Source organism: Mesorhizobium sp. LSHC420B00 (assembly GCF_000503055.1).
Classification (GTDB): Bacteria; Pseudomonadota; Alphaproteobacteria; order Rhizobiales; family Rhizobiaceae; genus Mesorhizobium.
In genome coordinates this window covers 112463-168690 of record NZ_AYVY01000007.1, presented here as the reverse complement: position 1 = coordinate 168690, position 56228 = coordinate 112463, and the positions used below count along the sequence as shown (strand labels likewise).

Below are 56228 nucleotides of genomic sequence, written 5' to 3'. Positions count from 1 at the left end.
GTCATGCGGCAACTCCATTTTTGGCGATCATGCCATTTTCGCGCGCGGCTTCGGCAAGGCCGGCACGCACCGCCTCATCGGCGTCGACCGCCCTGAAAGCGAGCCCGGCAAGGCCGAGCGCCTCGGCATAGAGCCTGCCGAGTGCGCCCGATGCGATCAGCACGACGGGCACGGCGCTTGCCCCATAGCGGCTATTTGCCGAAGCGATCTCGCCGCCGATCAGCAGGCCGGACAGAGAGGCTGCGGCATCTTCGGGCTTCAGGTCCTGCAACAGGCTGGCGGCGCGGATCGAGAACAGTCTTGAAACGATGTCACCGCCCTCGGCCAACGCCTTCAGGCACCAGTCCCGGAAAAACGGACTTTCGGCGGCAACCGGCTGCGGCGGCTCGCCCAGCGAATGGCGCAGGATCGAGTGCGCAGCCAGCACCGAAAACAGCTCGCCGGTCGGCCAGGTGCCGAAGCCGGCAATGGAACCGTCCTCGACCAGCACCCATTTCGAATGGGTGCCGGGCATGCAGACGAGGTGGCGTCCCTGTGCCGGCAAACCGGCGCCGGCAAGCTGCGTTTCCTCGCCGCGCATGACGTCAGGCGCATCGGCAAGGCGTTGGGCAAGGCCGGGCACGATGCGGATGTCGCGGCGCTGGCCGGGGATGCGGGCAGCGCCGGCGAGGATAGCGCCGATCGGCGCCGGCACGCTGACATAGGGCGCCTCCAGCCAGCCCTGGCGCGAACCGGCCATCCCGCAAATGATGACCGGCAGCGCCTCGGGGGCACCCATGGCAGCCAGATGCCCTTCGAGAACGGACGAAAATCCTTTAGCCTGGGCGGTGATCAGCCCGTCATCGCCGCGCCGCTCGGCGAGAACCTTGCCGGCGCCGTCGAGCAGCCACACCCTCATCCGGGTGGTGCCCCAGTCGACGGCCGCGACAGAAGGGGCCTTGCTCGATGAGATCACAGGAACCCCCCGTCGACGATCAGCATCTGCGCGGTCAGCATGCGTGAAGCATCCGACGCCAGGAACAGCACGGTGCCGACAAGGTCTTCCGGCTGCATCACCTCTTTGATGCACTGCTTGGCGACGTGGGCGGCGAGCGCCTGTTCGGTGACCCAGAGCTTTCTCTGTCGCTCGGTGATCACCCAGCCGGGCGCGATTGCGTTGACGCGAATGCCGTCGACGCCGAGCTTGCCGGCAAGACCCTTGGTGAGGCCGACGATGCCGGCCTTGGCGGCGGTATAGGCCGGCATATCGGGATGGTTGATGAGAAACGAGGTCGAGGTGAAATTGATGATCGAGCCGCCACCGGCCCGCTTCATGCCCGGCGCCACCGCCTGTGCGCTGAAGAAATGCGGGCGCAGGTTGATGGCATGATTGTTGTCCCAGAACTCGACCGTGACGTCTTCGACGGCATGACGGTCATCCTGCGCGGCATTGTTGACCAGCACGGTCACGTCGCCATGCGCCTCGGCGGCTTTGGCAACTGATAACCGCAATGCCTCGATATCGCGTATATCGGTCTTGAGATAGAGCGGCCGCCGGCCGAGCTCCTTGTCTAACCGATCGGCCAGCGCCAGGCTCGGACGGTCGGCGATATCGATAAAGGCGACCTTTGCCCCCTGGCGGATAAATCCCTCGGTCAAGGCGGCTCCAATGCCGGAGCCGCCACCGGTGATCAGCACCGAAGCGCCTTCGAGGTCGGCAAAGTGTGCCGATGGCATCATGAATTCTCTCCCGGTCCAACGATCTCGGTCTGACCGGCGCGCATCCTATCCAGCCATGTCGGGCGGGCAAGGGCGAAAGAGTGGATAGTCGGGACTTATGTCCGACAAAAGGCCGCACGCGCCCCCGATCGATCAGCCGCCCAGCCGGACGTGGTACAATTCGACGGCGGCTCCGCTGGTCCCGGCAACCGGCTCAAGCCATTCCGGTACGCTGCCGCGCATCAACCCGGCGAGAAAACCTGCCGGCGCCTTGGCGGCGAGGAGCTTGCTTTCGGGGCTGCCGGGGCACAATGCGACGAGGCCGACGTGATGATCCGCCAGGATTGTCCTGGCATCGGCATCGGACCCAAGGAAGGCATCGAGCGCCAGCAGGTTGCCGGCGACGTTGCGATGATAAGGCCCGGCGAAGACGCGGTGTCCGGAATAGGCCAGGATCGGCGATCCGAGATTGGAAATTGCCAGCACCGTGGTGCCGGGCAGGCGGCCAAGCGCCGCAAAGGAGGCCATGCGCTGGCAAGCGACATCGGCGCCGTCGCCATTATCGGCGGCGGTATTGCTGTCCTCGAAGGCGACCGAGGTCGCCGCGGCAGCCCCAGTCCAGACGGCATTCACCGAAACCAGCCAGACGGCGGCCATGCGCAGCGCCACGCCGCGCGACGGGCTGGCCTCGGCCCGTTGACGCCATTTGGCAATCCAGGCAGCAAGCGGGATGACGGCGAAGGCGATCGAGAATGTCGAACCGCGCACCTGCCAGGCACTGACGATGAAGGCCACGACAAGCAGCGTGCCGACAAGGCTGTCCTGCCGCCGCCAGCCGCCACGGCCAAGGCGAAGCGCCATCAGCACGAGCGCGATGAGCGGCGTAGCATAGCGCGCCACCACCCCGGCCGGATCTTCAGCGAGAAGCTTGAACAGCGATTGCGCCTCGTCGATGTGATCAAGCCATAGCTCCTTGAGGCGCGGATCGAGGTTGGCATAGGGCGCTGCCAGGCATTGCGGGAACAAAAAGACGACGACTGCGGCCAATATCAGGGCAAGCAGGCCAAGCGAGGCGATGCGCCGTTGGCGCGTGCGGCCAGCGGGCTCGGCCGACGCTATCGCCGCAAGGCCGGTTCCGGCAATCGCTGCGACGACGAACTGCACGGTCGAGAAGGCGTCGCATTGCGCCTGACCCCAGGCGGACGGTGCGATGGTGGCGACAAAGACGAGAGCGGACACGCCGGCAAAGCCGAGGCCGAAATCCCTGGCAATCGGCCTCTCGCCATCGGCGTCGAGGGCAAACAGCGTGGCGACAGAGGCGCCGATGGTGGCGACATAAGGCGCGGTTTCCATGCCGACGGCCAGCATCAATCCGGCGCACAGGCCGGAGAGTAGTGCCGCCGGCCCGCGCAAGGGCGCTTCAAGCAGAAGGCTCAGGCTGGCCATGCTCAGCATCAGCTGGACATTGTGGTGATCGAGCGCGCCAGGCGAAAAAATGCCGAGGAAGTGCAGTGCGGCGGCGCCGACGACGACAGCGGGCAGCACGGCGCCGTCACCAGCAAAGCTGCGCGCGGTGCGAGCGGTGAAAAATACGGTCAGGCAAAAGAGCAGCGCCGGCCACAGCACTTGCGCAAAATTCTCGGCAAAGACCGTGCTCCCGGTCAGGGCCGACACGGCCGTGATGGCGGCGATCGGCGCATCGACCAGCCGCGACCAGTGCATGACGAAGCCGCCTTCCAGGCCCATCCTGTACTGGTGCAGATCGAACCAGCTTTGGCCGGCCAGCATGTCGCGAACTTCGACAAGGCGCAGCAGATTGTCGTTGTCGCCGCCGGCATTGGTCAGTTCCGGGAAACCGGCAAAGGCATTGACGGCAAGCGCCAGCAGCGTGGCAAGCAGCGCCAGCGCGATATCGGACCTCCAAATGGAGGCGCCATCGTCGGCTGTGCTCATATCAGGACCTTTGGAAGGAATACGGGGCGGTTTAAACCTAGCCTTAACAGCTTCAATAAATAGTAAAGCCGCCCGAGCGAGGCCGGCGTTTGAGCGGTCAGGGACCTCACAGGGCATCCGGAGACGAAAATGCCACAAGAAGTGCGCCATGAGCCGAGCATCGCCGTGCTCCTGCCTTGCTACAATGAGGAGCTGACGATCGGCGAAGTGGTGCGGCGCTTTCGCGAGACGCTGCCTGCCGCCGCGATATATGTCTACGACAACAATTCGCGCGATCTGACGGCGCTCCGAGCCCGCGCCGCCGGCGCCATCGTGGTGCGCGAGCCGCGCCAGGGCAAAGGCAATGTCGTGCGCCGCATGTTCGCCGACATCGAGGCCGACATCTATCTGATGGCCGACGGCGACGGCACCTATGCGCCGGAGGACGCGCCGCAACTGATCAACACGCTGCTGACCGAGCGCTCCGACATGGTGGTGGGCACCAGGCGCGGCGTCGCCGACGATGCCGGCAGGACTGGCCATGCCTTCGGCAACCGCATCTTCAACAGCCTCTACAAGCGGCTGTTCGGCTCGGACTTTACCGATATCTTCTCGGGGTACCGCGCCTTCACCAGGCGCTTCGTCAAGAGCTTTCCCGCCGTTTCCGGCGGTTTCGAGATCGAGACCGAAATGTCGGTGCACGCCTCGCAGCTCAAATTGCCGGTGAGCGAGATCGGGCTCGACTATGGCCGCCGGCCGGAAGGCTCCTCGTCGAAGCTGTCGACCTTTCGCGACGGCGCGAAGATCCTGTGGATGTTCGCCATGCTGATGAAGGAGACACAGCCGCTGCGTTTCTTCGGCGCTTTTTCGGTGTTCTTCCTGGCATCGAGCCTGTTCCTGATGGCGCCGGTGCTGATCGAGTTCGCCGAAACCGGGCTTGTGCCGCGCATGCCGACCTGGGTGCTGTCGGTCGGGCTGCTGCTGCTGTCGATGCTGGCGGCGGTGACCGGGGTAATCCTCGATTCGGTGTCGCGCGGCCGGGCCGAGCAGAAGCGCATCTTCTATCTGTCGATGCCTTCCGGTCGCGTCGAACGTGAACGTGCAAGCGCCCTCGCGACTTTGAAGGCCGGACCGGGCAAGACCCCGCGCGCGGCCTAGAGCCTGAATGGGACGCCTCGCCCGCTTCATTTTCGCCGGCGGCGTCGGCTTCGTCGCCGATGCGGCGGCGCTTTGGCTGGTGCTGACGATAGCGCCGCTCGGACCATTCGCGGCTCGCATCATTTCGATCGGTTTTGCCCTGTCCGTCACCTGGTTGATCAACCGCCATCTGACGTTTTCGCCTTCCAGCCGCGGCATCGCGCAAGAGGGCGCACGCTATGGCGGCGTCGGCATTGCCACCAGCGTCGTCAATTATCTCGTCTATTGCGCCATCCTGTTCGCGCTGCCGACGGTGTCGCCGCTCATCGCCCTTGCGGTCGCCTCGCTGATTGCCATGGCGCTGTCCTTCCTCGGCTATTCCAAGCTGGTCTTCGATCACTGACGGCACATCGCATTGGGATCTGCGCCAAACGAAGCGCAGCCTCATCATGACCTTGGCCGATTGGCAGAAGCCGCCGATTTCCTTATATCGCTGTCGTCGATGCATCGGCGCGAAAATCGGAATCGATTTTCGGACAGCACGATGCATGGATTCAAAAGTGTTGGAGCGTACTTTGTGCATCCAAGTGGATCGCTGCAAGTGCGCCGGAGAGCTGCCATGCCCCTGAAAGTCGCCGTCCAGATGGACCACATCTCCACCGTGTCGATTGCCGGCGACACGTCGTTTGCGCTGTCGCTGGAAGCGCAGCGGCGCGGCCACCAGCTGTTCCACTACACGCCCGACCGGCTGTCGCTGCGCGACGGCAAGGTGTTTGCCCGCATCGAGGCGATGCAGGTCCGCGACGAGAAGGGCAGCCATTATTCACTGGGCGAAGAAATCCGTACCGATCTTTCGGAGATGGACGTCATCCTTTTGCGGCAGGATCCGCCCTTCGACATGAACTACATCACCACCACGCATATCCTCGAGCGCATCCATCCGAAGACGCTGGTGGTCAACGACCCGGCCTGGGTGCGCAACAGCCCGGAAAAGATCTTCGTCACCGAATTTCCCGACCTGATGCCGGACACGCTGATCACCAAGGATCCGCTCGAAGTCGCCGCCTTCCGCAAGGAGTTTGGCGACATCATCGTCAAGCCGCTCTACGGCAATGGCGGCGCCGGCATCTTCCACCTGCACGAGGCCGACCGCAACCTCGCCTCGCTGCTCGAAATGTTCGGCCAGATGTTCCGCGAACCCTACATCGTGCAGCGCTACCTCAAGGAGGTGCGCGCCGGCGACAAACGCATCATCCTGATTGACGGCGAGCCGGTCGGCGCCATCAACCGCGTGCCGGCCGAGCACGATTCGCGCTCCAACATGCATGTCGGCGGCCGCGCCGAAAAGACCGAGCTGACAGAGCGCGAACGCGAGATATGTGGCCGCATCGGCCCGTGGCTGAGGGAGCGCGGCTTCATCCTCGTCGGCATCGACGTCATCGGCGACTACATGACCGAGATCAACGTGACCTCACCGACCGGCATACGCGAAGTGAAGCGCTTCGGCGGCGCCGACATCGCCAGCCTGTTCTGGGATGCGGTGGAGGGCAAGCGTAACTAGTCTCGCTTCGGAGCGGCCGCGTTGCAACCCATTGGAGCCGCTGCGTTCAGCCGTTCCCCAAATGTTCTTGCCTTCGCCGGAAATCTGTGGTTGTCTCCGGTGACGCCGTTCGCGGCATGATCGCAAGGGCTTGGGGCAAGCCTGCAGCCGGGGTGAAGACATGGTGGCGCGGGTTCGCACGGTTGCTTTCCAGGGCATCGAGGCCGTGCCGGTCGACGTGCAGGTGATGATCGCGCCGGGCAAGGTCAACATGCACATCGTCGGCCTGGCCGACAAGGCTGTAGCCGAAAGCCGCGAGCGGGTGCAGGCGGCGCTGCATGCATCCGGCCTGTCGATGCCGTCGAAGAAGGTCACCGTCAATCTGGCGCCTGCCGACCTGCCCAAGGAGGGCAGCCATTACGATCTGCCGATCGCGCTCGGTTTGATGGCAGCACTCGGCGCCATTCCGGGCGACATGCTGGCCGGCTATGTCGTGCTTGGCGAATTGTCGCTTGACGGCACCATTGCCGCGGTGGCCGGAGCGCTGCCGGCGGCGATCGGCGCCAATGCCGAAGGCAAGGGCCTGATCTGCCCGTTTGCCTGCGGGCCGGAAGCGGCGTGGGCCGGCAAGGATTTCGACATATTGGCGCCGCGCAGCCTGATCGCCATCGCCAATCATTTTCGCGGCACGCAGGTTCTGTCGCGGCCGGAAGCCGGCATCCACGCCTCGGCGCGCGACCTGCCCGACCTTGCCGACATCAAGGGCCAGGAGACCGCCAAGCGGGCGCTGGAAGTGGCGGCGGCCGGCGGCCACAATCTGCTGATGGTCGGGCCGCCGGGGTCGGGAAAGTCGATGCTGGCGCAGCGGCTGCCGTCGATCCTGCCGCCGCTGGCGCCCAGGGAATTGCTCGAAGTCTCGATGATCGCCTCGGTGGCCGGCGAGCTCGGCGAAGGCAAGCTGACCGACCGGAGGCCGTTCCGGGCACCACACCATTCGGCCTCGATGGCGGCGATGGTCGGTGGCGGCCTGCGCGTGCGGCCGGGCGAGGCCTCGCTTGCCCATCACGGCGTGCTGTTCCTCGACGAGTTTCCGGAATTTTCGCCGCAGGCGCTCGATGCGCTGCGCCAGCCGCTGGAGACCGGCGACTGCATGATCGCGCGCGCCAACCATCGCGTCACCTATCCGGCGCGCATCCAGCTGGTCGCGGCGATGAACCCGTGCCGCTGCGGCATGGCCGGCGAGCCGGGCTATCGCTGCCTGCGCGGCGACCGCTGCCGCACCGACTACCAGGCGCGCATTTCCGGCCCGCTGCTCGATCGCATCGATCTCAGGATCGAGGTGCCGGCGGTCTCGGCCAGCGATCTGATCCGGCCGGACCGGGCGGAGAAAAGCGCGGCGGTAGCACTACGCGTGGCGCGTGCGCGTACGATCCAGCGTGAGCGTTTCGAACGACTCGGCGCAACGTCCGCCACCACCAACGCGCATTGCTCGCCGTCGTTCATCGAGGAGATCGCCATGCCGGATGCCGCCGGCCTGTCGCTGCTGAGGGATGCCAGCGAAAAGCTCGGCTTTTCCGCACGAGCCTACCACCGCGTCTTGAAGGTGGCGCGGACACTGGCCGATCTCGAGGCCAGCGAGACGGTCGGCCGCATCCATCTGGCCGAAGCGATTTCCTACCGCATGAGCTCGGAGCGGATGGCGCAGGCGGCGTAGGAGCGTCCCGTCCTACGGCCGAACACGATGAAGAGTTCTGGTCAATTCCCGATGCGGATTCCGATCTCTTTCGCTTCGAGGTCAACTAGTAAACTATTCGTTTCAAAATATCGTATGCCAATGATGTTGTGGCCGATCGTTGGAGAGAATTCCAACTCGGACCCGTATGACGTGTCGAACTTCCACTCCCCCAGCATCGCGATTTTTACCGCCACTCTGGTCCCGACGTCCATTGATCCGCCCGAATCTTTTGGCGGGCTGTCCGCTATTACGATCGTGGAGTTTCCCGTGTCGTAAAGCGTCGGCCGGCAAGTTGTTTTTTCTTTCAATAGGATACATGAACCTATGGTTGGGAAGTTATAGCGCTCGCTAGCGGTTTTCCACTTATCCATATTGAAGCCGCTTTTCACGCTGTCCGATATCCCAATGTGAAGTGCCTTAACTGCCGGGCAATTCGCCTCCTCGTTCGTGCAAGCTCTCCAATCGGTTCCTATCGGAGAAAGATAATACCCCTTTCGCAAGCCATTTCTGGGACTCACGGCATCCATTGGGGATTTCAGCATTTGATTTGGTCCACCACCCCCAATAGGGGAAATGCCAAAAATCCCTTTTGGCCAGAGCCGGCCGCCGACGATTTCACCTGTGCTGCGTCTGACCTCCTTATAGCGAACAAGGAAGGGGATGGATGCCTCGGTGGAGACGGAAGAGCCTCGGGAGCCGAAAGTCACCCGGGCCAACGCAACATTTCCGTACTCATCGTAGGTTCCGTAATTCATGACGGCTTTTTGGGTGGTAACGGTTATCCCATCCAGTTCCAAATCTTTCGTGATTTTTATTCCTTCGACGGAACACAGCTTCTTGGGAAGCACAGAAGCACAGCCGATCGTCATGCCACTGGATCCGGTATCCAATAAGAGCGGTTGATTTATTTTTCTGTTACCGAGGGACAGAACCTTAACATACAACATCCGGATATTGGGTGGATTTCCCGGGTACTCCAATTTTATCAGAGGAACAGCTAACGGCACCTCTTCTGCAGCCTGGGTCGGCAGCGAATTGAATAGCAATGCTTCCCAAATGACTATTATCGATGCAAAGAATTTTCTGACGGTTAGTTCAGACCTGTTGTTGCTCATTTGGCCCCTGAGAAATTCGTCGCACGTTGTCGTGGCAGTATCCAATCACGCTCACCCCCACCCTACAGTACATTGGTCAAATATTTAATGCCTGAGGATGCGCGACCGGTCATAGCCCGACTGTCGTAGGGTTTTATCCCTTCCGCTCTCGCGCCTTCAGTTCCAGCCGCCGCGCGTGAAGGACCGGCTCGGTGTAGCCGTTGGGCTGGATGCGGCCTTTGAAGACGAGGTCGCAGGCGGCGAGGAAGGCGATGGACTTGTCGAAGTCCGGCGCCATCAGCCGGTAGAGCGGATCGCCATGGTTTTGGCGGTCGACGATTGCCGCCATGCGTTTCATCGTTTCCATCACCTGGTCGGGCGTGCAGACGCCGTGATGCAGCCAGTTGGCGATGTGCTGCGAAGAGATGCGCAGCGTAGCACGGTCCTCCATCAGGCCGACGTTGTTTATATCTGGCACTTTCGAACAGCCGACGCCCTGGTCGATCCAGCGCACGACGTAGCCCAGAATGCCTTGTGCGTTGTTGTCGAGTTCCTTCTGGATGTCTTCAGGCGACCAGTTCGGCCGCACTGCGACCGGCACCGACAATATGTCATCCAGCTTCGCCCTGGGCCGGCTTTTCAGCGCCTGCTGCACGGCGTGGACATCGACCTTGTGGTAGTGCGTGGCGTGCAGGGTTGCCGCCGTCGGCGACGGCACCCAGGCGGTGTTGGCGCCGGCCTTAGGGTGCGCGATTTTCTCGGCCAGCATCGCCGCCATCAGGTCGGGCATCGCCCACATGCCCTTGCCGATCTGGGCGTGGCCGGCCAGCCCGCATTCGAGCCCGGTATCGACGTTCCAGGCTTCATAGGCGGCAATCCAGGCGGCCTGCTTCATGTCGCCCTTGCGGATCATCGGGCCGGCTTCCATCGAGGTATGTATCTCGTCGCCGGTGCGGTCGAGGAAGCCGGTGTTGATGAAGACGACGCGGTCCCTGGCGGCGCGGATCGCCTCCTTGAGGTTGACGGTGGTGCGCCGCTCCTCGTCCATGATGCCCATCTTGATGGTGTTTTTCGCCATGCCGAGCAGCGCCTCGACGCGGTCGAAAATCTCGACGGCAAAGGCAATTTCCTCCGGCCCATGCATCTTGGGTTTTACGATATACATCGAGCCGGCGCGAGAATTGGCGCGGCGCCCGTTGGGGCCAACATCGTGCAGCGCGATCAGCGCCGTCAGCGCCGCATCCATGATGCCTTCCGGCACCTCATTGCCGTCGCGGTCCGATATCGCCGGATTGGTCATGAGGTGGCCGACGTTCCTGACCAGCATCAGCGAGCGGCCGGGCACGGTCAGCGTGCCGCCATCGGGCGCGGTATAGGTGCGGTCGGGGTTGAGCCTTCGGACAAAGCTCTTGCCGGCCTTGGTGATCTCTTCAGCCAGGTCGCCCTTCATCAGGCCGAGCCAGTTGCGGTAGACCAGCACCTTATCCTCGGCATCGACGGCCGCCACCGAATCCTCGCAGTCCTGGATGGTTGTCAGCGCCGATTCCAGCACGACATCGGCAATGCCGGCCGGATCGGTGCGGCCGATCTGGTTGTTGCGGTCGATGGCGATTTCGATGTGCAAGCCATTCCTGACCAGCAAGACGGCTTCGGGGTCGGCGGCATCGCCGCGATAGCCGGCAAACTGCTTGGGGTCGGCAAGCGTGGTGGCGCCGCCGCCCTCGCCCAGCCGCAACATGCCGTTGGCGACCGAAAGCCCGTTCACGCCGGCCCATTTGCCTGTCGTGAGCGGCACCGCCTCGTCGAAGAAGCTTTTCGCCCAGGCGACGACCTTGGCGCCGCGCGCCGGATTGAATTTGTTGCCTCGCTCGGCGCCGTCCGTCTCCGGGATGGCGTCGGTGCCGTAGAGCGCATCATACAGTGAGCCCCAGCGCGCATTGGCGGCATTCAGCGCATAACGCGCATTCATCACCGGCACCACCAACTGCGGCCCGGCGACCAGCGCGATTTCCGGGTCGACATTTTCGGTCGTCACGCTGAAGGCCGGCCCCTCGGGCAGGAGATAGCCGATCTCGCGGAGGAAGCTCTTGTAGGCCTCCATGTCGACGGGCGCGCCATTGTCGCGGTACCAGTGGTCGAGCTTGTTCTGCATGGCATCGCGTTTTTCGAGCAGCGCCCGGTTTTTTGGCGAGAGATCATGGACGATCGCCGAAAAACCGCTCCAGAATGCCTCCGCTTCAATGCCGGTGCCCGGCAACGCCTCGTTCACGACAAAATCATGAAGCTCGCGGGCAATCCGCAATCCGGCGATCTCGACGCGATCGATCATCAGGGCTTCTCCAGACGAAAGGCTAGGCCGGGCCTTTGGCATGTCGCGGTTGCAGGGTCAATTCGGCATAGGTGAAGGTAGGGCGTTTTCGCCGTTGCAGGAGCTGCCAATCTCCCCACTTGTGGGGGAGATGCCCGGCAGGGCAGAGGGGGGCGTGAAGGATCGCCGACCTTGCCATTTACGACCAGCCGCAAGTCTGAGGTGTTACCGCGAAAGACTGAGACGTTGGCGGGACAGCGCCCCCCTCTGTCCTGCCGGACATCTCCCCCTCGAGGGGGGAGATCGGCTAATCACACCGCCATCCTTGGCCTGCCCGACGCGACCGCCACGACATGCGCCTCGATGAACATGCGCTGGCCCTCGACGGTGGAGACGCGGAACTCGCTGGCGATTTCGATCTCGGCGCTGTCGGTGCCGGCGTCCTTCGCCCGCCCGGCGGCAATAGCGCGCACATCTCTCTCCGCCGCGGCGATCGCCGCCGCCTCGTCGTTGAAATCGCGCACGCTTTCGCCTGAGGCGACACGGAACAGCCCTTCCTTGGGCTGGCTGACCCGCGCCTCGGCCGAAACCCGGACCTGGCCGACGACGGCGCCGAGCGCATTGGCCACATCGGTATCCTCAGGCACCACGCAGTCATTGCCGACCAGCTCGGCCAGGCCGGCATAGTGCAACGGCGCCGAGGCGCCGAGGCCGATGACCGGACGGTCGAGCGCGACGCTGAGCCGGGCGATGCCGGGATGGGCGTCGACGGCGCGCTGGACCAGCGCGTGGGCGACGGTCGCCGCGCCATCCAGCCCATCCTCGGCGAAGGCGGTCTCGAGGATGACTTCCGCCGACAGGCGGGTCAGCGTGGTCAGCACCCGTTCCGAGATCGCCTCCGGCGAGGCGGCGATGAACTGGCCGCGGCCGTCACGCCTGCGCGCGAACAGCTCGGCACCCAGACGCGCCGCAGCCAGATCCCAATTGGCCTGCCTGCCCAGCACATGCGCGGCATCCGACGGCGTGAAGCCGGCGACATGCACCAGCCCGCGCGACACCAGCCGGTTCAAGGTGGCGTTCTGGGCATTCGAAGTCAGCAATCTGTCGAGAGCCTGCGGCACGGCACCGATCAGCTCGTAAAGCTTGGCTTCGGCACCGGTCAGTCCGGCCGCGAGCCGCTCCGGCACGCCGGTGCGCACCGCGAGGCGGCCATCCATGCGGCCGGGATTGGGTGCGCGCAGCTGGCGTTCCAGTTCTGATGTGACCGCGTCGCCATGCATCATGCCGGCCAGCGCCAGCGGCACCAGGCGGCGCGGCCCGAGCAGGATCTTCGGGTTGAGCGCGCCGTCCTCCAGCGCCACTTCGGAATCGCCGCCGAGGCCAAAAGTGCGCATGGCGACGGCCTCGACCATGGTGCGGAAGCCGCCGACGGTGGCGCCTTCCGGATCGAGCCGCGGCCGGCCCTTGTCCAACACCGCGACGTCGGTGGTGGTGCCGCCGATATCGGAGACCACGGCATTGTCGAGGCCGGTCATGTGGCGGGCGCCGACAAGGCTGGCGGCCGGGCCGGACAGGATCGTCTCGATCGGCCGCTGGCGGGCAAAGGCGGCCGAGACCAGCGCGCCGTCGCCGCGCACCACCATCAGCGGGGCGGCGATCTTGCGCGCGGCCAAAAAACCTTCGGTTGCCGCGACCAGCCGGTCGATCATCGAGATCAGCCGGGCGTTGAGCAAGGTCGTCAGTGCCCGGCGCGGGCCGCCGAGCTTGGCCGACAGCTCGTGGCTGGCGGTGACCGGCAGGCCTGTTATGTCGCGGATCAGGTCGCGGGCGGCAAGCTCGTGCGCCGGGTTGCGGGTAGCAAAATAGGCGCAGACGGCAAAGCCGGACACCGACTTTTCCAATTCCGGCAAAGCTGCCTCCAGCCCGGACAGATCGAGGCTCGCCGCATTGCCGTGGACATCGTGGCCGCCGGGGCAGAACACCACCGGATCGGTGCCGAGCGCCGCCTTCAGCCCGTCGCGGGCAAGGTCGCCCTCGGCAAAACCGATCATCACAAGTGCTACGCGGCCGCCCTGGCCCTCGACCAGCGCATTGGTGGCAAGCGTCGTCGACATCGACACCAGCTTAATCGCCGCCGGGTCGGTGCCGGCTTTTTGCAGCACCGCATCGACCGCGCCCGATATGCCGACCGCCAGGTCGTGACGGGTGGTTAGCGCCTTGGCCTTGGCCAGAACTTTTCCGCCGGGGCCGCCGGCCTCCGACCACAGCACCGCGTCGGTGTAGGTGCCGCCGGTGTCTATGCCGAGGAACAGGGGGGAGGGTTTGAGCTTGGCGGTCATTGGCGGGTCCGGAGAATTCGTCTCCGCCCCTTAGCGGATACCGGCCGATCGATAAAGCCGCGATGGCTGGGCCACGGGCGAACACGCTGCAGGCTCGCCCAATGCCGGCGGGACAGCACCCCCCTCTGTCCTGCCGGACATCTCCCTCTCAAGGGGGGAGATTGGGTGTCACCCACGCTCTCGCAAATTTTCAACGCTGCAAACAGGGTGGCCGCCGGCGAAGCTGCCAATCTCCCCCCTTGAGGGGGAGATGTCCGGCAGGACAGAGGGGGGTGTGACGGATCGCAACCTTGGCAATTACCCGACAAACCCCACGCGCTTGTGGCTGCCATCGCAGAACGGCTTGTTGGCGGAGTGGCCGCAGCGGCAGAGGAAGGTGCGTTGCGTGCGGTCGACCGTGTGGCCGGTGCCGGTGACGATTTCGAGATTGCCTTCGAGCTTGAGCGGGCCGTTGGTGGTCGGCGTGACGGTGAGCGGGCCATCGCGCGCTTCCAATGCCGGCGTGTCTTTCAGCGCCGGCTCGCCGGTGGCGGTGAAGCCCGCCTTGGCGTGGCTGCCATCGCAGAACGGCTTGTTTTCCGAGGCGCCGCAGCGGCAGAGCGTGGCGCGGTAAAATGTTTCGCCGCCCAGCACGATCTCGGCATGCACGGCCAGCGGGCCGTTTTCCCTTATGCGCACAATGTTGACCACCGGCGGCTGTTCCTGCGGCCCGCCATCCTTGCGGACATAGGTGATGGCGCCGGACGGGCAGCCTTCGGCGAGCGCCACGATCTTCTCGACGCTGGCCGCCTCGGGGTGGATCCACTGGTCGGGCGCATTGGGCACGAAGACACGCGGATCGCCAAGCACGCAGTTGCGCGAATGGATGCAACGTTTTCCCGAAAAGCCGATCTCTATGTTTTCGCCTTCGACCACTGCCATGGGTGGGATCTCCTCTCGGACTACGCTATGGCGACGGCCAGGACGACGTCAAGGCAGCATTCTCCACCTCGTGAGGGCCGACCTCGGGCGCGGCGGGAAGGGAATTCGCATTTTTTGCTCGCAGCACTACATTTTGTTCTTGCTTTGTGCCGGCAGCTATGCTACTAATTTGACTGTGGTGCCAATTGGCTCCAACGACCCGCCCCACCGAGGCGGGTTTTTTGTTTCAGCTTTGAATTCCGGCGTTGCCGGCCGACGTTGGCGGGACAGCGCTCCGCTGCTATGGCCTCTGTACGACCACCTGGCCCACAAGGGTGAGGCAATCGCATACAGGAGTCCCCCTCATCCGGCCGCTTCGCGGCCACCTTCTCCCCGAGGGGAGAAGAGGCTGGCGCCAGTGCAGGCGACTCCTCTCCCCTCGGGGAGAGGTCGGATTGCCCCGAATTCCCTTCGCAATTCGGTTGGCAATCCGGGTGAGGGGGCGCTTGCCGGTGTGCAATAGCCCTCGAACAAAAGGGAGACAGTTCACGGAACCAGATCGATTTCCTCGGTCTCGCCGCCACTGCAGGTGTAGCAGCAATCGTCGCATTTTTCCGCGTTGGCCGGGCCGACACCCCAATAGGTATTCTCGTCACCATCGACCCAGGCGCCGTAGCAGATCGATTCGCCGTCATTGCAGGACAGCGGGATCGACTTGGTCTCGCCGTCGTTGAGATAATAATCCTGATTGTTGCCCGGCCAGACGTGGTCGCGGTCCTGGCTGTACAGTTCGACGCGCATGGCGTTGGGATGGCTGTTCTTGATCTCGAACGTGACATCGCCGGCATGCGCGACGGGCGCAAACAATCCGACGATGAACAGCGCAGCGGCAACGCGGCGCGCGAAAGCGTAAGACAACATGATGATTCCCCCCGGAATGAAACGGCCTGCTCGGCCGCGCGGGGGAACATGGCATGGCGGGTTGAAGGGTGGAAGAGGTGATTGCGGCATTTGCGTCGCAAGACGCGCGAGGCTGCCAAGGAAGACCCCTCTCCGGTTTGCTTCGCAAACCACCTCTCCCCACTTCGTGGGGCGAGGAAACCGCCAATCGCCGAAGCCTCACAAGACCTGGGTTCCTCGCCCCCACATGGTGGGGGAGAGGTGGCCGCGAAGCTGCCGGAGAGGGGCGGTCCGACGGGCTCAACGATCGGGCTTCAGCAGGGTCCATATCCAGCCGATGAATGTGAGCACCAGGAAGGGATATCCGGCAGCGGGCAGCGGCGCCGAGGTCGGCAGCAAAGGCGCGCCCCAGAGGATCAGGCCCACTGAGACGACGAACAGCACAGCCGCCACGACAGCGGTGAGCCGCATCCACAGGGCGAAGGTTTTCGGCGCGCTGACCATGACCAGCGCCGCCGCCCAGAGCGAGATACCGCCGACATAGGAGGGCACGCTGGCCTCAAGCCCCGCCGCATTGCCGACGAGCAGCAGGCTCTCGCCGGCGAGAAAGGTCAGAAATCCGGCCGCCACGCAGTCATTGCCCAGCCGCTGATATTTCATCGTCAGCAGCGCGGTTGCTACCACCAGTGCGACGCCGTCGATCGTCCAGAGTGTTTCGCGAAGGGACGCGCTCTCGACGAAGGTGCCGACGAGGCCCATCGCGCCGCCGATGGCAAGGCCGATCGCGGCGATCGTGTCAGAGATAGCAGGGCTGGCGGGACGCATCGGGACCTCCCTTCCAAGCTCAAGGATACTTCAAGACGGGACCTTCTCCAATGGCGGCCCGCTGCCTAAAGCGAAGGGCATTGGCCGGCGCATATTTAATCGCATCGGGAGGCGGTTCGGTCAGCTCGAAATTGGGAACAGCCCGGCCACGGGGGAAATGGGCGTAACCCCGTTCAATCGCCCATCTTCAGCGCCTGGATAAACGCCTCCTGCGGGATATCCACCTTGCCGAACTGGCGCATCCGCTTCTTGCCCTCTTTCTGCTTGTCGAGCAGCTTGCGCTTGCGCGAGACGTCGCCGCCGTAGCATTTGGCGGTGACGTCCTTGCGCAGCGCCGAGATCGTTTCGCGGGCGATGACCTTGCCGCCGATCGCCGCCTGGATCGGGATCTTGAACAGATGGTGCGGGATCAGCTCCTTCAGCTTCTCGCACATCTGGCGGCCGCGCTTTTCCGCCGCCGTGCGGTGGACCAGCATCGACAGCGCGTCGACCGGCTCCTCGTTGACCAGGATCGACATCTTGACCAAGTCGCCTTCCTTGTAGTCGGTCAGGTGATAGTCGAAGGAGGCGTAGCCCTTGGAGATCGACTTCAGCCGGTCGTAGAAGTCGAAGACCACCTCGTTGAGCGGCAAATCGTAGATCAGCATGGCGCGCTTGCCGACATAGGACAGGTCGGCCTGGATGCCGCGCCGGTCCTGGCAGAGCTTCAGGATGCCGCCGAGATAGTCGTCGGGGGTGAGGATGGTGGCGCGGATCCATGGCTCCTCGATGGCCGAAATCTTGACCACGTCGGGCATATCGGCCGGGTTGTGCAGTTCCTTGACCGTGCCGTCGTTCAGCAGCAGGCGGTAGACGACGCTCGGCGCGGTGGCGATGAGGTCGAGGTTGAACTCGCGCTCCAGCCGCTCCTGGATGATTTCGAGATGCAAAAGGCCGAGGAAGCCGCAGCGATAGCCGAAGCCGAGTGCCGCGCTGGTTTCCATTTCGAAGGAGAAGGACGCGTCGTTGAGGCGCAGCTTGCCGACCGCGGCGCGCAGATCCTCGAAATCGGCTGCGTCGACCGGGAACAGGCCGCAGAACACCACCGGCTGCGCCGGCTTGAAGCCGGGCAGGGCTTGTGCCGTCGGGCGCTTGTCCTCGGTGATGGTGTCGCCGACGCGGGTGTCGGCGACTTCCTTGATCGAGCCGGTGAAGAAACCGAACTCGCCGGGGCCGAGCTCGTCGACATTGATGCGGGCGGGCGTGAAGACGCCGGTGCGCTCGACCAGGTATCTGGCGCCGGTGCCCATCATGCGGATGGTCTGGCCCTTCTTCAGTACGCCGTCGATGATGCGGACCAGCACGATGACGCCGAGATAGGCGTCGTACCAGCTATCGACCAGCATCGCCTTCAATGGAGCCGCGATGTCGCCCTCGCGCGGCGGCGGCAGATCGTTGACGATGGCTTCGAGCACGTCGGGAATGCCGAGCCCGGTCTTGGCCGAGATCAGCACGGCGTTGGAGGCATCGATGCCGATCACCTCCTCGACCTGCTCGCGGATGCGCTCGGGCTCGGCGGCGGGCAGGTCGACCTTGTTCAGCACCACGACAATCTCGTGGTTGTTGTCGATCGCCTGGTAGACATTGGCCAGCGTCTGCGCTTCGACGCCTTGCGAGGCGTCGACGACCAGCAGCGAGCCCTCGCAGGCGGCCAGCGAGCGCGACACTTCATAGGCGAAGTCGACATGGCCGGGCGTGTCGATCAGGTTGAGGATATAGTCCTGCCCATTGTTGGCGCGGTACTTCAGCCGCACCGTCTGCGCCTTGATGGTGATGCCGCGCTCGCGCTCGATGTCCATCGAGTCCAGCACCTGCTCCTTCATGTCGCGCAGCTCCAGCCCGCCGGTCGACTGGATCAGCCGGTCGGCAAGCGTGGATTTGCCATGGTCGATATGGGCAACGATGGAGAAGTTGCGGATGTTTTTGATCGGCGTGGTCATGCGGCGCGCTTTAGCAGGGGCACGGTGCATCGGCAAGCGGCGGGGCGCGGACGGGGCGGCGGGACGGCAAAGTCGTTAAACTTTGATCCATGAGATTAGAGCATAGTTTGCGCCCGGCGTGATAGCCCCACTGGCCTATCGCCGTTTGGGGGGTCGGAATGCCGCTGTCAGCACGCAAATTTCTCAAATCGGTGAGCGGCTCGTTCGCGCCAATGCTCGCCATCTTGCTGATGCCGATGGTTGCCGCATTGGGTTTTTCCATCGACTATACCTCGGCGGTTTCAACCAGGGCCTCGATGCAGAATGCGCTCGATGCAGCATCGCTGTCGATCACGACGCTGGAGACGACCACGACGTTGGCGGACCGCCAGGTGAAGCTGCAGGAGGCATACCTGGCCAATGGCGGGCAAGGCACGGCCAAGCTCGACAGCTTCGTCGTCGCCACCGACGGCGCTGCCAGCATCAAGGCTTCGGCTGGCTTCGCCATGCCGACGAGTTTCATGCAGATCGTCAAGATCAACACGGTGCAGGTCGGCGTTGCGTCGGCGGTGAGAAAGCGGCCGGCACTGATCGAGGCGACGTTCAAGATCGACAAGGTCTCGGGCTGGTGGGACAAGACGATGACGCTCTACGGCACCAAGTTTGGTGACACGAATGCCAATAAGCTGATGAAGATCGTCTACGTGCATAACAAGTTTGGCGATCCGAAGGGCTACGGAACAACCTCTGCATACACGATCAACGGAACGACGGAGACGCTGGTCCAAAAACAAGTATGCACGACCATCACGGTGAACAGCTTCTACGGCCTGCCCACCACCACGATCGTCCAGACTGACTCCAACGGCCGGAAATACGCGACCACCTGCGTCAATACCGGCGCCGGCGCGGTGGTCAATGTGACTGACATGGATAACCTCTATCTGGAGATGAAGATACCGAATCCCAATCCTGGTCTTGATTTCAGATTTGGTCCTGGTCTTGGCGGCGGCTATCTGCAATCAGGCACGAAAGAAACCCTGCGATCAGACGACAAGGCCACGTCCGACCGGCTGTTCATCGACAAGATCAAGACGCCAGCCAATACGATCGTGGACATCTTTACGGCCGTGCCGTGCGGCATCACCGGCAGCCAAGCGTGGGAAGATGGCGGATCACTTACCAACAACACCGTAGGTGACGCCGATTTTTCCTATTTTGTGACCGGCAAATGCGCCTTCAACAAGCGGCCTTCGGAGACCGTGCTTACGCAATAGAAGGGCAGCGGCTGAGTGCCACCTGCCCGCCCCAGAACTCGTCACAACGCCGCCTGATCACCACCGGGTGGCATTTTTGGTTGCGAACGACCATCTTCCCTTCTCCCCTTGTGGGAGAAGGTGTCGCCGAAGGCAACGGATGAGGGGGGTTCCAGGGAACGCCAACGCCTCATTCCTTCCAACACCCCTCATCCGTCTCGGCGCTTCGCGCCGATCCACCTTCTCCCACAAGGGGAGAAGGGAGAGCTGCGAACAATCACGAAGCGGTGATGCTGTAACGAACCGTGCGTCGGCGGCGAAGTGTGGACATGGAACGATGTCTGCACAGGAGAAATGCGATGCCCGGATCGACAGCGACACGCAGCACAGCCCGGATGGGGCTCGCCGCAATACTGTTTTCGGCAATCGGGTTTTCGGCAACCAGCGCGGCTGCCGGCCAGACGCTGACCGTCGTCGAGTTGTTCACCAGCCAGGGCTGTTGGTCCTGTCCGCCGGCCAACGCCAATCTGATCAAGGTCAAGGACCAGCCCGGCGTGCTGGCGCTATCCTTCAACGTCACCTACTGGGACTATCTCGGCTGGAAGGACACATTCGGCAAAGAAGAATTCACGCAGCGCCAGGTCCGCTATGAACCGTCGCTCGGCCGTTCCGGCCCGTTCACGCCGCAAGTGGTGGTCAACGGCAGGGCCGATGTCTGGCTGGTTCACTACCGACAAGGCGTCGTCGAGGTGCCGGTGGCGCGCGGCGAAAACACCGGGCGCACGCTGCCGCACGCCAATGTCGTGCATTCGCTGACCAGGCTGGGCAGTTGGACCGGCGACGCCACCGCGCTGCCGTTGCCGGCCGCTGCAAGCGGCCTCAGCACCGCGGTGCTGGTCCAGGTGCCGGGCGGCGGGCCGATCCTCGGTGCCGCTGCGAATTAGAACCCGTTCCGAAATTTGCGCAATGCCGCAGCGGCGCCGCCGCATGCGATCAACCCTGCCATAACCCAAGGAGACCACCATGACCAATCACCTGACCCTGCCGGCATTCGCCTTCGCACTTTGCTCGACGGCGCTGTTCGCCGGAGGCGCGGCGCGGGCCGAAGATACGATGAAGCCGGCGAATGCCATGGCGACAAACGCCATGAAACCGGCAACAGACGCGATGAAGCCGGCCGGCGCCATGGCGCCTGACGCGATGGCCACGATCGCAATGAAGGCTGCTGATCCGATGAAGGCGGGCGATCCGATGAAGGCCGACTGCATGAACAAGGCCGCCGCCGAGACGGACGCCATGAAGAAGGCAGAGGCGACCAAGGCCTGCGATGCCATGGCTCCGGCCAAATAGGCGATGCGCACAGCAATGTGAGAGCCCGGCGGATCTATCCGTCGTATAATCCACACCAGCATCATGGGAGATCAGACATGACCGGAGCCCTGAAACGATCGTCGATTTTCGCAAAAGCAGCACTTGCCGCGCTCATCCTCACGGCTGCCGCTGCCGCGTTCTGGCAGACGCCGGCCGTCTCGGCCGAAGACGCGGTGGTGATCCCGCCGCCGGCGCTGGACGAGAAGGCCATCGCCGGCACCGAAAAGGCGGTCTTCGCCGGCGGCTGCTTCTGGGGCGTCCAAGGCGTGTTCCAGCACGTCAACGGCGTAACCAGCGCGGTCTCCGGCTATGCGGGCGGCGACAAGGACACGGCCGTCTATGAAATGGTCGGCACCAGCCGGACAGGCCACGCCGAATCCGTCGAGATCACCTACGAGCCATCCAAAGTCAGCTATGGCCAGCTGCTGCAGGTGTATTTCTCGGTGGCGCACAATCCGACGCAGCTGAACTACCAGGGGCCGGACAGCGGCACCCAGTACCGCTCGACGATTTTTGCCGAAAACGACACGCAGAAAAAGATCGCCGAAAGCTACATCGCCCAGCTCGACAGGGCCAAGGTGTTTGCAAAGTCGATCGTGACGACGCTGGAGACCGGCAAGACCTTCTATCCGGCCGAGGACTACCACCAGGACTTCCTGACGCTCAACCCGACCTATCCCTATATCGTCTACAATGATCTGCCCAAGGTCGAGAATCTGAAGCGGCTGTTCCCCAACCTCTACAGCGAAAAGCCGGTGCTGGTGCTGGCCGCCAACAAGAGCTGAGCTTTTAGGGCCTGCCTAAACTGGAAGCGTCGGCGGGACAGCGCCCCCTCAGGCCTGCCGGCCATCTCCCCCACTTGGGGGGAGATTGGATGTCCCGCGGCTTTCGCCGATCACCGATGTTGGAGGGAGGGAGCCGGCGCCGACGCTGCAATCTCCTCCTTGTGGGGAGATGGCCGGCAGGCCAGAGGGAGGCGCGAAGGATCGCCGACGCCTCTGTGCAAACGACCTAAACCCCCTTTTTCCAGGGCAGGCTCCAACGCACTTTCTCCAGTGTCGCCTTTGCCTCGGCCGAGTCCGGGTCGGGCTCTGTCTCACGATAATGCGCCGAGCCCCGAGGCGGGTAGGCAAGCGTGTTGTTGAGGGCAAATTTGTCGATCTGGCTGAACTCGGGGAAAGGCAGGTTTTCCGCTTCGCGCCAATCGCTGACCCTTTTCTCCGCGGCGATGCGTTTTTCGTCGTCGACCGGAAGGTCGGTGGCTCTGTATTCCAGTGATGAAGGGAAGGCGAACTGCGCGCCGGCATCATCCATGATGTTGATCATGGACAACAGGATGTCCTCGCGGATGGCTTGGAACTCGGCCACGTCGGCGGTTTTGACGTAGGTGAACACGTCGATGTCGAGCGAATAGGCGCCGAAGCCGGCAAAGCGCACGCGGCACGGCTCGTCGACGACGCGCGGATGGGCGATCAGCAGCTTGCGCAGCTCGGCCAGGACGTAACGCAGCTGATCGGGCGTGGTCTCGTAGCGCAGCTGCAGCGTCGTCGCGAACCGGGTGCGGTCGCGATGCGCGTAGTTCTCGATCTGCATACCGGCGAAATCCGAATTCGGCACCGAGATGATCGTGCGGTCGAGCGACCGGATGCGCGTCGAGCGCATGCCGATATGCTCGATCGTGCCGGACTGATCGCCGAACTTGCATAAGTCGCCGACGCTGACCGGCCGATCGGCATAGAGCGTCAGGCCGGAGAGGAAGTTCTGCAGCGTCGGCTGCGCCGCCAGCGCCACCGCCAGGCCACCGATGCCGAGACCGGCAATGACGCCTTCATAAGGGATGGCGAGCACTTCGGCCAACAGCAGGAAGGCGACGACCAGCACGGCGACGCGCGCGACGCCGGTGGACAGCGAAATCAGCGTGTCGTGATAGCCGGGCACTTGCCACAGCCCGCGATAGTGTTCGGCGACCTTGCCGATCAGGTGCCAGACCACCGGCACCGCGCCGATCACGATCAGGCTCCAGGCGATTGCCTTGACCGGGGCGGCGACCACTTGCGGCAGGCCGAGCGGGCGCAGCGTCAACAGCAGGAAGAAGCCAAGCACGATCGAACGCACGGCCCATTCGACGATGCGGAAGAACGCCGAGCTGTCCGTCCTTCGGACAATCAAGGAAATCAGCGCATTGGCGATGACGCCGAAGACGATGCCGGCCAGTGCCGCGAGGCCGAGCATCCACCATTGCCAGTGCTCCATCGGTCCGGCGCGGGTGAGCAGGCCAGGGCTGATCTCGCGGGCGAGGCCACGGGCGATGAAGAACGGGTCGGTGCTGGCGAAGGCAGCGAACTCCGGCGCCACCGGCACGTCTTCCACGTCGGCGTAGAGCGCGCGGATGTGGGCGAGCGTCTCGGGCGTGAACTGCCAGATCTTGCCCTTCTCGGTCTCGACCGGGCCGATGACGATGTTGCCGGCGGGATGCTCGAAATAGATGAAGGGGGTGTTGCTCTTCGGGTCGTCGGGGATCTCCTGCCAGTAGACATAGCCGATGCGGTCGATGACCTTTTTGAGATAGCGCTCGAGCAGGAATGCCTCGTCGCCGCGCACCGCGGAAGTGTAGTTGCGCAGGTCGAGCGCCGCCTGTGCCGGATCGCCGGCCTCGGTGAGGCCGCTCAACAGCACCTTGAACGTGTCGCGCGGCGAGGCGAGCTTGCTCGGATCGTCGACCATGTCGACGGCTTCGCCACGCGCTTCCTGGAGTTCGGCGAGCTTGGCCTGGAGCTGGGCAAGTGGCGGCCCGACGATAAACCACTCGCCATTCCTGCGGCGAAAGGTGAGGTCGAAGGAAACCCTGGTGCCGTATTGCGGCAGCGTCGCCGTCACCTCGTTGCCGGCAATGTTGTCATGCGGCAGGCTCCACAGGCGGAACGTCGCATTGTCGATGACGGTGAACAGGAGCTTGGTATAATCGGGCATGTTGAGGCCGCCGCGGTCGGCCTCGGTGACGTCGACGAGGCCCGCTGCCAGACCGGCAAGGCCCATGCCGCCGCCGGTGGCGCGCGGCACGTTGTCGGCGCCGCTCTCGTTCATCGTCTGCAGGAACGAGCGCATGGTGCTCATCGGGCTCGACTGGTCGACACGGACGTCCTCGACGGCGCTGACGCGCACGCCTGTCCACCATTCGGCGGTGGCGGCATCGAAACGGCCCATGAAGCTGCCGCCGTCAGGCGACTGGACGAAGGTGAAGGCGCCCTGGCGGTCGCCTTCGAACCAATGGCCGACAAGCTTGTCGCCTTCGGCCTTGGCCTCGATGCGGCCGTTGTAAAGCGGGTAGACGCCCTTTACGTCGGTGCCGGTCTGCTCGAACTTGATCTGGGCGCCACCGCCGCGCCACTTCGTGTCCCACACGCCGATCCACTTGGCGGTGTCCTGGGCATGCGCCTGCGGCATGGCTGGCAGAAGGCCTGCAAGCGCGAGTGCGCCGATCAGCGCGACCGTCCGGATCAGCATCAGCAACAGCCGATCCTGTTTTGCCGCAAAAAAGGGGGTCATTCTGTTGCCCTTCTTCTGCCGGCGATTCTGCTGGGCCGGCCAGAGAAGGTTATTCCGCTTGAAGATGAATATTCTGTTTCGGGCGGCGCCGGCGAAGCCGGTCAGTCATAGGTCAGATCCGTCGCCTTGCCGCCGAACACGCGGTAGGCAAAGAACGAATAGAAGATGATGATCGGCAGCACGACGACCGTCCCGACCAGGATGACGGCCAGGCTTTCGGGTGCCGAAGCAGCCTGCCAGATGGTCAGCCGGTCGGGCACGACGAAGGGGTAGAACGACCAGGCGAGCCCGGCAAAGCCGAGCGTGAAGATCGCGGCCAATGTCAGGAACGGGAGCAGCGCGTGGCGATCGTCGGGCTTCGGCAGATGGAAGGTCTGGCGCCACAGCCACAGGAACAGCACTGCCGACAGGATCGGCAACGGCGACAAATAGAGCATGGCCGGCCAGACGAACCATTTGTCGAAGATGCGCGCGCTGGCAAAGGGCGTGGCCAGCGATACCGCAACCATGCCGAGCGCGGTCAGCACCAGTGCCATGCGCAGCCACAGCACCGCTTTCTTCTGCAAGTCGCCTTCCGTCTTGTAGATGACCCAGGCCGCGCCCATCGCCGCGTAGGCTGCAGCAAGGCAGAGTGCCACCAGCGCGCCGAAAGCCATGCCGCCAGGGCCGACGTCGAGGCCGAGCACATAGACGCCGAGCATATAGCCCTGCGCCAGCGACGCGATGACCGAACCGAGGAAGAAGATGCGGTTCCAGCGGTGCTTCCTGCCGGCCGGCACCTTGGCACGGAAATCGAATGCGACGCCGCGCAGGATCAAGCCGACCAGCAGGACGAAAACCGGAATGTAGAGCGCGGTCAGGATGGTGCCGTGCGCCAATGGGAAGGCGACCAGCAGCAGGCCGACGGCGAGCACCAGCCAGGTCTCGTTGGCGTCCCAGAACGGGCCGATGGCGGCGATCATCGTATCCTGCTCGGTGTCTTCGGCTGCGGCGAACAAGATGCCGATGCCGAGATCGAAACCGTCGAGGATGACGTAGATCAGGATGGCGAGGCCCATCAGGCCGGCGAAGATCAGAGGCAACAGGGTCGGCCAGTCGAAGCTCATGATGTTTCTCCCGGTTGCGCAACCGGTTGCGACAGCGGCCTGTTCATGACGCCCGGCAGCGGCGAGGTGTCACCATCCTTCGCCGCCTTCAATGCCAGATGCACCAACACGCCGAGATAGGCGATCAGCAGCAGCACGTAGAGGATGAGATAGACCGCGAGCGACAGCGCGACATGGCTGCCGGCGACCGGGCCGACAGCATCGGCGGTGCGCAGCACGCCGGTGACCAGCCAGGGCTGGCGGCCGATCTCGGTGGTGTACCAGCCGGCCAGCGTCGCCAGCCAGCCGGACAGTGCCATCGGCACCATGACCAGCGCCAGCGGCTTAGGCAGGCTGTGGCGACGCTTGAGGAAGAAGGCCGCCGACCAGGAGACGACGAGCATCAACAGGCCGGTGCCGACCATGATGCGAAAGCCCCAGAACACCGGAAACACCGGAGGATGGTTGCCGGCATAATCGTTCAGCCCCGGTACGATGCCGCCGGCGCTGTGCCTGAGGATGAGGCTGGCGCCGTCGGGAATGGTGAGCTCGAACCTGTTCTCCTTGGCCGCTTCGTCGGGAAGCGCAAACAGCACCAGCGGCACGTTGGGACCGGTGTTCCAGTTGGCCTCCATGGCGGCGATCTTCTGCGGCTGATGTTCAAGCGTGTTGAGGCCGTGCTGGTCGCCGGCAAAGATCTGGATCGGGATCAGGATCGCGGCGGCGAAGACACCGGTGCGCAGCGCCTTCCACATCGATTCCGAGCGATCGCCGTAGAGATAGCGCAGCGCCGACAGGCCAGCGATCAGGAACGAGACGGTCAGCCCCGAAGCAAGCAGCATATGAACGAGCCGGTAGGGCATGGACGGATTGAAGACAACGGCCCACCAGTCGGTGGCGTGCGCAACACCATCGCGAATTTCGAAGCCGGCCGGCGTCTGCATCCACGAATTGAGGGCGATGATCCAGAAGGCGGACAGAGTGGTGCCGCCGGCTACCAGCACCGTCGCCAGCGTGTGGACGCGGTTTGAGACGCGGCGGAAGCCGAACAGCATGATGCCGAGGAACGCCGCCTCGAGGAAAAAGGCCGTCAGGATCTCGTAAGCCAGCAGCGGGCCGGCGATGTTGCCGACCGTCTCCATATAGCCCGGCCAGTTGGTGCCGAACTGAAAACTCATGGTGACGCCGGAAACCACGCCCATGGCGAAGGACAGCGCGAATACCTTAACCCAGGTGAAATAAGCGCGCATCCAGGCGGAGTCGCCTGTCGCGTTGTAGCGGAGCTTGAAGAACAGCAGCACCCAGCCGAGCGCGATGGTGATCGCCGGGAACAGGATGTGGAACGAGATGTTCGCGCCGAACTGTATGCGCGACAGGATGAGCGGGTCCATGGCGGCTCCAGCTGCTGCTTGTTTGTACAAGGATAGGCTTCATGCGCCGGGCGGTCAAAGCGGCGTCCCGCCGCGAGGCGGAACGCCGCAGTGCCGGTTAATCTGCTTTTGCGTGGAATTTTGCTGGACGACCAGGCGGGTGTTGCCTATTCCGGCGAACCTCGATGTCCAGAACTGTCAGGAGCGCCATTGACATCCGGATTTGCGCACCGACATTCAGCGGATTAAATCAACAACTCTGTTTCAAGCAGCCGTTTTCAGCCATGCAGCCGATCATCTCGATTTCCGGGGTCACGAAGACCTACGCCACCGGCTTCAAGGCGTTGAAGGAGATCAATCTCGATATCGTGCGCGGCGAGATATTTGCGCTGCTGGGGCCGAACGGCGCCGGCAAGACGACGCTGATCTCGATCGTCTGCGGCATCGTCAACCGCTCGTCGGGCACCGTCACGGTCGACGGCCATGACATCAACCGCGACTACCGCGCTGCGCGCGGCCTGATCGGGCTGGTGCCGCAGGAACTGACCATCGATGCCTTCGAGAGCGTGTGGGCGACGGTCAATTACAGCCGCGGCCTGTTCGGCAAGCCGGCGGACAAGGCGTTCGTCGAAAAAGTGCTGCGCGACCTGTCGCTCTGGGACAAGAAGGACGCCAAGGCGATCACGCTGTCCGGCGGCATGAAACGCCGGCTGATGATCGCCAAGGCGTTGTCGCACGAGCCGCGAATCCTGTTCCTCGACGAACCGACCGCCGGCGTCGATGTCGAGCTGCGCCAGGACATGTGGGCGATGGTGCGCCGGCTGCGCGAAGACGGCGTCACCATCATCCTGACCACGCACTACATCGAAGAAGCCGAGGCGATGGCCGATCGCGTCGGCGTCATCAACCGCGGCGAGATCGTGCTGGTCGAGGACAAGGCCGAGCTGATGCGCAAGCTTGGCCGCAAACGGCTTGTGCTGGAACTGCGCAGCCCGTTGGCCACCGTTCCCGATGCTTTTTCGCACTACGCGCTGGAGCTTTCGCCCGATGGCGGGCAGCTGACCTATACCTATGACAACCAGAGCGAACGGCCGGGCGTCGCCTCGCTGATCCGCGAGCTCGAGGCGGCCGGCATCCAGTTCCGCGACATCGATACGGAAAACAGCTCGCTCGAGGAGATCTTCGTCAATCTGGTGAGGAAACAGGCATGAACCCGCGCGCGGCCATGAACCTTCATGCGGTATGGGCGATTTATCGGGTGGAGATGGCGCGCGCCCTTCGCACTGTGCTGCAGAGCATCGTTTCGCCGGTCATTTCGACGTCGCTCTATTTCGTCGTCTTCGGCTCGGCCATCGGCTCGCGCATCACCGAGATCGACGGCATCAGCTACGGCGCCTTCATCGTGCCGGGGCTGATCATGCTGTCGCTGCTGACGCAGTCGATCTCCAACGCCTCCTTCGCCATCTACTTTCCGAAATTCGTCGGCTCGATCTACGAATTGCTGTCGGCGCCGGTGTCCTATCTGGAGATCGTCATCGCCTATGTCGGAGGTGCGGCGACAAAGTCGATCGTGCTTGGCTTGATCATTTTGGCGACGGCCTCGCTGTTCGTGCCGCTGACGATCGAGCATCCGTTCTGGATGCTCGCTTTCCTGGTGCTGACGGCCGTGACCTTCAGCCTGTTCGGCTTCATCATCGGCATCTGGGCAAGAAGCTTCGAGCAGCTGCAGCTGGTGCCGCTGCTGATCATCACACCGCTGACCTTCCTCGGCGGCAGCTTCTATTCGATCAACATGCTGCCCGGCATCTGGCGCACGGTGACGCTGTTCAACCCGGTGGTCTACCTGGTTAGCGGCTTCCGCTGGAGCTTCTACGGCAAATCCGACGTTTCGGTCGGCGTCAGCCTCGGCATGACGGTGGTCTTCCTGCTTGTCTGCATAGCGATCGTCGCCTGGATCTTCAGAACCGGCTACCGGCTGCGCAACTGATCGATTGGCCTTGCCAGGCAAAGCAGCCTTATCGATCAACGGAAACAGCACTGAGTGCAGCCCCTGCGACGATAGCCCCTTGACCTTCATGTTTTGTTATATATCATGTTATGATTTATCGCGAGGCGGATTGGCCTATGGAAGACGTCATACGATCGCTTGGCTTCCTGTGCCTGGGCAGCAGGATGAAGCGTATAGGCGAGCAACTGCAAGCGGAAGCGCAGCGCCTTCTCGACCGGCTGGATGTTCCGGTTCAGGCGAGCCAGTACCCACTGCTGGCCGCGCTCGACAGGCTAGGTCCCCTGCCTGTCGGGGAACTGGCGCAATCCCTTGGCATCGCGCAGCCAGGCGTAACGCGAAGCGTCTCGCTTCTCGCCGAGTTGGGATTGCTCGAGGTCAGTCCGTCGATCGATGACCAGCGGCGCAGGATCGTCTCCCTCACCAGGGACGGCCGGCGGCTGGTCGATGTCGCAAAGCGCGAGGTCTGGCCGCGCATCGAGAACGCCGTCGCGGATCTGTGCGCGGATCTTTCGGGGCCGCTTCTCGATCAGTTGGCCGCCATCGAGGACGGCCTCGCCGCGGCTCCTCTCGACCGTCGTGCACCAAAACCGAGAGATGCCGTGCAATGAAACACCTGCTTGACCGCCCGATCTGGAGCGCGCTTCAGACGCGACATCAGGCCTTCGCGCAAGGTGGCAACCTCGCCAGGCGATATCGGCCGTCGATTGTTCCTTTCGCCGCCACTGGCGCGGACGACGCGGAAAGCCTGCGGGCGCTTGAAAAGCTTGTCTCCCCAGGCGAGAGTGTGATCCTGCTTCAAGCGGACGCCATTGCTCTGCCCACGGGGCTTTCCGCGACGTCGACCGCAGCCGGGGTTCAGATGATTGCCGAGCAGCCGTTGCAGATCGTCTCCGACCAGCGCGTGCAACGTCTGACGCGAGACGACGCCGCTGAGATGCTGGCTCTGGCGTTGGTCACCAAGCCTGGCCCATTCACGCTCGAAGCCTTGAGCCTGGGCGATTTTTGGGGTGTGAAAATCGAGGGCAGACTTGCGGCGATGGCCGGCGAGCGCATGAAGCAACCTGGCTACACCGAACTCAGCGGGGTGTGCTCACATCCGGAATTTCGCGGCGGTGGCCTGGGCAAGCTGTTGTCAATATTCGTGGCAAACCGGATAGTGGCACGCGGCGAAGTTCCCTATCTCCACGCCTATGCCAGCAACGCCACGGCCATTAGATTGTACGAGTCCATTGGCTTCAGGTTGCGAAGCACAATGAATGTGGCCGTGGTTCAGCGCACCGAATGATTCGTCGGCGCATAATGCGTAAGCATGGATGCATCCCGCATCGGGAAAGGAAGGATTTCGTATCGCCGAAATCCTTCCTTGAGACTGCAAGACCTTGCTGCGTGTCAGACCGCGATCTTGCCACCACCTTGCCTGGTGATGGCAACGACCGCCGGCCGCACCGGCATGTCCGGCTTGAAGTCGGGCCAGCGGGTCGACAAATCCTCATAGTAGGACGGACGGCCGAAAGCCTCCCAGTCCTCGCCACCGTCGCCTGGATGCTGGACGGCAACGAAAGCGGTCTGGTCGTCCGGCGCAAACAGGGGACCACACATTTCGGCGCCGATCGGCACGCGGAAGAACAGTTTTGAGGTCGCCCGCGCCGGCCCTTCCGTATCGACCGCCCACAGACCGTCGGTGCGGCCAGTGGCCTTCGGACCCTGACCGTCGGTGGCGACCCAGAGGCGGCCGGTCGAATCAACCGCGCAATTGTCCGGCATGCCGAACCAGCCATTGGCCGTGGTTGCGGTCGAGAAGGTGGCGCCGACTGCCGCAACCGAGGGATCACCGCATTTCAAGAGCACCTCCCACTTGCCCTTGGTGGCGGCAAAATCGCCGCCGTCCTCGACGATCTCGATGATGTGGCCAAAGGCATTTTCGGCACGCGGGTTGGCGGCGTCGACCTGATCGGCCTTGCGCTTCGAATTGTTGGTCAGCATGACATAGACCTTGCCGTTGGCGGCATTGGGCTGGATGTCTTCAGGGCGGTCCATCTTGGTGGCGCCGAGCAGGTCGGCGGCGCGGCGCGTCTCGATCAGCACGTCGGCCTGGCTGGCAAAGCCGTTCTCCGCCGTCAGCGGCCCTTGGCCGAAGACGATCGGCAGCCATTCGACCGAACCGTCGTCGGCAAACTTGGCGACATGCAAGGTGCCGTCGTCGAGCAAATCCATATTGGCGGCGCGGTCGTCCGGATTGAACTTGCCTGTGGTGACGAACTTATAGACATAGTCGAAGCGCTCGTCGTCGCCGAGGTAGAAGACGACACGGCCATCCTTGGCGACGATCGATTCGGCGCCCTCATGCTTGAAGCGGCCCATTGCGGTGCGCTTCTTCGGCACCGAAGTCGGATCCTGGACGTCGACCTCGACGATCCAGCCAAAGCGGTTCGGCTCGTTCGGCTCCTTGCCGATGTCGAAACGGTCGTAATGCGCTGCCCATTCATAAGCACCTTCGGGAATGCCGAGGCGCTTGTAATTGGCGGCTTCCTTGTGGCCTTGCGGCAGCTCGCCCGAGAAATAGCCGTGGATGTTCTCCTCGGCCATGACATAGGTGCCCCACGGCGTGACGCCGCCGGCGCAGTTGTTGACGGTGCCGACAACTTTCGTGCCGCTCGGGTCGGCGCTGGTCTTGACTCGGTCATGGCCGGCGACGGGGCCGGACAGCGCGATCTCGGTGTTGGAGGTGATGCGGCGGTTGAGCTTGCCGTCGCGAACGACCTGCCATTTGCCGGCTTCCTTGCGGATCTCGACAATGGTGCCGCCATGCGCGGCCATCTCGACGTCGACTTGTTCCTTGCTGAGAGGCGCCTGCTTGGCTTTGCCATCGACGATGGTGACGAGGCCCGGAAACATCAGGTGCGGATTGGTGTATTCGTGGTTGACGACCAGCAGGCCGTGCTCGGCCGAGCCGTCGATCGGGATATAACCGACATAGTCATTGTTGTAGCCGAATTGTCTGGCCTGGGCTTCCGCCGACTGTTTTGTCGGATCGAATTCCGGCGAATCGGCGAACAGCGGATCGCCCCAGCGCAGCAGCACGTCGGCGTCATAGCCGGGTGCGACGTGATGCTTGTCGTCGATGCCGGCCTCGATCTCGTCGAAAGCGAAGGCGGAGCCTTCGGCGGCGCGGGCGTTGTCGGCGGTGATCAGCGCCAGCGGGCTGACGGTAGCGGCTATGGCCGAGACGGCAAGCGAGCCCTTGAGGAAGCCGCGGCGCGAGAACCGCGCGGCGATGATCTCACCCATGGTGCGGTTGTCGCTGGGATTGGCTCCTGGCCCATCGTTTTCCTCGAGCAGGCTGGTGCGGAAATGAGCGTCAGGGGTGCGATGTTCGGTCATAGGGCCTGCCTCTGGCTGGATGGATTGCTGGAGCGTTTTGCCTGGCCAATCCGGTATCGCCGGCAGGTCACAGTTTGATGACATGCCGGCTAATTGCCACCTGCGATTTCGTGCCCAACATCAGCCCCGCTTGACCGCGACCGGCGCTTCGGAAACAAGAGCTGCGGCAGCCGCGCAAGGACCGCATCGGGAGGAGCAAAAAGTGAGTTTCTGGGGACTTGGGCAGCTCTGCATTTCGACAGTGATCTTCCTGCTTGCGGCGACGGCGGCGAAGCAATGGGGACTGGCGCCGAGCTTTGGCAAGATCGTGCTGACGTTGGCGCTCTATTCGCTCGGCAATCTGATCATGCTGAGGCTGATCCGTGAATTCGGCATGTCGGTGTCGTTCAGCCTGTCAGCGGTGATCCAGCTGGTGTCGGTGAATGTGGTGGCGCTGGTCTTCTTCGGCGAGCGCGTCAATGCCTTGCAGGCGACCGGCATCGTGCTTGCCATCGCAGCTGTGGCGCTGATCACGCTCGGACCCTATCTGCAAAGGCTGTAACTGCGATCGGGCCGATGAAGAAGACCGCAAGCAGACTGCGCAACTGGCTGGAGTTCCCGGTTCTGCTGGCCGGGCTGATCATTGCCGGCGGGCTGTGGGGGTTCGAGGAGCTAATGGAGATGGCGCGGGCCACTACGCCGCATGCCTTCGATACCGAAATCCTGCTTGCCTTCCGCAAGGCCGGCCAACCCGACAATCCGATCGGACCGGCGTGGCTGGAAGGAGCGATGCGCGACATCACCAGCCTCGGCAGCGCCAGCGTGTTGGTGCTGATCACGGCAGCAATGATCGTCTATCTGCTCCTCATCCGCAGGCCAGGCGCGGCGCTTCTCATGTTCATCGCGGTAGCGGGCGGCCAGGTCCTGTCAAGCGTGCTCAAGTTCGATATAGATCGGCCGCGCCCCGATCTGGTCTCGCATCTCGCCGATGTGGCATCACTTTCGTTTCCGAGCGGCCACGCCATGCTGTCGGCGGTGACATATTTGACGCTGGGCAGCATGGCGGCGCGGTTTTTGCCCGGGCGGACAACGAAGATCTATGTGCTCGGTCTGGCGGTGCTGACGACGGTGGTGGTCGGCATCAGCCGCATCTATCTCGGCGTCCACTGGCCCTCCGACGTATTGGCCGGCTGGTGCGCCGGCTTTGCCTGGGCGATGCTGTGCTGGCTTGCGGCCCGGTTCCTGCAGCGATGGCTCGGGCGGGCCGGCGGCACCTGACCCATGTCAGTCGATTTGCGGTCAAATCAGCCTGTTGATCAGGCCATGACCGCAGCCTGCCAGCAGGAAAACCATCGACAGCAAGGCTGTCGAGGTCGCCAACGCATTGAATATCTTCACCTGCTCATCCTTTTTGAGTCGTTGTCTGTGAAATCGGGATCGCACTGGATGTCCCGCCAAACGATGCCGAATTGTAGCATGCTAGCGCATCGGCTGGCAAAGAGTGCTGCATGTTTCACATATGCAAGATGATGCTTGAACCATCATAATGAAGGTATTACACGTGATATCGCAGACTCAGACGGGGGTTATGGCCGATGATCACTGCCGCGCAGATGCGTGCCGCGAGGGCGCTGGCCGGCATCGATCAGAAGACGCTCGCCGAGCGCGCCGGGGTTTCGCTTCCAACCATTCAGCGCATGGAAGCGAGCGACGGCGTGGTCCGGGGCGTGGTCGATACGCTGATGAAGGTCATCCAGGCCCTTGAAGAGGCCGGGGTCGAGCTGATCGGCGACAACCAGGCGAGCGAGCGTGGCGGCAGGGGCGTTCGCCTCAAGCCTGTCACGCCGCAGAACCCGCAAGGCTGACGGTACTGCCGCATCGCCGAAAATCGAAATCGATTTTCGGATAGTCAATGCGCGGTTCAAAAGTGTTGGAGCGTACCTGTGCGTCGATTTGGACGCACGCCGCTCCAAGTCGCGACGGCGACCGCCGACAGTCCTGCCGACGATCCCGCCGCCTCCTTGGTTTCATGGGGAAGGCACTCGATGGATCAGACCCGGCGGGCAGTGCATCAACCGGCACGGCCGACATTTTCCGAACTGTTCACGCCGAAGCTGGTGACGGTGCTGCGCGAGGGCTATACGCTCGCGCACTTCAAGGCGGATGCCATCGCCGGGCTGACTGTCGCCATCGTGGCGCTGCCGCTGTCGATGGCAATTGCCATTGCTTCAGGCGTGACGCCGGAGCGCGGGCTCTACACCTCGATCATTGGCGGCTTCCTGGTCTCGGCGCTTGGCGGCAGCCGTTTCCAGATCGGCGGCCCGGCCGGCGCCTTCATTGTGCTGGTGGCTGCGACGGTGGCGCGAATTGGCGTCGACGGCTTGCTGCTGGCGACGATGATGGCCGGCCTGTTCCTGCTTGCCATCGGCTATCTCGGGCTTGGCACCTACATCAAGTTCATCCCGTATCCGGTGACCGTCGGCTTCACCGCCGGCATCGCCGTCATCATCTTCTCCGGCCAGATCGTCGAACTCTTCGGGCTGAAGCTCGCCGGCAAGGAACCGGGGCCGCTGGTGCCCAAGCTGATGGCCATCGGCGAGGCGGCCGGAACGATCAACCTCGCCGCAACCGCGGTGGCGGCACTGACCATCATCACCATTGCGCTGTTGAAGCGGTTTCGGCCGAAGTGGCCGGCCATGCTGATTGCCATCGGGCTGGCATCACTCGTCGTGGCATTGCTCGCCATGCCGGCCGAAACGATCGGCACGCGCTTCGGCGGCATCCCGCGCAGCCTGCAATGGCCGGCCTTCCCGCCGCTCAGCCTCGACAGGATAATCGACGTGCTGCCGGACGCCATCGCCTTTGCGCTGCTCGGGGCGATCGAATCGCTGCTGTCGGCCGTCGTCGCTGACGGCATGACCGGAAGGCGGCATCGCTCCAATTGCGAGTTGGTGGCGCAGGGCTTCGCCAATATCGCCTCCGCCTTGTTCGGCGGTATCTGCACCACCGGCACCATTGCCCGCACCGCGACCAATGTACGGGCCGGCGCGCATGGACCGGTCTCAGGCATGATGCACTCGGCCATCCTGCTTGCCCTGATGCTGGTGGCGGCACCGCTGGCCAGCTATATCCCGCTTGCAGCACTTGCCGGCGTGCTGGCGGTGGTGTGCTGGAACATGTTCGAGAAACAGGCCTTCGCCACCTTGCTGCGCGCCTCGCGCGGCGATGCGCTGGTACTGATGGCGACGTTCCTGATCGTCATCTTCCGCGACCTGACTGAAGGCATCGTCGTCGGTTTTGCGCTGGGCTCAATCCTGTTCATCGACCGCATGGCCAAGAGCATCGCGGTGGAGGCGGACCATCAATCCTTGGTGCAGGAAGACGTCGCCGACCGCGCCAGCGCTTATGATTCCAGCGAGGCGAGCGATGCCGATACTGTCGTCTACCGGATATCGGGCGCCTTCTTCTTCGGCGCCGCCTCGACCGTCGGCACGGTGCTGGACCGCATCGCCGACCAGCGCAGGAACTTCATCCTCGATTGTTCGGCGGTGCCGTTCTTCGATTCGACGGCGGCCAATGTCATCGAGGGCGCGGCCCACAAGGCCAGCCGCGCCGGCGTTCGCTTCATTATATTAGGCGCTTCACCGCAGATACGCCGCATGCTGATCAACCACGGCGTCAAGCGGCCGCTGGTGACTTATGCCGCCTCGATCACGGATGCGCGGGCGCAGCTGAAGAAAGCCGCGCCCGCCGCCTGAGCCGATGGCTGGCTTAGTCGAGGCCTAATGCCGCGATCTCGCCGTCGTTCATCAGCGGCACGAAGATTGTCGACTTGCCGTCGGTGCCGATGTCGGCGCTGCCCGGCTTGAACGTCGCAACCGCTTGCGGCGTGCCGCCGGCTTTGTAGCTGTAGAGCGTGCCGGTCATATACGCGGTGGCGTAAACGCTGCCGCCGATGGCGACGACGCCATCGAGGTTAGCGAACTTTTCTGCGCCGGGCAGTGACGCAATTGCCTTGGTGGCGAGATCGACCGAGAGCAGGCCGCCCGGCTCCGCGGTGCTGAAATCGGGCTTGATGCCCTTGCCCCAGGAAGCGACGATCAGCCGGCCGCCATCGGCGAAGATGCCATTCGGCGAAGCAAGCGCCGCATCCCTGACGAACAGTTCGGGCCGGTCGCCGTCGATGCGATAGATCGTATCGGCAAGCATATCTGTGACGTAGACCTTGCCGGACGCGTCGGCGGTCACGTCGTTGAGGAAGACCGCGTTCGGCAAGTCGATCGTCGATGTTAGCTTGCCGCTTGCGAGATCGACGACGCGCACATGGGTGAGGTCGGCGACGTAGAGTTTGCCGTCGGCAATCGCCATGCCCTTGGGCGCGTCCATGCCGTCGGTCCAATGTTGCGTAACCATCTTGCCGTCCACAGACAGGACCGACAGGTATCCATTGCCGTCGGCGTCGCCGGGATTGCCAACGATATTGGAGATGATGATGCGTTTGCCGGCGGCATCGAACAGCGCCGATTCCGGTTGCTCAAGCCCGGTAGCGCGCCAGAGTTCGGCCGCCTGAACTGCCGGCGCGGCGGCGATGCCGACCAGAGCGAGAAGTATCGAGGTGAAGAGGCTCTTCATGGCTAGTCTCCTGTAATGGAATGGGGGAGAGCTAGGCTTTTCGATACTTTTCGGGAAGATGTATCGGGACTAGTACCGAAGGCTGATACCAAATCGCGTAAAAGAGGTGCATCCCATGAACGGCCCGATCTTCGAAGCGCTGAAGCGGACGCTTAAGGCCAAGGGCGTGACCTACCGTGTCCTTGCCGAGCGGATGGGCGTTTCCGAGCCGACGGTGAAGCGCATCTTCCATGAGCGCAACTGCAAGCTCGACCGGCTGATCGAGATCTGCGATGCCGCCGGCGTGGAGTTGGAGAACGTGCTCGGCTCGATGAACAGGGGACCGGGACCTGCCAACCGGATCGCGCCGGAGATCGAGCGCAGGCTCGCCGGGCGGCCGGCACTGCTGTTCGTATTCGTCATGCTTTCCGAGAAATTCACGCCAGAAGGCATCATGCGCTCACAAGGGTTGAGCGAGGCTTCGATGTTCCTCTATCTGCGCGACCTCGAGGAACTCGGCCTAGTCGCGCTTGGTGGCGGCCTGTCGGCAAGGCTGCTGGTCGAGGCGCCGATCCAGTGGAATTTCGACGGGCCATTGCGGCCGCTGTTCGAGATGACCAACAAGAATTTCATCGGCTGGGCCATCACCCATCTTGAGCGCGAGGCGACATTCGTCAGCTTCTCCAGGCGGATGCGGCCGGAAACGGCGGAAATGGTCAGGCGCGAGGCGGAGGAATTGGCGGAGCGCGCCAAATTGCTTGCTCATCACGACCAGCACACGACGCCCGAAGACGGGCTGGTCGGCTACAAATGGACGTTTGCGTTCGGCGCAACGCCGTTCCCGGTGATCATGCCGATCGGGCCACATCCGCGCGACGCAGGCGCGCGGACGGACAATCGAGTTGCGGCCGCCGCAAACGGACGACGTCTGCCGGCCTAGGTCAAATCACGGAACGACTGAGGTCGGATTCTTGGGTTTAGGCTGCTGTCCTCCACAGACGCCTTGTAAGCCGCGAACACTAGGCAAGCGGCGCCTATAAATTGGGTGACCGTGCCGATGTGCATGGACATCGGCTTGCGTAGGGTGAGCCTGTGATTATCCAGGCTGCTTTGCAGTCCGGGGCCGGCGTCAGGAGGTGCGCACGGGACACCGGCCAGTAATTTATGCATCGCTTCGCAGGTTACGGGAGCACGTCGCGAAGCCGTCGCATTCGTTGACCGCAATGCAAACCTGAACGCTCTTTCGTGGCGTTGTTTCTTCATCACGGCGGTGTCTCCCAAATTGATGGCGCTGCCGATCAAGGAGGTCGTGACCATGAGCGCGCTCTTAAGGGCATGCTTGCCTTGCGTCCTAAGCGTGATCCTGGCGGCGACACTTGCCGCGTCCGCGGACGAGCCGGAGCTTAGAGGACCCAATGCCGATCCAGGCTCAGGATTGCCGCCGTTGGTCCTGCCTTATATCGAATTGCTCAGCGCACCCGGTGTAGTAGCATCAGCGACGCTTGCCGCGCCCGCGGGCGACTCGGAGCTTATGGGACCCGATCCCGCCCGGCCCGGCATCCAATTGCCCGGCGCACCTGGTGCTCTTGCTCCCATGAAGATGTCTGACCGCTCGCAGCCGGCCGCGCTAATGGCAATAGCGGTATGGCTTTCGTCTGAACTCGGCCTTCCGTCGATCGAAGAGCCCCCGGCGGTAAGCTTCGTACCTGCGCGCAGGATGGCAGGTTTGCGGTTTCGCGACGTGGCGGCGGATCGCTGGAACAGCAGCCCCAATTTTGCCAGTCCGGACAATGTTGGCAAGCAGCCCACTGTTATTGCTATCTACGATGACGAAGCACGGACTATCTTCTTGCCGGAGGGCTGGACAGGCGGCACCCCGGCGGAGCTGTCGGTACTTGTGCATGAGTTGGTCCATCACGTCCAAACCGTGGCCGGGCTGAAGTTTGCATGCGCGGAAGAACGCGAGAAGGCGGCCTTTGAGGCGCAAGAGCGGTGGCTTGCCTTGTTCGGCAGCGACCTTCTGAAGGAATTTGAGCTCGATCCTTTCACGCTGTTGGTTCGCACGAACTGCCTGTATTGATGCTGAAGCCGCTTCGGGGGCAGCCAGTCTGACTGAGCTTCTTACCCCAGAGTATCGGCCGCAAAACCGGTTCTCGGAGGCCCCATGCTCAAACCACAAGATCGAGCGGCTATCCGGCGGTCTTCGTCTCCGGAGCGGCCGCGACCGCCTTGTCATCCCAGACCATCTGCCGGTAGTCGAAGCCGTATTCCAGCGTCGGCTTGACGATGCGGAAATAGGGCGACAGGTCGAAGTCGCGCGGCGTGTAGAGCGAGTGATGGCGGATGTGCAGGATTTCCTTGCGCGAATAGCTCGACTGGGCCGAGGCACGGCCGGGCGCGCGGGTAATCTCGGGTAGGATCGGGTAGCGGATCTGGCCGTAAGCCTCGGCGATCAGCGACGAGCAGATGGCGCGCGTCGGGTCGCCGGAACCGAAAGCCAGCATGCGGCGGCGCCAGCGCACCGGCACCGGCGGCGTCGGCAAGAAGTAGCGCAGCATGTCGAATATGTTCTTGAGATCGTATCTGAGACCCAGCCTGCCGATCATGAAGGCGACGACCGCTTCGCGATCGTCGGGAGCCAGGCCGCTCGCCCGGCAGATGCGGGTGTTGTAGCTGCGGTAGCGCGACAGCGGCACGGCGATGCAGCCATCGCCGAGCGTGACCTCGATCAGGCGCCGCCGTTCCGACCCGTCCTCGGGCTCCGGCAATGCATCGCCGACATAAAAGGCGGCATGCGACCAGGTCGACTGGGTGAGGTATTTGATCGCCGCCGAGATCTTCTGGTTGCCTTCGATGAGCAGGATGTCGCCGGGCTCGAGCGTGCGGCGTAGCGTTTCGGCGTCCGACGGCGTGTAAGGCTCGTAGCCGGACGATTCCTCCTGCAGCCGGCCGGCAAGCCAGCGGCCAAGTCGGTCCAGAAGCGTGTCGCCGGGCTCGGTCATGCCAGACGGCGATTACCACAGGGCGACAAATTAGACCATGATCAGCCCACGCCAGGCGCGCCGGCGTCTTCGTGCGGTACCGCTATGAGATCCTCGCGCACCTTACGGGCGAGCTTCCTCGTCGAGCGCTTCGGACTGTCGCCGAAAAGCTCGGCCGCCTCGGCGAGGCAGGTTTTTTTCAGGCCCTTTTCCGAGCGCTTCAGCAGCTTGCCAAGCAACCGCGTCTCCTCAGCGGGGCCAAGCGGCTGGTCCTCGGCATCGAGAAGCGCGCGCATGACGAGCACATCGTGCAGTTCGCCGAGCCGCTCGCCCAGTTCGTCGACGGCCTTGCGCCGCGTCTTGATCGGCGTCGGCCACAGCCTGCCGAGCAGCGACAGATGCATGCCATGCGTCTTGGCCGCCTTGCGCAGATCGTGAAAATCATCGGCCGCGCCGCGCGAAGCGGCCTTGTCCAGCGCTTTCCTGGCGCGGCGCAAAGTGATGCGCGCGCCTTCGGCGAGCACGTCGGCAGCCTGCTCCGGCTGGTCGGGCAAAGCGAGCTTGTCGATGCGGACGACACCTTCCTCGCAAGCGGCAACCGCCGCGCCTATCGCAGCGTCGAGGCCCGCTCCGACATGCAGCTCATGCTGGCGCGCGACGAGCCTGTCGCGGACGGCACCGAGACCGCCGCCGGCACTTTGCTCGGGAAAGCTTGCCGCCAGCCGGTCGATTGTTTCGACCAGCGCAGTCGCCTCACGCGGACCGGCAAGCAGGGCCGCCACCTGGCGGTAGCACTGATTCTCGGTCACGCAGAATGTTTCGTCCCCGGAACGAACTAGGCGCAGTAAAGCGCGGACGTTTTTCAACCGCTTGCGGCACTTGTGCAGCGCCTGTTCGGGCCTGTCATGCGCCGCGTCCAGATGAACGAGCGCCCTGCCGATCTCCTCGGCGAGGATGCGCCTGACCTCGCCGGTCAGCGACATGCGCGGATCGATACGAAAGCTCATGCGACGATCTCCGGAATCCCCCCAAGGGCGAGCGACGCGTTGTAAAATCTCGGCTCGCCGGTGACTTCGCGGCCGAGCCAATCTGGCAGCATTTCGTCCGGTACATCCTCCTGCGTCTCGAGCTCGGCGATCACCAACCCCGCAAGCGTCCCGCCGAAGACATCGACTTCGTAGAGATAGCCGCGGTGTCTAACATGGTGGCGTGTCTTCTCGATGACACGTCCGATGGCAAAGGCCTGCATCTCTTGCGCCTCCGCCAAAGGCACCGGATATTCGAATTCATCGCGCTCGCGGGCCTGGCTGCCGAACTTGAGCGTCAGCTTGGCAGCGGCATCATTGCTGATGCGCACACGCACCGTGCGGGTAGGCTCGGCGACAAGATAGAATTGACGGATATGAATGTCCGCCTTGACCATTCCCCGCCATTCCTCACCTGAGACCAGGAATTTACGCTCGATTTCCTTGCCCATGGCGAGGCACTAAAGCGCGCACGGCCAGAGTTGGCAAGCCGCTTGACCGCAGTTGACTCTAATCATTCGATTGATTAAAGTATAGACCATGATCAAATCGCCCAGTGCCAGCGGCCTTCCTCATGAAGCGCCCAAGACTGCCGCGGATATGACGCGGACGGCCCTCGTGCGCGCGGCGCTGAAGCTGTTCGGACGCCAGGGTTTCGACGGCACGTCGACGCGCCAGATCGCGGCTGAGGCCAAGGCCAATATCGGCTCGATCGCCTATCATTTCGGCGGCAAGGAAGGGCTCCGCAACGCGGCGGCCGACTACATCGTAGACACCATCCAGACCATTGCGGGCCAGGCGATCGGCAATCTGCAAGCGCCGCCCGCGGCATTGGCGGACACCGAGGCCGCGCGGGCACATTTAGCCGTCGCACTGGAGCGGATGGTCGCCTTCATCGCGGCAAGGCCGGAAGCCGGCGAGATTGTACAGTTCGTCCTGCGTGAGCTGTCGCATCCAACCGCCGCGCTCGACCGTATCTATGACGGCGTGTTCGAACCGGCGCATCACCGGCTCTGCCTGATCTGGGAACAGTCGACGGGCGAGCCGGCCGAGAGCGAGCGCACTAAACTCACCGTATTCACGCTGATTGGCCAGGTCGTCTATTTCCGCATCGGCCGCGAGGCGGTTATGCGCCGGATGGGCTGGCGCGAGATCGGCGATGACGAGGCCGGCAAGATCGCGGCAACAGTAACCGACAATCTCAGCGCGATTTTAGCTCGGCGCGATTTGGCTGTCCGGAAGGATCGTGGATCATGAGCCTGCTCTGTTCTTTGCCGCTTGCCGCCCAGCTTTTCAGCGCCTGCGCGCCGGCAGCACCGCTCGCCGTCGGCTACGTCGAGGGCGATTATGTGCTGCTGGCGCCGATCGAGGTGGCCCAGGTCGAGACGATTGCGGTCAAGCGCGGCGACCGCGTAGCGCCCGGCACGCCGGTGGTGACGCTGGAAAACGCCGACGCCAAGATCGCCATCGCGCAGGCCGAGGCGGCCCTCGCGCAGGCCCAGGCGCAACTTGCCGACCTGCAGGTCGGCAAGCGGCCGGAAGAGATTGCAGTGCTCAGGGCGCAGGTCGACATGGCCAAAGCGCAGGCCGCCGACGCCAAACGCAGATACAGCCGCGCCAGCGATCTGTTCAAACGCGGCACCGGCACGCAGGCCGATTATGATACGGCTTCCGCGGCGCTGGAGACGGCCAACGCGCAGGTCGGCCAGGCGGAAGCCAATCTCGCTGTCGGCGGCCTGCCGGCACGGCCGGAGACGATCAAGGCCGCCGACAATCAGGTCAGGCAGGCGCAATCGGCGCTGGAGCAAGCGCAATGGCGACTGTCGAAGCGTGTGCTCACGGCGCCCTCGCCCGGCAGGGTCAACGATGTCATCCGCTATCCCGGCGATACAGCCGGGCCGACCGCGCCGGTCATCTCCATACTGCCGGACGGCGCAGTGAAGCTCAGCGTCTATGTGCCGGAAAGCGCGTTCTCCTCGGTCGAGGTCGGCACGCTGCTCAACGTCCATTGCGATGGTTGCGGATCGGGCGTGAAGGCACGCGTCAGCTATGTGTCGCCGGATCCGGAATTCACGCCGCCGGTGATCTACTCGCTCGAGACCCGGCAAAAGCTGGTCTATCTGGTCGAAGCGCGGCCGGAAGGCGACGCCAGCGCATTGCAGCCCGGGCAGATCGTCGACGTCGATCTGGCGGACATCGGAAAATGAACGTCATCGACGTGCACGGCCTGGTCAAACGCTTCGGCGACAAGACTGTCGTCGACCATGTGACGATGACCGTGGCCGAGGGCGAGATCGTCGGCTTCCTCGGGCCGAACGGCTCGGGCAAAACGACGACCATCCGCATCATGTGCGGCTTGCTGACGCCCGATGAGGGTGAAGGCACGGTTCTGGGCTTCAACATCCGCACCGACAGCCTGCGGATCAAGCGCGAAGTCGGCTACATGACGCAGAGATTCTCGTTCTACGAAGACCTCACCATCGGCGAGAATCTCGAATTCGTGGCACGGCTCTACCGGCTGAAGCCGCTCGACGAACATGTGGCCAAGACGCTTGAGGAGCTCGGCCTGACATCACGCAGAAACCAACTGGCCGGCACCTTGTCCGGCGGCTGGAAGCAGCGGCTGGCGCTGGCCGCCTGCATCATGCACAAGCCGAAACTGCTGCTGCTCGACGAACCGACGGCTGGCGTCGACCCGAAGGCGCGGCGCGAATTCTGGGACGAGATCCACCGGCTGGCGAGCGGCGGGCTGACCGTGCTGGTCTCCACCCATTACATGGACGAGGCCGAGCGCTGCCACCGCATCAGCTACATCTCCTATGGCAAGATGCTGGCCACCGGCACGGTTGAGGACGTGGTGAGGAATGCCGGGCTGACCACCTTCGTCCTGCAAGGGCCGCGGCTCGATCAGGTCGCTGCCGCACTTCATGGCCGCCCAGGCGTCGACCAGGTGGCGCCGTTCGGCGCGACGCTGCATGTAGTCGGCTCCGACAGGACGGCGCTTCAGGCAGCGCTCGCCGACGTCGAGAAAGACCACAAGGGCGTCAGGGTCTCGCCCGGCGAGACCAGCCTGGAGGATGTGTTCATCCAGTTCATGTCCGGTTCGAAGGACAATATGGGATGAAGAACGGGATAAACAGCGTCTTTTCCTTCGCCAGGCTCGGTGCGCTGCTGATCAAGGAGTTCATCCAGATGCGGCGCGACCGCATCACCTTCGCCATGATGCTGGGCGTGCCGCTGATGCAGCTGGTGCTGTTCGGCTATGCCATCAACAACGATCCGAAGAGCCTGCCGGCAGCGCTGGTGGCGATGAGCAGCGATCCTTACACGCGAGCCATGGTTTCGGCGCTGCAGACCACCGGCTATTACCGCTTCGACCATGTCGCGCAAAGTGCCGCCGAAGCCGAATTCCTGATGGCGCGCGGCGACGTTGCCTTCGTCGTCACCATTCCCGCCGATTTCGCCCGACGGGTCGAGCGTGGCGACAGCCCGCAGATCCTGATCGAGGCGGATGCGACCGACCCGGCCGTCGCCAGCGGCGCCATCTCGACGCTCGGCACCGTTGCCAACCAGGCGCTGCTCAGGGCGCGCGGCATGCAGGAGACAGCGGCCGAAGCTGCCCGGGGCCAGCTCCAGGTCGTAGTGCACCGGCGCTACAATCCGGAAGCCGTATCGCAATACAACATCGTGCCCGGCCTGCTCGGCGTCATCCTGCAGATGACGATGGTAATGATGACCTCGATCGCGCTGACGCGTGAGACCGAGCGCGGCACGATGGAGAACCTTCTGGCGATGCCGTCCAGCCCGCTCGAGATCATGCTGGGCAAGGTGCTGCCCTATCTGGCGGTCGGCGCCGTGCAGGTGCTGGTGGTGCTGGCAGCCTCGAAGCTTCTGTTCGCCATCCCCTTCACCGGATCGATGTCTCTGCTGTTGACGGCCGTCCTGATCTTCGTGCTGGCGCTGGTGCTGCTCGGCTACACGATCTCGACGATTGCCCGCACGCAGATGCAGGCACTGCAGCTCACCTTCTTCTTCTTCCTGCCGTCGATCATGCTGTCCGGTTTCATGTTCCCCTATCGCGGCATGCCGGACTGGGCGCAGATTTTCGGCGAGGTGCTGCCGCTGACGCATTTCCTGCGCATCATCCGCGCGGTGATGCTGAAGGGCGCCGAGCTGCCGGCGGTGGCAACGGAGATCGGCTGGCTGGTGGTGTTCGTGGCGCTGTTCGCCGGCGTGGCGCTGGTGCGGTTCCGCCGGACGCTGGATTAGGGTCGAACTCGGTCCGCTTGTGCAAATGACCGAGATTCACACCGACTTGGCCTGACCCGGGACCGGCGTCAATTCAGGCGCATTGAGGCCTTCGAACGGATCGCGCCAAGCGTCGATTTCTTCAAGCTGCCGATACCAGCGGCCGACAGAAGGATAATCATCGAGCGGCAATCTGGCGACATCGTTGAAAGGCAGAAACGTCGCCATTCGAAAGTCGGCATAGGAAACCGAATTTCCGACCAGCCAGTCTCGCTGGGAAAGCTCGGCATCAAGTATTGCGGCGGCGGTGCTGAAGTCGCTCAGACCTTCCTCAACCCGCGCCTGATCGATCGGGCCGATCCCATAGCGCTGTTTGGTTCCGCGTTCGAAATGCACGACATCGCAGGCTCTTGCGAAGTTCTCTTTCCCCCAACTCAGCCATCGGATCATCTCGGGCTCGTCGTCGCCAGCGCGCCAGAAATCCGAATGCGTGTCGCGTGAAAACCGGCAGGCTATGGCGTCGGCCTCCCAGAGGCTTTTTCCCAAGCCCACAAGGATAGGCAATGAAAGATTTGGATTGAGCGGCCGAAAGCGCTCGGCCTGCCCCGGAGCGAAGGGAGAGGCGAATTCGAACTCGACCTTGGCTTTGAGATACCGTGCCACCGCGACCGCGAGGCGAGGATTGGGATTGCGGCTGAAAAACAGTTTCATTGATCTCAGTCTTTGAAGGGTACCGGTTCGACCGGGCGCAACGGACACTCAAGCACCTCGAATCGGCACATGACCTGGAACTGGTTGCTATCCTAGCCGGCAGCAATGATCTCGGCATAGGTGCTGAGATCGACATTGCCACCGGAGAGCACTACGGCAATGCATTTCCCGGCAAGGTCGATTTCGCCTGATGACAGCGCGGCCAAGCCGACGCAACCGCCAGGTTCGACCACCAGCTTCAGGCAAGCCATCGCATCGCGCATCGCCTGTGCCACCGCCTTGTCGGAAACGGCGATGGCGCCGGCGAGATTCTTGCGGTTGATCTCGAAAGTGATCGCGCCCGGCTCAGCGACGAGAAGGGCATCGCAGATCGAGGTGTGGCCGGGCGCGTTCGACACCCTGGCGCCTTTGATCAGCGAGCGGCGTGTGTCATCGAAATGCTCGGGTTCCACGGCCCAGACGGCGGTGCCCGGTGAGGCGTCCTTGACCGCTATCGAAATGCCGCTGCTCAACCCGCCGCCGCCGCAGGGGACCACCACCGCATCGAGGCTGACGCCAAGCGCGCTTGCTTGGCGCATCAATTCGAGGCCGATCGTGCCTTGGCCGGCGACGATGGCCGGATCGTCGTAAGGCGGCACCAGGACCATGCCCTTTTCCACGTAAGAACGGACGACGGCAGTGCGATCGTCGCGGACCCGGTCGAAGGTGATCACTTCCGCGCCCATCTTCCTGACATTGCCGACCTTCATCGCCGGCGCATCGGTGGGCATGGCGATGACGGCCTTGACGCCGAACATCGCCGCCGAGGCAGCGACGCCTTGCGCGTGATTACCCGACGAGAAGGCGACGACGCCACGACTGCGCTCTTCGTTGCTCAGTGAAGACAGTTTGTTATACGCGCCGCGGAACTTGAAGGAGCCGGTGCGCTGCAACGTCTCGGGCTTGAACAGGATCCTGGCGCCGAAGCGCTTGTTCAGCTCCGGCGATTCGATCAGCGGCGTTTCGACGATCAGGCCGGACAATCGCGCTGCTGCGCTGCGGATATCGGCGATGCCGGGAGGGGTGGTCATGGCGAGGTCCTGCAAGAAATGAGACCGCCTATGGTGCACGGAAAGGGAGGCCGCGCACCAATGAAAAAATGTGACGGTTACAATTCGTCTTGCAGGCAGGAGAGGAGCGTGCCTGCCACCTGCCGCCTCCTCGTCTCTCCGCCATGCGGTCGTCGCTTCAATCGACAAATCGTTGCCGATTGACCGGCTTGGCCGCCGCTCCTCACCCCAACAGCGTCTTTTGCCGTTTGGGACCGCCCATCTTACGCCAGGTGTTGAAGCGGTGGGTGGCGGCGGCGAAGGAGATCTTCATCTGCTGGGCGACCGAATAGCGCGACTTGCCCTCGTCGAACAGGCGATAGCAGCACTCGACACCCTCCTCAGTCAACTTGCCATCGGGAGCCTTGTTGTGCGGATTGGCGGGATCGAATTTTTCGACCTGCTGCTCGACCAGGCCTTTCAGGCGCTGCAGATCCGCCTCGATGTTGGCGATCAGGTCGAGGACTGGTTTGGGATCAAACGGCTGCTGTTTTTCCGGCATCTGCGGGTTCCTTTCTCTTGGTTCAGATTCGGTTATATAAGTGAACGTTCACCGATAGCAAACGACGACCTGCTCGAGGTTTCGAAATCTGTAGCTTTTGAGCATGAGTGGAGCACGCACGATTGACCGGCGACGTGCAAGGTCATAGTTTAGAACTATTCTAAACTAGGGTGAATTTCTCATGCTTTCCCGCGTTTTCGGCCTCGGCCGCCGTTCCTTTGAATCGCTCTCGGAGCAGGAGATCCTGGCGCTCGCCATCTCCTCCGAGGAGGATGACGGGCGCATCTATCGCGCCTATGCCGACGGGCTGGCGGAAAGCTTTCCGCAATCGGCCAAAGTGTTCGAAGAGATGGCGGAGGAAGAGGACGGCCATCGCGATTCACTGATCGAGCTTTACCGCAAGCGTTTCGGCGAGCGGATACCGCTGATCCGGCGCGAACATGTGAAGGGTTATTACGAGCGCAAACCGGACTGGCTGGTGAGGCCGCTCGGCGTCGATCATGTGCGCAGCCAAGCCGAGGCCATGGAGCGGCAGGCCTACCTGTTCTATGTCGAGGCGGCCAAGCGCACAGGCGATGCGTCGACGCGAAAGCTGCTCGACGATCTGGCGATCGCAGAACAGGGCCACGAGACACTAGCGCAGCGGCTCGAACAAAAGCATGTGCCGGGCGCGGTCAAGGACGAAGAGGCGGCGGCCGAGCAGCGCCAGTTCATCCTGACCTACGTACAACCGGGGCTGGCGGGGCTGATGGATGGGTCGGTGTCAACACTGGCGCCGATCTTTGCCGCCGCCTTTGCCACGCACGACACGTTCCAGACCTTTCTGGTCGGGCTTGCTGCCTCGATCGGCGCCGGCATCTCGATGGGTTTCACCGAAGTGGCCTCCGACGACGGTAAGTTGTCGGGCCGCGGCTCGCCGGCAAAACGCGGTCTGACCGTCGGCGTCATGACAACGCTGGGCGGGCTCGGCCATGCGCTGCCCTATCTCATCCCGCTTTTCTGGACGGCGACCATTGTCGCCGCCGTGGTGGTTTTCTTCGAGCTGTGGGCGATCGCCTTCGTGCAGAACCGCTATATGCAGACGCCATTCTGGCGCGCCGCCTTCCAGGTGGTGCTGGGTGGCGCGCTGGTGTTTGCGGCAGGGGTGCTGATCGGGAATGCATAGCAGCCCCTATCCGTTCACCACCCGGCTGTCTGCTGGCGCCTCGGCGCGTTCGGTCAGGCCGTAGTCGCGCACGACGTGGGCGATGCGCAAACGATAGTCGGCAAAGATACCGCCGCGCCCGGCTTTCTGGGCCTGCCGATGTTCCTGCGTGTTGCGCCAGGCCTTCACCGCTTCCTCGTCGCGCCAGAAGGACAGCGACAGGATGCGGTTCGGATCGGCAAGGCTCTGGAAGCGCTCGATCGACAGGAAACCGTCGATGCCGTCGAGCAGCGGCCGCAGGTCGGCGGCGATGCCGAGGTAGGCTTCGCGCTTGCCCGCCGCCGGCTCGACCTCGAAGATGACGGCGATCATGGCTTCACCAAAGGACCATGCGGCGCGGAGGCCAGCTTGAGGAAGATGCGATCCTCCTTCAGGATGAATTTTTCCCGCCGGGCGAACTCGTAATTCGCCTTGCCGGCGGGATCGGCGGCGAGCCGGGCGCGGTAGACTTCGTAGGCCGCAAGACTGTCGATGTTGTAGGCGGCATAAGCCGTGGTGGCCGAGCCTTCGTGCGGCGCGAAATAGCCGATCAGATCGGCGCCGCAGCGCGGGATCGCCTGCCCCCAATTGCGGGCATATTCCTCGAACGCCGCCTTGCCGAACGGATCGATCTCGTAGCGGATGAAGCAGGTAATGGTCATTTTCGCCTCCTTGGCGGGTGGATGTTTCTTGCGACCACAGTTCGAGCCGGGTCGAAACGTTCCGAAGATCGATATGCTAGGCAATCCCTCGCTGATCATGCTGCCAGAAGGATTTCGCGTATTCGCGACGGACGTCTTCGGGTGTCAGGCCAAGGTCACGCAGCAGATGATCGTCGATTTCGGCGAGATCGAGGCGCTGCGAATGACGGTCGTACCACCGCTTCAGGAGCCACAGCCGCAAGCGGCGCAAGACAATTAACGGGAACGGCCGGCGAGCAGGCGCGGCGCTGAGAATGGTCCTTGCAGGCATCGTCGTCTCCTTGATTTGCATCGAGATTAATGCTTGTCTGACGAGGATGCTTCGATGAGGAACGAACTATGCGCGAAGGCCCTGACATAGCCCGCATTGCCAGCCTGGTCGGCGATCCGGCGCGGGCAAACATGCTGTCCGCACTGATGGGCGGCACAGCACTGACGGCGAGCGAACTGGCACTCGAAGCCGGCGTGTCGCTTCCGACAGCGAGCTCCCATCTATCGAAGCTGATGGAAGGCGGGCTGCTGACGCTGGCGAGCCAGGGACGGCACCGCTATTACGGCCTCGCCGGCCCGCAGGTGGCAGGAATGATCGAAGCCATCACCGGCGTCGCTGCTGCTGTCGGGCCGCAGAGGGTGCGACCCGGCCCTCGCGACGCGGCCATGCGCGTGGCGCGGGTCTGCTACGACCACCTCGCCGGCGAGCAGGCGGTGGCGATGCTGGAGCGTCTTGTCGCTCGACAAGTGCTCCTGCGCGACGACAAGGAGATCCAGCTTGGGCCGTCGGCCGCCTCGCATTTCGCCGCGATCGGCATCGACATCCATACCAAAGCGCGGCGACCGGTGTGCCGGGCGTGCCTCGACTGGAGCGTGCGGCGTTCGCACCTTGCCGGCACGCTGGGCGCCGCCATTCTCGACAAGATCCTCGCCGAGAAATGGGCGCGGCGCGAGAAGGACAGCCGTGCCGTGATCTTTTCACCGGCAGGCAAGCAGGCCTTCGAGAACACGTTTCTCGCCTGACAGATCGCTTCGACGCGCTAGTACGCATTCGTCGTTTCACGGAAACGCCGAACCGCTCTGTCTTTTTGTTTTGACGCAATTCCGGACGGAAAACCTTTTCATACTTTTCCTGGAATTGCTTTAAAGCGCGTCGCGTTCGACCGGCCTCATGCGATGCGCTTTAGGTCCTTGTTTTGATGCATGTCGTTATCGCAAAACCGCTGCACACTTTTGCGCGACATGCACTAGTCGCGCTTGAGCAGCTTGGCCTGCTTGAAAAAATCCGCCCAGGGGTCGGCTTGCCCGAGCCGCTTCAGCGTCGTCTTGTCGCCGATCGGAAAGGCGTTGGGCGGCAATCCGGCCTCGATCTCCGCCCAGGTCACCGGCATCGATACCGTGGCGCCCTTTTTGGCGCGCGACGAATAGGGGGCGACGGTGGTGGCGCCGCGGCCGTTGCGCAGATAATCGACGAAAATCCTGCCCGTGCGTGCCTTCTTCGACAGCGTCGCCGTGTACCGGTCGGGTGCGGCCTGTTCGAGCGCTCGGGCGAACTCATGGGCGAAGCCCTTGACCTCGTCCCAATCCGCCGACGGCTTCAGCGGCACGACGACGTGGTAGCCCTTGCCCCCCGAGGTCTTGACGAAATTCGGCAGGGACAGTTCGTCGAGCCGGCCGCGGATGTCGAGTGCCGCCGCGCGCACCGCCTTCACGTCGACGCCCTCGTCGGGATCGAGATCGAAGATGATCTGGTCGGGCTTTTCCAGCTCGTCGGTGGTCGAGCCCCAAATATGGATCTCGACGACGCCCAGTTGCACCAGTGCCACGAGACCGTCGAAATCGCGGATGAACAATATCTCCTCGCCGTCGGTCGGATCCTTCATCACGGCGATCTTGTCGTGCATGCCGGCCGAGGCATGCTTCTGGAAGAAGCGTTGGCCGCCGACACCGTCCGGCGCCCGCACGAGGCTGAGCGGCCGGTTGATGACGAACTGCTTCATGCGCGGCCAGACCAGCGCGTAGTGATCGACCAGATCCTGCTTCGATACGTTCTCCTCGGGCCACAGAAGCTTGTCAGGGCGGGACAGCGTAACCGAGGTTTTCGCCGCGCCTGCGGTTTTGGCGGGCTTTGGCTTCGGCTCTGCCGTGGCTGAGCGTGCTTTCGGTTTCTCCTGCACGACTTCCTCCGCCGGCTTGTCCTCGCGCAATCCCTGGAAGGACGCGTGGCGTATTATACGGTCCGACGTCCAACTGCGAAACTCCACTTCGCCGACAAGTTCGGGCTTGACCCAGACCAGCCCCTTGCCTCTTGGCACCGCGCTGTCGAAGGGCGAGGTTGTCGTCTTCAGCGCATCAAGCCTTTTCTTCAGCTCGTTGGTGCCTTTGGCCGTGAAGCCGGTGCCGACGCGGCCGGCATAGCGCAGCTTGCCGCCCTCGTGATAGCCGACCAGCAGCGAGCGCAGGCCACGCCCGGTCTTGTCCGACGGCGTGTAGCCGCCGATGACGAATTCCTGGCGCGCCGTGCATTTCGACTTCACCCACGAGGGAACACGGCCGCTGCGGTAGGGCGCATCGGCACGCTTGGAGACGACGCCTTCGAGGCCCAGGCGGCAAGCATGCTCCAGCATGATCTTGCCGGGCTCGGCAAAGTGGTCGCTGAAGCGCACGGCCTGCTCTTCGGTCTGTCCGGCGAGCAGGCTGCGCAGCCTTTCCTTGCGCTCGACCAGCGGCTCGGAACGGATGTCTTGACCATTGAGCTGCAACAGGTCGAAGACATAGTAGATGAAACGGTCCGTACGGCCCGCCGACAGATCTTGCTGAAGCAGCGAAAAGGACGACACGCCATTATCCGCCAGCACGACGATTTCGCCGTCGATGACGGCATCGGTACATTTCAGGCCGCCAAGTGCCGCGACAATTGAGCCACCGAATTTGTCGGTCCAGTCGAGGCCGGTGCGTGTCAAAAGCCGCACCTCGGTACCGGCAAGCTGCGCCTGCATGCGATAGCCGTCGAACTTCACCTCATGCAGCCAGTCCTTACCGGGCGGGGCGTCCCGCTCCAGCGTGGCGAGCGCCGGCTCGACGAATTCGAGCCGCCTTGCCGCGACAGCCTTCGCTTTGCCGGCGGCCGGCCTGTCGGACTGCCAGACGCTTGGCTTCTTGCCGTCGGCGGTCTTGCCTTCGCCGACGTCCTCGATGGTCAGGCCGGATTTCACCGATTGCGGCGCCTCCTGCAAAATGTCCTCACCGGGACGCGCGGCGGCATCGTCGGACTTGATCAGCAGCCAGTTGTCGCGTTTTTCGCCGGGCCGCGGCTTCAGCCGCACCAGATGCCAGGCGCCATGCAATTTGTGGCCATGCAGTTCGAAATTGATATGGCCTTTCTTCATCCCTTTGGCAGGGTCGCCTTCGGGGACCCACGTGCCTTCGTCCCAGACAATGACCGAGCCGCCGCCATATTGGCCCTTGGGGATTGTGCCTTCGAACGGCGCATAGTCGAACGGGTGGTCCTCGACATGCACGGCGAGCCGCTTCTCATGCGGGTCGAGGCTCGGGCCTCGCGTCACCGCCCAGCTCCACAGCACGCCGCCATGCTCAAGGCGAAGGTCGTAGTGAAGCCTGGTGGCGGCATGCTTGTGGACGACGAAGATGCCACCCGGCACGGCTTTCTTGCCGCGCGCGAGCTTACCGGCCGGTTCGGCGGTCTTCTTGAAATCGCGCTTGGCGTGATATTGCTCGAGGCCGGCCATGGTCTGATCCTAAGCCGATTTGCGCCGGGCGGCTTTGGACTTGGCGCCTTTTGCCGGGCGTCTGGCCTTTGCCGGCGGGCTGGCCTCCGACGAAAGGCTCTTCTTCAGTGCATCGAAGAGATTGACGACGTTGGAGGGTCGCGGTTCTGCCTTGGTCTTCGGTGCCTTCTTGCCGGCCTTCTTGGCGCGGACCAACTCGATCAGCGCGTTTTCGTATTTGTCCTCGAATTCGGAAGGATCGAACTTCGCCTGTTTCTCATCGACAATGTGTTCGGCCAGCCTGATCATCTCGGCGTCGGTCGTCACCGGCTTAATGTCGCCGAACACCATCTCCGGCCTGCGCACCGTATCGCCATAGCGCAGCGTCGTCAGCAGCAGGCCCTTGCCCAGCGGCTCGATGACCACCGGACGCTCGCGGCGGTAGAGCACGATGCGGGCAAGGCCCGCCGTCTTCTTGGCGGCCATGGCGTCGCGGATGACGGCAAAAGCCTCTTCCGAGACATCGTCCGCAGGCGTCACATAATAGGGCGTGTCGAGATAGATCTGCTGGATCGAAGATTTTTCGATGAACCCGTCGAGGCTCATCGTATGCGAGGATTCGATCTGGACGGCTTCGATCTCCTCCTCCTCGATTTGGACGAAGTCGCCGTCGCCGATCTCGTAGCCCTTGATCTCGTCGCCTTCATCGAGCGGCTTGCCGCTTGCCGAATCGACATAGACGCGCCTGACAGTGTTGCCAGTCTTGCGGTTGAGCACGCGGAACGAAACTTTTTCGGCCTGGGTGACGCCATTGGTCACTTCGACCGCGCAGGTGACCAGCGAAAGCTTGAGATACCCTCTCCAGGCGGGGCGCGGCGCCATGACAAACTCCCTGCGCGACAACGTTCAACCGAGAACGGGCAAAGTCCGTTCCGGTTCCGGCGGCGCAAAAGGCAAGTCCGGGCTTTCGGCCCAGCCTTGCCTGAACTCCATTCTCGATCGCGGCCCTACTCGGCGGCTTGCAGGTTGATCTTGCTTTCCGCCATCTCGGTAAGCTTGCGGTCGGTTGCCTGTTCCTCCTTGAGGTTGTTGGCCAACACATTGGCGCAGTCGCTGCGGCCCAGTTGCTTGGCCCAGGCAATCAAGGTGCCGTAACGGGTCATCTCATAATGCTCGACCGCCTGGGCGGACGCGATCAGTGCAGCGTCGAGGACCTCCTTGTCGGCGATGTCGCCGCTGACCTCATCGGCCTCTTCGAGAATGCCATCGATGGCCGGGCAGTCGACTTCCTTGGCCTTCACGCCGTGCAGCTCGAACACCTGCTCGACACGCTGAATATGACCCTTGGTCTGGGCGAGATGCTTCTCAAAGCCGGCTTTCAACTGCGGATCACTCGCCTTGTCGATCATCTTCGGCAGCGATTTCTCGATCTGTTTCTCGGCGTAATAAATGTCGCGCAGCGTGTGCACGAAGAGATCGTCGAGTGTTTTGATGTCCTTCGAAAAGAAGCCCATGGCCTTTGCCTTTCCATTGCTCTTGCTGTTTCGGATTTTTGGCTGCGGCTCCAGCCGGAAGCTGCAGCCCGCGCAGCCGGTTCGTCCCGGCACTGGGAAATCAACGTGCGGCTGACGGGCGGGTTCCTGGTTTTTCGACCACGTGCACGGAAATTTCGCCGTGGCAGCAAAAGTGAAACAAACGCGCGCCTCGGCGACATTCAGGCGAAACATATGTGATGCAAAAGTCACACTGGGCGAAATGCCGACGGACAGCACGGAAACACCGCGAATCAGCCGCATTGCAGCCATGAACAAAGGCATTTTCGACCAGAGATTAACATCGCGTTCACCGACTATTCACGCCTGGACGCTATGATCCCCGCAATTCGGAAGGGACATCCGAAACGGGACAGGGACCGAGTAAAATGAGCTTCTGGAATCAAATCGCCGGCTATGCCGCCGCCATTCGCGAATTCGTCGCGCCGACCTATCGGCCCGAGCGCTATTACATGCGCGGCCCAGGCCCCGCCTGCGCGCGCCGTGGCAACACGCTTGGGATCAGCGTGCACTGATGATGACCAGGGAAAGCCGTCACGACAGCCGTATCTGCCGGCCCGACGCCGACAACCGGTCAACGACCTATCGCGCCGAGCGCCCTGCGCTGACCGACAGACGGCGGGCGACAACGCCAAGCCTCTAACATTCCGGGCTTTGATCCAGCCGCCGGCAGGCTTAGTGTCGCCTGACACCAGCTGCCGGGCGCCACGTGATCGTCAAGCCGAACCATTCTCCTGAGCCGCCAGAATTCGAATCAAGTCGCCCGTTGATCGTATTCGACGGCGTCTGCGTGTTGTGCTCGGGTTTTGTGCGGACGGTGGTAAAGCTCGACCGCAAGGGCCACTTCCATTTCGTAACGGCGCAATCGCCGCTCGGCGAGATGCTGTTCAAGAAATACGGGCTGCAGACGGATCGCTACGAGACCAATCTCGTCATCGTCGATGGCNTCGATGGCGCGGCTTTCACACGCCTGGACAGTTTCGTTGCCGTCATGGCCGAACTCGGCTGGCCATGGCGAGCGGCGCGGATCCTGCTGTTGTTGCCGCGCCCGCTTCGCGACTGGCTCTACGATCGCATCGCAAAGAACCGCTACGCCCTGTTCGGCAAGAAGGACAATTGTGAAATCCCTTCCGCCGAGGTGAGGGCAAGATTGATCGGCTAGGCTCATCGCCGTGGCCGGGAGCGGCGCGGGGCATTTTGGGGGAACTGCGGATGAAGGTTCTTGTCGTCGGCGGTTATGGCACCTTTGGCGGTCGCACCGTCGAGCTTTTGGAGGGCGAGCCCCATCTGATCCTGTTCGTCGCCGGGCGCTCGCTCGCCAAGGCTGACGCGTATTGCAAGAAGCGCGCCCCGACCGCAGCGCAACTAGTGCCGGCACTGTTCGACCGTGACGGCGATCTCGCCGTGCAACTCGCTGCATTTGAGCCTGATATTGTGGTCGACGCGAGCGGTCCGTTCCAGGCCTATGGCGAGGGATGCTATGGCCTGATCGAGGCATGCATCGCCCGGCGCGTCAACTATCTCGATCTTGCCGACGGCTCGGA

55 protein-coding genes (2 of these 55 running past the window's edge) are annotated in these 56228 nt (G+C 63.2%); 27 read left to right on the top strand and 28 right to left on the bottom strand.

Translation table 11 applies throughout. The features are described 5' to 3' along the window. The 4 genes from X760_RS53080 to X760_RS53065 all read right to left on the bottom strand — a co-directional run. Positions 1–5, bottom strand: partial view of a 2-dehydro-3-deoxy-6-phosphogalactonate aldolase gene (locus X760_RS53080; RefSeq protein ID WP_023718905.1) — the beginning only. 634 nt of this gene lie to the left of the window's left edge; the window shows 5 of its 639 coding nt (coding positions 1–5); its start codon is at positions 3–5; its stop codon lies beyond the left edge, outside the window. Beyond that, complete coding sequence (locus tag X760_RS53075) at positions 2–952, bottom strand: 2-dehydro-3-deoxygalactonokinase (protein WP_031193988.1); 951 nt, start codon at positions 950–952, stop codon at positions 2–4. Before X760_RS53075 ends, X760_RS53080 begins: the two co-directional genes overlap by 4 nt. Beyond that, a complete protein-coding gene (locus X760_RS53070; protein ID WP_023718903.1) occupies positions 952–1719 on the bottom strand; it encodes an SDR family oxidoreductase in 768 nt (255 codons plus the stop codon). The genes X760_RS53075 and X760_RS53070 overlap by 1 nt, the downstream gene beginning before the upstream one ends. Positions 1720–1851: 132 nt before the next feature. Then, entirely contained in the window at positions 1852–3651 is a 1800-nt protein-coding gene (locus X760_RS53065) for a hypothetical protein (protein ID WP_023718902.1), read from the bottom strand. Between the two features lie 129 nt (positions 3652–3780). Between X760_RS53065 and X760_RS53060 the strand changes: the two genes are divergently transcribed. The 4 genes from X760_RS53060 to X760_RS53045 all read left to right on the top strand — a co-directional run bounded on the left by X760_RS53060 (position 3781) and on the right by X760_RS53045 (position 8021). Then, positions 3781–4788 (top strand): glycosyltransferase, encoded by a 1008-nt coding sequence (locus X760_RS53060; RefSeq protein ID WP_023718901.1) that lies wholly within the window; start codon positions 3781–3783, stop codon positions 4786–4788. Between the two features lie 7 nt (positions 4789–4795). After that, positions 4796–5170: a GtrA family protein gene (locus X760_RS53055; protein ID WP_023718900.1), complete on the top strand. Its 375-nt coding sequence runs from the start codon at positions 4796–4798 to the stop codon at positions 5168–5170. Positions 5171–5386: 216 nt separating this feature from the next. Then, positions 5387–6328, top strand: a complete 942-nt coding sequence (gene gshB / locus X760_RS53050; protein ID WP_023718899.1) for a glutathione synthase — start codon at positions 5387–5389, stop codon at positions 6326–6328. Positions 6329–6488: 160 nt separating this feature from the next. After that, complete coding sequence (locus X760_RS53045) at positions 6489–8021, top strand: YifB family Mg chelatase-like AAA ATPase (protein ID WP_023718898.1); 1533 nt, start codon at positions 6489–6491, stop codon at positions 8019–8021. Positions 8022–8062: 41 nt separating this feature from the next. On the opposite strand, the gene X760_RS53040 is transcribed toward X760_RS53045, so the two are convergent. From X760_RS53040 to lepA, 7 genes are all read right to left on the bottom strand, one after another. Continuing rightward, the gene (locus tag X760_RS53040; RefSeq protein WP_023718897.1) at positions 8063–9157 is read right to left on the bottom strand and encodes a hypothetical protein; all 1095 of its coding nucleotides are present in this window, start codon (positions 9155–9157) and stop codon (positions 8063–8065) included. Positions 9158–9290: 133 nt separating this feature from the next. Beyond that, positions 9291–11465 (bottom strand): malate synthase G, encoded by a 2175-nt coding sequence (locus tag X760_RS53035; RefSeq protein WP_023718896.1) that lies wholly within the window; start codon positions 11463–11465, stop codon positions 9291–9293. Positions 11466–11755: 290 nt separating this feature from the next. Further along, positions 11756–13783, bottom strand: coding sequence for a hydantoinase/oxoprolinase family protein (locus tag X760_RS53030; protein ID WP_023718895.1), 2028 nt, complete (start codon positions 13781–13783; stop codon positions 11756–11758). 297 nt (positions 13784–14080) lie between these two features. Then, the gene (locus tag X760_RS53025) at positions 14081–14704 is read right to left on the bottom strand and encodes a CDGSH iron-sulfur domain-containing protein (protein WP_023718894.1); all 624 of its coding nucleotides are present in this window, start codon (positions 14702–14704) and stop codon (positions 14081–14083) included. 525 nt (positions 14705–15229) lie between these two features. After that, a complete protein-coding gene (locus X760_RS53020) occupies positions 15230–15601 on the bottom strand; it encodes a hypothetical protein (protein ID WP_023718893.1) in 372 nt (123 codons plus the stop codon). 282 nt (positions 15602–15883) lie between these two features. Continuing rightward, positions 15884–16408 carry a hypothetical protein gene (locus X760_RS77200; protein WP_023718892.1) on the bottom strand — a complete coding sequence of 175 codons (525 nt, stop codon included), beginning with the start codon at positions 16406–16408 and terminating at the stop codon, positions 15884–15886. A 173-nt stretch (positions 16409–16581) separates the two neighbouring features. After that, a complete protein-coding gene (lepA, locus tag X760_RS53010; protein WP_023718891.1) occupies positions 16582–18387 on the bottom strand; it encodes a translation elongation factor 4 in 1806 nt (601 codons plus the stop codon). A 158-nt stretch (positions 18388–18545) separates the two neighbouring features. Here lepA and X760_RS53005 point away from each other — a divergent pair, with 158 nt between their 5' ends. From X760_RS53005 to msrA, 4 genes are all read left to right on the top strand, one after another. Next, positions 18546–19643 carry a TadE/TadG family type IV pilus assembly protein gene (locus X760_RS53005; protein WP_023718890.1) on the top strand — a complete coding sequence of 366 codons (1098 nt, stop codon included), beginning with the start codon at positions 18546–18548 and terminating at the stop codon, positions 19641–19643. Between the two features lie 374 nt (positions 19644–20017). Beyond that, a complete protein-coding gene (locus tag X760_RS53000; RefSeq protein ID WP_156948068.1) occupies positions 20018–20566 on the top strand; it encodes a DUF1223 domain-containing protein in 549 nt (182 codons plus the stop codon). A gap of 79 nt (positions 20567–20645) precedes the next feature. Continuing rightward, on the top strand, positions 20646–20972 hold the full coding sequence (locus X760_RS52995; protein ID WP_023718888.1) for a hypothetical protein: 327 nt from the start codon (positions 20646–20648) through the stop codon (positions 20970–20972). Between the two features lie 77 nt (positions 20973–21049). Further along, positions 21050–21778 carry a peptide-methionine (S)-S-oxide reductase MsrA gene (gene msrA / locus X760_RS52990; protein WP_023718887.1) on the top strand — a complete coding sequence of 243 codons (729 nt, stop codon included), beginning with the start codon at positions 21050–21052 and terminating at the stop codon, positions 21776–21778. A gap of 226 nt (positions 21779–22004) precedes the next feature. Here msrA and X760_RS73675 read toward each other — a convergent pair whose 3' ends face one another. The 3 genes from X760_RS73675 to X760_RS52980 form a co-directional block, all read right to left on the bottom strand. Continuing rightward, positions 22005–24539: a mechanosensitive ion channel family protein gene (locus X760_RS73675; protein WP_023718886.1), complete on the bottom strand. Its 2535-nt coding sequence runs from the start codon at positions 24537–24539 to the stop codon at positions 22005–22007. 101 nt (positions 24540–24640) lie between these two features. Then, positions 24641–25645, bottom strand: coding sequence for a cytochrome d ubiquinol oxidase subunit II (locus tag X760_RS52985; RefSeq protein ID WP_023718885.1), 1005 nt, complete (start codon positions 25643–25645; stop codon positions 24641–24643). After that, positions 25642–27015 carry a cytochrome ubiquinol oxidase subunit I gene (locus X760_RS52980; protein ID WP_023718884.1) on the bottom strand — a complete coding sequence of 458 codons (1374 nt, stop codon included), beginning with the start codon at positions 27013–27015 and terminating at the stop codon, positions 25642–25644. Before X760_RS52980 ends, X760_RS52985 begins: the two co-directional genes overlap by 4 nt. Before the next feature lie 263 nt (positions 27016–27278). Here X760_RS52980 and X760_RS52975 point away from each other — a divergent pair, with 263 nt between their 5' ends. The 4 genes from X760_RS52975 (at position 27279) to X760_RS52960 (ending at position 30287) form a co-directional block, all read left to right on the top strand. Beyond that, positions 27279–28205, top strand: coding sequence for an ABC transporter ATP-binding protein (locus X760_RS52975; protein WP_023718883.1), 927 nt, complete (start codon positions 27279–27281; stop codon positions 28203–28205). A gap of 14 nt (positions 28206–28219) precedes the next feature. Continuing rightward, positions 28220–28981, top strand: a complete 762-nt coding sequence (locus X760_RS52970) for an ABC transporter permease (protein WP_023718882.1) — start codon at positions 28220–28222, stop codon at positions 28979–28981. Between the two features lie 137 nt (positions 28982–29118). Further along, a complete protein-coding gene (locus tag X760_RS52965; RefSeq protein WP_023718881.1) occupies positions 29119–29610 on the top strand; it encodes a MarR family transcriptional regulator in 492 nt (163 codons plus the stop codon). After that, the gene (locus X760_RS52960) at positions 29607–30287 is read left to right on the top strand and encodes a GNAT family N-acetyltransferase (protein WP_023718880.1); all 681 of its coding nucleotides are present in this window, start codon (positions 29607–29609) and stop codon (positions 30285–30287) included. The genes X760_RS52965 and X760_RS52960 overlap by 4 nt, the downstream gene beginning before the upstream one ends. A gap of 104 nt (positions 30288–30391) precedes the next feature. On the opposite strand, the gene X760_RS52955 is transcribed toward X760_RS52960, so the two are convergent. Continuing rightward, positions 30392–32383: a PhoX family phosphatase gene (locus X760_RS52955; RefSeq protein WP_023718879.1), complete on the bottom strand. Its 1992-nt coding sequence runs from the start codon at positions 32381–32383 to the stop codon at positions 30392–30394. A gap of 202 nt (positions 32384–32585) precedes the next feature. On the opposite strand from X760_RS52955, the gene X760_RS52950 reads away from it, so the two are divergent. The 4 genes from X760_RS52950 to X760_RS52935 all read left to right on the top strand — a co-directional run bounded on the left by X760_RS52950 (position 32586) and on the right by X760_RS52935 (position 36120). Continuing rightward, positions 32586–32924, top strand: a complete 339-nt coding sequence (locus X760_RS52950; RefSeq protein ID WP_023718878.1) for a hypothetical protein — start codon at positions 32586–32588, stop codon at positions 32922–32924. A gap of 14 nt (positions 32925–32938) precedes the next feature. Beyond that, on the top strand, positions 32939–33640 hold the full coding sequence (locus tag X760_RS52945; RefSeq protein WP_023718877.1) for a phosphatase PAP2 family protein: 702 nt from the start codon (positions 32939–32941) through the stop codon (positions 33638–33640). Positions 33641–33957: 317 nt separating this feature from the next. Then, complete coding sequence (locus X760_RS52940) at positions 33958–34227, top strand: helix-turn-helix transcriptional regulator (protein ID WP_023718875.1); 270 nt, start codon at positions 33958–33960, stop codon at positions 34225–34227. Between the two features lie 180 nt (positions 34228–34407). After that, a complete protein-coding gene (locus tag X760_RS52935; RefSeq protein WP_023718874.1) occupies positions 34408–36120 on the top strand; it encodes a SulP family inorganic anion transporter in 1713 nt (570 codons plus the stop codon). A 13-nt stretch (positions 36121–36133) separates the two neighbouring features. Here X760_RS52935 and X760_RS52930 read toward each other — a convergent pair whose 3' ends face one another. Continuing rightward, the gene (locus X760_RS52930) at positions 36134–36994 is read right to left on the bottom strand and encodes an SMP-30/gluconolactonase/LRE family protein (RefSeq protein WP_023718873.1); all 861 of its coding nucleotides are present in this window, start codon (positions 36992–36994) and stop codon (positions 36134–36136) included. A 115-nt stretch (positions 36995–37109) separates the two neighbouring features. Between X760_RS52930 and X760_RS52925 the strand changes: the two genes are divergently transcribed. Both X760_RS52925 and X760_RS76305 read left to right on the top strand, forming a co-directional pair. After that, the gene (locus X760_RS52925) at positions 37110–37913 is read left to right on the top strand and encodes a helix-turn-helix transcriptional regulator (protein WP_023718872.1); all 804 of its coding nucleotides are present in this window, start codon (positions 37110–37112) and stop codon (positions 37911–37913) included. Positions 37914–38258: 345 nt separating this feature from the next. After that, positions 38259–39053 (top strand): DUF6647 family protein, encoded by a 795-nt coding sequence (locus X760_RS76305; protein ID WP_156948065.1) that lies wholly within the window; start codon positions 38259–38261, stop codon positions 39051–39053. Positions 39054–39162: 109 nt separating this feature from the next. Here X760_RS76305 and X760_RS52910 read toward each other — a convergent pair whose 3' ends face one another. From X760_RS52910 to X760_RS52900, 3 genes are read right to left on the bottom strand one after another with little or no spacing between them, the layout of a single operon-like run. Beyond that, a complete protein-coding gene (locus X760_RS52910) occupies positions 39163–39975 on the bottom strand; it encodes a hypothetical protein (protein ID WP_023718869.1) in 813 nt (270 codons plus the stop codon). Positions 39976–40016: 41 nt separating this feature from the next. Beyond that, positions 40017–40961 carry a CHAD domain-containing protein gene (locus X760_RS52905; protein WP_023718868.1) on the bottom strand — a complete coding sequence of 315 codons (945 nt, stop codon included), beginning with the start codon at positions 40959–40961 and terminating at the stop codon, positions 40017–40019. After that, positions 40958–41431 (bottom strand): CYTH domain-containing protein, encoded by a 474-nt coding sequence (locus X760_RS52900; RefSeq protein ID WP_023718867.1) that lies wholly within the window; start codon positions 41429–41431, stop codon positions 40958–40960. The genes X760_RS52905 and X760_RS52900 overlap by 4 nt, the downstream gene beginning before the upstream one ends. Before the next feature lie 148 nt (positions 41432–41579). Between X760_RS52900 and X760_RS52895 the strand changes: the two genes are divergently transcribed. Genes X760_RS52895 through X760_RS52880 form a run of 4 tightly spaced genes read left to right on the top strand, consistent with a single transcriptional unit; the run spans position 41580 to position 45248 of the window. Continuing rightward, positions 41580–42236: a CerR family C-terminal domain-containing protein gene (locus tag X760_RS52895; protein ID WP_245278582.1), complete on the top strand. Its 657-nt coding sequence runs from the start codon at positions 41580–41582 to the stop codon at positions 42234–42236. Beyond that, positions 42233–43186 carry an HlyD family efflux transporter periplasmic adaptor subunit gene (locus X760_RS52890; protein ID WP_023718865.1) on the top strand — a complete coding sequence of 318 codons (954 nt, stop codon included), beginning with the start codon at positions 42233–42235 and terminating at the stop codon, positions 43184–43186. Before X760_RS52895 ends, X760_RS52890 begins: the two co-directional genes overlap by 4 nt. Beyond that, a complete protein-coding gene (locus X760_RS52885) occupies positions 43183–44103 on the top strand; it encodes an ABC transporter ATP-binding protein (protein ID WP_023718864.1) in 921 nt (306 codons plus the stop codon). The genes X760_RS52890 and X760_RS52885 overlap by 4 nt, the downstream gene beginning before the upstream one ends. 8 nt (positions 44104–44111) lie before the next feature. Further along, positions 44112–45248 (top strand): ABC transporter permease, encoded by a 1137-nt coding sequence (locus tag X760_RS52880; protein ID WP_023718863.1) that lies wholly within the window; start codon positions 44112–44114, stop codon positions 45246–45248. Between the two features lie 36 nt (positions 45249–45284). Here the strand turns inward: X760_RS52880 and X760_RS52875 are convergent, their stop codons facing one another. From X760_RS52875 to X760_RS52865, 3 genes are all read right to left on the bottom strand, one after another. Continuing rightward, positions 45285–45938 (bottom strand): glutathione S-transferase family protein, encoded by a 654-nt coding sequence (locus X760_RS52875; RefSeq protein WP_023718862.1) that lies wholly within the window; start codon positions 45936–45938, stop codon positions 45285–45287. Between the two features lie 92 nt (positions 45939–46030). Next, positions 46031–47008 (bottom strand): threonine/serine dehydratase, encoded by a 978-nt coding sequence (locus X760_RS52870; protein ID WP_023718861.1) that lies wholly within the window; start codon positions 47006–47008, stop codon positions 46031–46033. A 202-nt stretch (positions 47009–47210) separates the two neighbouring features. Next, complete coding sequence (locus tag X760_RS52865; RefSeq protein ID WP_023718860.1) at positions 47211–47528, bottom strand: hypothetical protein; 318 nt, start codon at positions 47526–47528, stop codon at positions 47211–47213. A 181-nt stretch (positions 47529–47709) separates the two neighbouring features. Here X760_RS52865 and mbfA point away from each other — a divergent pair, with 181 nt between their 5' ends. Continuing rightward, positions 47710–48693 carry an iron exporter MbfA gene (mbfA, locus tag X760_RS52860; protein ID WP_023718859.1) on the top strand — a complete coding sequence of 328 codons (984 nt, stop codon included), beginning with the start codon at positions 47710–47712 and terminating at the stop codon, positions 48691–48693. A gap of 6 nt (positions 48694–48699) precedes the next feature. Here mbfA and X760_RS52855 read toward each other — a convergent pair whose 3' ends face one another. The 3 genes from X760_RS52855 to X760_RS74655 form a co-directional block, all read right to left on the bottom strand. Then, the gene (locus X760_RS52855; RefSeq protein WP_023718858.1) at positions 48700–49044 is read right to left on the bottom strand and encodes an antibiotic biosynthesis monooxygenase; all 345 of its coding nucleotides are present in this window, start codon (positions 49042–49044) and stop codon (positions 48700–48702) included. Next, positions 49041–49373 (bottom strand): NIPSNAP family protein, encoded by a 333-nt coding sequence (locus X760_RS52850; RefSeq protein ID WP_023718857.1) that lies wholly within the window; start codon positions 49371–49373, stop codon positions 49041–49043. The genes X760_RS52855 and X760_RS52850 overlap by 4 nt, the downstream gene beginning before the upstream one ends. 76 nt (positions 49374–49449) lie before the next feature. Further along, positions 49450–49683: a DUF1127 domain-containing protein gene (locus X760_RS74655; RefSeq protein ID WP_084642642.1), complete on the bottom strand. Its 234-nt coding sequence runs from the start codon at positions 49681–49683 to the stop codon at positions 49450–49452. A gap of 68 nt (positions 49684–49751) precedes the next feature. Here X760_RS74655 and X760_RS52840 point away from each other — a divergent pair, with 68 nt between their 5' ends. Continuing rightward, complete coding sequence (locus tag X760_RS52840) at positions 49752–50426, top strand: winged helix-turn-helix domain-containing protein (RefSeq protein ID WP_023718855.1); 675 nt, start codon at positions 49752–49754, stop codon at positions 50424–50426. 224 nt (positions 50427–50650) lie between these two features. Here the strand turns inward: X760_RS52840 and ligD are convergent, their stop codons facing one another. The 3 genes from ligD to X760_RS52825 all read right to left on the bottom strand — a co-directional run bounded on the left by ligD (position 50651) and on the right by X760_RS52825 (position 54645). Continuing rightward, positions 50651–53152, bottom strand: a complete 2502-nt coding sequence (ligD, locus tag X760_RS52835) for a DNA ligase D (protein ID WP_023718854.1) — start codon at positions 53150–53152, stop codon at positions 50651–50653. A 9-nt stretch (positions 53153–53161) separates the two neighbouring features. Next, positions 53162–54013 carry a Ku protein gene (locus X760_RS52830; protein ID WP_023718853.1) on the bottom strand — a complete coding sequence of 284 codons (852 nt, stop codon included), beginning with the start codon at positions 54011–54013 and terminating at the stop codon, positions 53162–53164. 125 nt (positions 54014–54138) lie between these two features. Then, on the bottom strand, positions 54139–54645 hold the full coding sequence (locus X760_RS52825) for a ferritin-like domain-containing protein (RefSeq protein ID WP_023718852.1): 507 nt from the start codon (positions 54643–54645) through the stop codon (positions 54139–54141). A gap of 407 nt (positions 54646–55052) precedes the next feature. Between X760_RS52825 and X760_RS74650 the strand changes: the two genes are divergently transcribed. The 3 genes from X760_RS74650 to X760_RS73670 all read left to right on the top strand — a co-directional run. Further along, a complete protein-coding gene (locus X760_RS74650) occupies positions 55053–55199 on the top strand; it encodes a hypothetical protein (protein ID WP_023718851.1) in 147 nt (48 codons plus the stop codon). Between the two features lie 251 nt (positions 55200–55450). Then, on the top strand, positions 55451–55846 hold the full coding sequence (locus X760_RS52820) for a DCC1-like thiol-disulfide oxidoreductase family protein (RefSeq protein WP_245278581.1): 396 nt from the start codon (positions 55451–55453) through the stop codon (positions 55844–55846). A gap of 50 nt (positions 55847–55896) precedes the next feature. Next, a protein-coding gene (locus tag X760_RS73670) for a saccharopine dehydrogenase NADP-binding domain-containing protein (protein ID WP_051409659.1) crosses the window boundary here: on the top strand, positions 55897–56228 show its beginning. 658 nt of this gene lie beyond the right edge of the window; only the first 332 of its 990 coding nucleotides appear in the window; it begins with the start codon at positions 55897–55899; the stop codon falls past the right edge of the window.

Coding starts and splice junctions, on each gene's coding strand:
- X760_RS53070 (WP_023718903.1), bottom strand. CDS start 1,719: ATGATGCCATCGGCACACTTTGCCGACCTCGAAGGCGCTTCGGTGCTG.
- X760_RS53065 (WP_023718902.1), bottom strand. CDS start 3,651: ATGAGCACAGCCGACGATGGCGCCTCCATTTGGAGGTCCGATATCGCG.
- X760_RS53060 (WP_023718901.1), top strand. CDS start 3,781: ATGCCACAAGAAGTGCGCCATGAGCCGAGCATCGCCGTGCTCCTGCCT.
- X760_RS53055 (WP_023718900.1), top strand. CDS start 4,796: ATGGGACGCCTCGCCCGCTTCATTTTCGCCGGCGGCGTCGGCTTCGTC.
- gshB (WP_023718899.1), top strand. CDS start 5,387: ATGCCCCTGAAAGTCGCCGTCCAGATGGACCACATCTCCACCGTGTCG.
- X760_RS53045 (WP_023718898.1), top strand. CDS start 6,489: ATGGTGGCGCGGGTTCGCACGGTTGCTTTCCAGGGCATCGAGGCCGTG.
- X760_RS53040 (WP_023718897.1), bottom strand. CDS start 9,157: ATGAGCAACAACAGGTCTGAACTAACCGTCAGAAAATTCTTTGCATCG.
- X760_RS53035 (WP_023718896.1), bottom strand. CDS start 11,465: ATGATCGATCGCGTCGAGATCGCCGGATTGCGGATTGCCCGCGAGCTT.
- X760_RS53030 (WP_023718895.1), bottom strand. CDS start 13,783: ATGACCGCCAAGCTCAAACCCTCCCCCCTGTTCCTCGGCATAGACACC.
- X760_RS53025 (WP_023718894.1), bottom strand. CDS start 14,704: ATGGCAGTGGTCGAAGGCGAAAACATAGAGATCGGCTTTTCGGGAAAA.
- X760_RS77200 (WP_023718892.1), bottom strand. CDS start 16,408: ATGCGTCCCGCCAGCCCTGCTATCTCTGACACGATCGCCGCGATCGGC.
- lepA (WP_023718891.1), bottom strand. CDS start 18,387: ATGACCACGCCGATCAAAAACATCCGCAACTTCTCCATCGTTGCCCAT.
- X760_RS53005 (WP_023718890.1), top strand. CDS start 18,546: ATGCCGCTGTCAGCACGCAAATTTCTCAAATCGGTGAGCGGCTCGTTC.
- X760_RS53000 (WP_156948068.1), top strand. CDS start 20,018: ATGGGGCTCGCCGCAATACTGTTTTCGGCAATCGGGTTTTCGGCAACC.
- X760_RS52995 (WP_023718888.1), top strand. CDS start 20,646: ATGACCAATCACCTGACCCTGCCGGCATTCGCCTTCGCACTTTGCTCG.
- msrA (WP_023718887.1), top strand. CDS start 21,050: ATGACCGGAGCCCTGAAACGATCGTCGATTTTCGCAAAAGCAGCACTT.
- X760_RS73675 (WP_023718886.1), bottom strand. CDS start 24,539: ATGACCCCCTTTTTTGCGGCAAAACAGGATCGGCTGTTGCTGATGCTG.
- X760_RS52985 (WP_023718885.1), bottom strand. CDS start 25,645: ATGAGCTTCGACTGGCCGACCCTGTTGCCTCTGATCTTCGCCGGCCTG.
- X760_RS52980 (WP_023718884.1), bottom strand. CDS start 27,015: ATGGACCCGCTCATCCTGTCGCGCATACAGTTCGGCGCGAACATCTCG.
- X760_RS52975 (WP_023718883.1), top strand. CDS start 27,279: ATGCAGCCGATCATCTCGATTTCCGGGGTCACGAAGACCTACGCCACC.
- X760_RS52970 (WP_023718882.1), top strand. CDS start 28,220: ATGAACCTTCATGCGGTATGGGCGATTTATCGGGTGGAGATGGCGCGC.
- X760_RS52965 (WP_023718881.1), top strand. CDS start 29,119: ATGGAAGACGTCATACGATCGCTTGGCTTCCTGTGCCTGGGCAGCAGG.
- X760_RS52960 (WP_023718880.1), top strand. CDS start 29,607: ATGAAACACCTGCTTGACCGCCCGATCTGGAGCGCGCTTCAGACGCGA.
- X760_RS52955 (WP_023718879.1), bottom strand. CDS start 32,383: ATGACCGAACATCGCACCCCTGACGCTCATTTCCGCACCAGCCTGCTC.
- X760_RS52945 (WP_023718877.1), top strand. CDS start 32,939: ATGAAGAAGACCGCAAGCAGACTGCGCAACTGGCTGGAGTTCCCGGTT.
- X760_RS52940 (WP_023718875.1), top strand. CDS start 33,958: ATGATCACTGCCGCGCAGATGCGTGCCGCGAGGGCGCTGGCCGGCATC.
- X760_RS52935 (WP_023718874.1), top strand. CDS start 34,408: ATGGATCAGACCCGGCGGGCAGTGCATCAACCGGCACGGCCGACATTT.
- X760_RS52930 (WP_023718873.1), bottom strand. CDS start 36,994: ATGAAGAGCCTCTTCACCTCGATACTTCTCGCTCTGGTCGGCATCGCC.
- X760_RS52925 (WP_023718872.1), top strand. CDS start 37,110: ATGAACGGCCCGATCTTCGAAGCGCTGAAGCGGACGCTTAAGGCCAAG.
- X760_RS76305 (WP_156948065.1), top strand. CDS start 38,259: ATGGCGCTGCCGATCAAGGAGGTCGTGACCATGAGCGCGCTCTTAAGG.
- X760_RS52910 (WP_023718869.1), bottom strand. CDS start 39,975: ATGACCGAGCCCGGCGACACGCTTCTGGACCGACTTGGCCGCTGGCTT.
- X760_RS52905 (WP_023718868.1), bottom strand. CDS start 40,961: ATGAGCTTTCGTATCGATCCGCGCATGTCGCTGACCGGCGAGGTCAGG.
- X760_RS52900 (WP_023718867.1), bottom strand. CDS start 41,431: ATGGGCAAGGAAATCGAGCGTAAATTCCTGGTCTCAGGTGAGGAATGG.
- X760_RS52895 (WP_245278582.1), top strand. CDS start 41,580: ATGACGCGGACGGCCCTCGTGCGCGCGGCGCTGAAGCTGTTCGGACGC.
- X760_RS52890 (WP_023718865.1), top strand. CDS start 42,233: ATGAGCCTGCTCTGTTCTTTGCCGCTTGCCGCCCAGCTTTTCAGCGCC.
- X760_RS52885 (WP_023718864.1), top strand. CDS start 43,183: ATGAACGTCATCGACGTGCACGGCCTGGTCAAACGCTTCGGCGACAAG.
- X760_RS52875 (WP_023718862.1), bottom strand. CDS start 45,938: ATGAAACTGTTTTTCAGCCGCAATCCCAATCCTCGCCTCGCGGTCGCG.
- X760_RS52870 (WP_023718861.1), bottom strand. CDS start 47,008: ATGACCACCCCTCCCGGCATCGCCGATATCCGCAGCGCAGCAGCGCGA.
- X760_RS52865 (WP_023718860.1), bottom strand. CDS start 47,528: ATGCCGGAAAAACAGCAGCCGTTTGATCCCAAACCAGTCCTCGACCTG.
- mbfA (WP_023718859.1), top strand. CDS start 47,710: ATGCTTTCCCGCGTTTTCGGCCTCGGCCGCCGTTCCTTTGAATCGCTC.
- X760_RS52855 (WP_023718858.1), bottom strand. CDS start 49,044: ATGATCGCCGTCATCTTCGAGGTCGAGCCGGCGGCGGGCAAGCGCGAA.
- X760_RS52850 (WP_023718857.1), bottom strand. CDS start 49,373: ATGACCATTACCTGCTTCATCCGCTACGAGATCGATCCGTTCGGCAAG.
- X760_RS74655 (WP_084642642.1), bottom strand. CDS start 49,683: ATGCCTGCAAGGACCATTCTCAGCGCCGCGCCTGCTCGCCGGCCGTTC.
- X760_RS52840 (WP_023718855.1), top strand. CDS start 49,752: ATGCGCGAAGGCCCTGACATAGCCCGCATTGCCAGCCTGGTCGGCGAT.
- ligD (WP_023718854.1), bottom strand. CDS start 53,152: ATGGCCGGCCTCGAGCAATATCACGCCAAGCGCGATTTCAAGAAGACC.
- X760_RS52830 (WP_023718853.1), bottom strand. CDS start 54,013: ATGGCGCCGCGCCCCGCCTGGAGAGGGTATCTCAAGCTTTCGCTGGTC.
- X760_RS52825 (WP_023718852.1), bottom strand. CDS start 54,645: ATGGGCTTCTTTTCGAAGGACATCAAAACACTCGACGATCTCTTCGTG.
- X760_RS74650 (WP_023718851.1), top strand. CDS start 55,053: ATGAGCTTCTGGAATCAAATCGCCGGCTATGCCGCCGCCATTCGCGAA.